The 57,153-nt window shown below is 70.2% G+C and carries 50 protein-coding genes (2 of these 50 only partly in view); 19 read left to right on the top strand and 31 right to left on the bottom strand.

Annotated elements, in window-relative coordinates; genetic code table 11:
- Positions 1-388 carry the 3' end of a formate dehydrogenase accessory sulfurtransferase FdhD gene (fdhD, locus tag BLS95_RS07860; protein ID WP_090930496.1) on the top strand. The gene continues 455 nt to the left of window position 1, outside the view, so the window shows 388 of its 843 coding nt (coding positions 456-843); its start codon lies beyond the left edge, outside the window; it ends in the stop codon at positions 386-388.
- A 4-nt stretch (positions 389-392) separates the two neighbouring features.
- Here the strand turns inward: fdhD and BLS95_RS07865 are convergent, their stop codons facing one another.
- The 3 genes from BLS95_RS07865 to BLS95_RS07875 all read right to left on the bottom strand — a co-directional run bounded on the left by BLS95_RS07865 (position 393) and on the right by BLS95_RS07875 (position 5,482).
- Entirely contained in the window at positions 393-3,014 is a 2,622-nt protein-coding gene (locus BLS95_RS07865; RefSeq protein WP_090930206.1) for a phosphoenolpyruvate carboxylase, read from the bottom strand.
- A 92-nt stretch (positions 3,015-3,106) separates the two neighbouring features.
- On the bottom strand, positions 3,107-4,675 hold the full coding sequence (locus tag BLS95_RS07870; RefSeq protein WP_090930207.1) for a hypothetical protein: 1,569 nt from the start codon (positions 4,673-4,675) through the stop codon (positions 3,107-3,109).
- Between the two features lie 39 nt (positions 4,676-4,714).
- On the bottom strand, positions 4,715-5,482 hold the full coding sequence (locus BLS95_RS07875; protein WP_090930208.1) for an ABC transporter ATP-binding protein: 768 nt from the start codon (positions 5,480-5,482) through the stop codon (positions 4,715-4,717).
- Between the two features lie 36 nt (positions 5,483-5,518).
- Between BLS95_RS07875 and BLS95_RS07880 the strand changes: the two genes are divergently transcribed.
- The 3 genes from BLS95_RS07880 (at position 5,519) to BLS95_RS07890 (ending at position 8,363) form a co-directional block, all read left to right on the top strand.
- A complete protein-coding gene (locus BLS95_RS07880; protein WP_090930209.1) occupies positions 5,519-7,108 on the top strand; it encodes an acyl-CoA carboxylase subunit beta in 1,590 nt (529 codons plus the stop codon).
- Positions 7,105-7,314 (top strand): acyl-CoA carboxylase subunit epsilon, encoded by a 210-nt coding sequence (locus BLS95_RS07885; RefSeq protein WP_090930210.1) that lies wholly within the window; start codon positions 7,105-7,107, stop codon positions 7,312-7,314. Before BLS95_RS07880 ends, BLS95_RS07885 begins: the two co-directional genes overlap by 4 nt.
- A 107-nt stretch (positions 7,315-7,421) precedes the next feature.
- Positions 7,422-8,363, top strand: coding sequence for an NYN domain-containing protein (locus BLS95_RS07890; protein ID WP_090930211.1), 942 nt, complete (start codon positions 7,422-7,424; stop codon positions 8,361-8,363).
- Here BLS95_RS07890 and BLS95_RS07895 read toward each other — a convergent pair.
- Positions 8,321-9,325, bottom strand: a complete 1,005-nt coding sequence (locus BLS95_RS07895; protein ID WP_090930212.1) for an ArsR/SmtB family transcription factor — start codon at positions 9,323-9,325, stop codon at positions 8,321-8,323. The genes BLS95_RS07890 and BLS95_RS07895 overlap by 43 nt on opposite strands.
- 61 nt (positions 9,326-9,386) lie before the next feature.
- Here BLS95_RS07895 and BLS95_RS07900 point away from each other — a divergent pair, with 61 nt between their 5' ends.
- The 4 genes from BLS95_RS07900 (at position 9,387) to BLS95_RS07915 (ending at position 13,628) form a co-directional block, all read left to right on the top strand.
- Positions 9,387-10,718, top strand: coding sequence for an MFS transporter (locus BLS95_RS07900; protein WP_090930213.1), 1,332 nt, complete (start codon positions 9,387-9,389; stop codon positions 10,716-10,718).
- Between the two features lie 103 nt (positions 10,719-10,821).
- Positions 10,822-12,222: an Ada metal-binding domain-containing protein gene (locus BLS95_RS07905; protein WP_090930214.1), complete on the top strand. Its 1,401-nt coding sequence runs from the start codon at positions 10,822-10,824 to the stop codon at positions 12,220-12,222.
- Positions 12,219-12,731 carry a methylated-DNA--[protein]-cysteine S-methyltransferase gene (locus tag BLS95_RS07910; RefSeq protein WP_090930215.1) on the top strand — a complete coding sequence of 171 codons (513 nt, stop codon included), beginning with the start codon at positions 12,219-12,221 and terminating at the stop codon, positions 12,729-12,731. Before BLS95_RS07905 ends, BLS95_RS07910 begins: the two co-directional genes overlap by 4 nt.
- Before the next feature lie 30 nt (positions 12,732-12,761).
- Complete coding sequence (locus BLS95_RS07915; RefSeq protein ID WP_143043626.1) at positions 12,762-13,628, top strand: hypothetical protein; 867 nt, start codon at positions 12,762-12,764, stop codon at positions 13,626-13,628.
- A 45-nt stretch (positions 13,629-13,673) separates the two neighbouring features.
- Here BLS95_RS07915 and BLS95_RS07920 read toward each other — a convergent pair whose 3' ends face one another.
- The 12 genes from BLS95_RS07920 to BLS95_RS07975 all read right to left on the bottom strand — a co-directional run bounded on the left by BLS95_RS07920 (position 13,674) and on the right by BLS95_RS07975 (position 23,923).
- Entirely contained in the window at positions 13,674-14,504 is an 831-nt protein-coding gene (locus BLS95_RS07920; RefSeq protein WP_245764913.1) for a hypothetical protein, read from the bottom strand.
- A gap of 110 nt (positions 14,505-14,614) precedes the next feature.
- The gene (locus BLS95_RS07925) at positions 14,615-15,235 is read right to left on the bottom strand and encodes a hypothetical protein (protein WP_143043627.1); all 621 of its coding nucleotides are present in this window, start codon (positions 15,233-15,235) and stop codon (positions 14,615-14,617) included.
- Positions 15,232-17,946 (bottom strand): BTAD domain-containing putative transcriptional regulator, encoded by a 2,715-nt coding sequence (locus tag BLS95_RS07930; protein ID WP_245764914.1) that lies wholly within the window; start codon positions 17,944-17,946, stop codon positions 15,232-15,234. Before BLS95_RS07930 ends, BLS95_RS07925 begins: the two co-directional genes overlap by 4 nt.
- A gap of 70 nt (positions 17,947-18,016) precedes the next feature.
- Positions 18,017-18,427, bottom strand: a complete 411-nt coding sequence (locus tag BLS95_RS07935; RefSeq protein ID WP_245764915.1) for a TadE/TadG family type IV pilus assembly protein — start codon at positions 18,425-18,427, stop codon at positions 18,017-18,019.
- On the bottom strand, positions 18,424-18,819 hold the full coding sequence (locus BLS95_RS07940; RefSeq protein ID WP_090930220.1) for a TadE/TadG family type IV pilus assembly protein: 396 nt from the start codon (positions 18,817-18,819) through the stop codon (positions 18,424-18,426). The genes BLS95_RS07935 and BLS95_RS07940 overlap by 4 nt, the downstream gene beginning before the upstream one ends.
- A complete protein-coding gene (locus BLS95_RS07945; RefSeq protein ID WP_245764916.1) occupies positions 18,816-19,250 on the bottom strand; it encodes a TadE/TadG family type IV pilus assembly protein in 435 nt (144 codons plus the stop codon). Before BLS95_RS07945 ends, BLS95_RS07940 begins: the two co-directional genes overlap by 4 nt.
- Positions 19,234-19,479, bottom strand: a complete 246-nt coding sequence (locus BLS95_RS07950) for a hypothetical protein (RefSeq protein WP_090930221.1) — start codon at positions 19,477-19,479, stop codon at positions 19,234-19,236. Before BLS95_RS07950 ends, BLS95_RS07945 begins: the two co-directional genes overlap by 17 nt.
- Positions 19,480-20,400, bottom strand: coding sequence for a type II secretion system F family protein (locus BLS95_RS07955; RefSeq protein ID WP_090930222.1), 921 nt, complete (start codon positions 20,398-20,400; stop codon positions 19,480-19,482). It lies immediately after the preceding gene.
- Positions 20,393-21,235, bottom strand: coding sequence for a type II secretion system F family protein (locus BLS95_RS07960; protein WP_090930223.1), 843 nt, complete (start codon positions 21,233-21,235; stop codon positions 20,393-20,395). The genes BLS95_RS07955 and BLS95_RS07960 overlap by 8 nt, the downstream gene beginning before the upstream one ends.
- Positions 21,236-21,238: 3 nt before the next feature.
- Positions 21,239-22,534, bottom strand: coding sequence for a TadA family conjugal transfer-associated ATPase (locus BLS95_RS07965; RefSeq protein ID WP_090930224.1), 1,296 nt, complete (start codon positions 22,532-22,534; stop codon positions 21,239-21,241).
- Positions 22,531-23,247: a hypothetical protein gene (locus tag BLS95_RS07970; RefSeq protein WP_090930225.1), complete on the bottom strand. Its 717-nt coding sequence runs from the start codon at positions 23,245-23,247 to the stop codon at positions 22,531-22,533. The genes BLS95_RS07965 and BLS95_RS07970 overlap by 4 nt, the downstream gene beginning before the upstream one ends.
- Position 23,248: 1 nt before the next feature.
- On the bottom strand, positions 23,249-23,923 hold the full coding sequence (locus BLS95_RS07975) for a hypothetical protein (protein ID WP_090930226.1): 675 nt from the start codon (positions 23,921-23,923) through the stop codon (positions 23,249-23,251).
- Positions 23,924-24,577: 654 nt separating this feature from the next.
- Between BLS95_RS07975 and BLS95_RS07980 the strand changes: the two genes are divergently transcribed.
- Complete coding sequence (locus BLS95_RS07980; RefSeq protein WP_245764917.1) at positions 24,578-29,905, top strand: FtsK/SpoIIIE domain-containing protein; 5,328 nt, start codon at positions 24,578-24,580, stop codon at positions 29,903-29,905.
- A gap of 445 nt (positions 29,906-30,350) precedes the next feature.
- On the opposite strand, the gene BLS95_RS07985 is transcribed toward BLS95_RS07980, so the two are convergent.
- Entirely contained in the window at positions 30,351-30,821 is a 471-nt protein-coding gene (locus tag BLS95_RS07985) for a MarR family winged helix-turn-helix transcriptional regulator (RefSeq protein WP_090930227.1), read from the bottom strand.
- Between the two features lie 323 nt (positions 30,822-31,144).
- Between BLS95_RS07985 and BLS95_RS07990 the strand changes: the two genes are divergently transcribed.
- From BLS95_RS07990 to BLS95_RS53985, 4 genes are all read left to right on the top strand, one after another.
- Complete coding sequence (locus tag BLS95_RS07990) at positions 31,145-31,792, top strand: nitroreductase family protein (RefSeq protein WP_090930228.1); 648 nt, start codon at positions 31,145-31,147, stop codon at positions 31,790-31,792.
- A 90-nt stretch (positions 31,793-31,882) separates the two neighbouring features.
- Positions 31,883-32,068 (top strand): hypothetical protein, encoded by a 186-nt coding sequence (locus tag BLS95_RS07995; protein WP_090930229.1) that lies wholly within the window; start codon positions 31,883-31,885, stop codon positions 32,066-32,068.
- A gap of 275 nt (positions 32,069-32,343) precedes the next feature.
- Complete coding sequence (locus tag BLS95_RS08000) at positions 32,344-33,060, top strand: NPP1 family protein (RefSeq protein ID WP_245764918.1); 717 nt, start codon at positions 32,344-32,346, stop codon at positions 33,058-33,060.
- A gap of 163 nt (positions 33,061-33,223) precedes the next feature.
- Positions 33,224-33,619: a hypothetical protein gene (locus BLS95_RS53985; protein ID WP_143043628.1), complete on the top strand. Its 396-nt coding sequence runs from the start codon at positions 33,224-33,226 to the stop codon at positions 33,617-33,619.
- Between the two features lie 280 nt (positions 33,620-33,899).
- Here the strand turns inward: BLS95_RS53985 and BLS95_RS08010 are convergent, their stop codons facing one another.
- Positions 33,900-34,847, bottom strand: coding sequence for a helix-turn-helix transcriptional regulator (locus BLS95_RS08010; protein WP_090930232.1), 948 nt, complete (start codon positions 34,845-34,847; stop codon positions 33,900-33,902).
- 81 nt (positions 34,848-34,928) lie between these two features.
- Here BLS95_RS08010 and BLS95_RS08015 point away from each other — a divergent pair, with 81 nt between their 5' ends.
- Together BLS95_RS08015 and BLS95_RS08020 are read left to right on the top strand one after the other, a co-directional pair.
- Positions 34,929-35,636 carry an alpha/beta fold hydrolase gene (locus tag BLS95_RS08015; RefSeq protein ID WP_090930233.1) on the top strand — a complete coding sequence of 236 codons (708 nt, stop codon included), beginning with the start codon at positions 34,929-34,931 and terminating at the stop codon, positions 35,634-35,636.
- A gap of 180 nt (positions 35,637-35,816) precedes the next feature.
- The gene (locus tag BLS95_RS08020; protein WP_143043629.1) at positions 35,817-37,547 is read left to right on the top strand and encodes a tachylectin-related carbohydrate-binding protein; all 1,731 of its coding nucleotides are present in this window, start codon (positions 35,817-35,819) and stop codon (positions 37,545-37,547) included.
- Positions 37,548-37,686: 139 nt separating this feature from the next.
- Here the strand turns inward: BLS95_RS08020 and BLS95_RS08025 are convergent, their stop codons facing one another.
- The 5 genes from BLS95_RS08025 to BLS95_RS08040 all read right to left on the bottom strand — a co-directional run bounded on the left by BLS95_RS08025 (position 37,687) and on the right by BLS95_RS08040 (position 43,721).
- On the bottom strand, positions 37,687-39,990 hold the full coding sequence (locus tag BLS95_RS08025; protein WP_090930235.1) for an ATP-binding protein: 2,304 nt from the start codon (positions 39,988-39,990) through the stop codon (positions 37,687-37,689).
- Positions 39,991-40,190: 200 nt separating this feature from the next.
- Entirely contained in the window at positions 40,191-41,024 is an 834-nt protein-coding gene (locus tag BLS95_RS08030) for an NAD(P)-dependent oxidoreductase (protein ID WP_245764941.1), read from the bottom strand.
- Positions 40,942-41,604, bottom strand: a complete 663-nt coding sequence (locus BLS95_RS57685) for a hypothetical protein (RefSeq protein WP_245764919.1) — start codon at positions 41,602-41,604, stop codon at positions 40,942-40,944. Before BLS95_RS57685 ends, BLS95_RS08030 begins: the two co-directional genes overlap by 83 nt.
- A 408-nt stretch (positions 41,605-42,012) precedes the next feature.
- Positions 42,013-43,329 carry a WXG100 family type VII secretion target gene (locus tag BLS95_RS08035; protein ID WP_090930236.1) on the bottom strand — a complete coding sequence of 439 codons (1,317 nt, stop codon included), beginning with the start codon at positions 43,327-43,329 and terminating at the stop codon, positions 42,013-42,015.
- A 5-nt stretch (positions 43,330-43,334) separates the two neighbouring features.
- Positions 43,335-43,721: a hypothetical protein gene (locus BLS95_RS08040; RefSeq protein ID WP_143043630.1), complete on the bottom strand. Its 387-nt coding sequence runs from the start codon at positions 43,719-43,721 to the stop codon at positions 43,335-43,337.
- Between the two features lie 95 nt (positions 43,722-43,816).
- Here BLS95_RS08040 and eccB point away from each other — a divergent pair, with 95 nt between their 5' ends.
- Positions 43,817-45,250, top strand: coding sequence for a type VII secretion protein EccB (gene eccB / locus BLS95_RS08045; RefSeq protein ID WP_090930238.1), 1,434 nt, complete (start codon positions 43,817-43,819; stop codon positions 45,248-45,250).
- A 21-nt stretch (positions 45,251-45,271) separates the two neighbouring features.
- Here the strand turns inward: eccB and BLS95_RS08050 are convergent, their stop codons facing one another.
- From BLS95_RS08050 to eccD, 8 genes are all read right to left on the bottom strand, one after another.
- Positions 45,272-46,027, bottom strand: coding sequence for a WXG100 family type VII secretion target (locus BLS95_RS08050; protein ID WP_090930239.1), 756 nt, complete (start codon positions 46,025-46,027; stop codon positions 45,272-45,274).
- Complete coding sequence (locus tag BLS95_RS08055) at positions 46,024-47,061, bottom strand: hypothetical protein (RefSeq protein WP_090930240.1); 1,038 nt, start codon at positions 47,059-47,061, stop codon at positions 46,024-46,026. The genes BLS95_RS08050 and BLS95_RS08055 overlap by 4 nt, the downstream gene beginning before the upstream one ends.
- Positions 47,058-48,347 carry a WXG100 family type VII secretion target gene (locus BLS95_RS08060; protein WP_090930241.1) on the bottom strand — a complete coding sequence of 430 codons (1,290 nt, stop codon included), beginning with the start codon at positions 48,345-48,347 and terminating at the stop codon, positions 47,058-47,060. The genes BLS95_RS08055 and BLS95_RS08060 overlap by 4 nt, the downstream gene beginning before the upstream one ends.
- Positions 48,347-48,706, bottom strand: coding sequence for a hypothetical protein (locus tag BLS95_RS08065; protein ID WP_090930242.1), 360 nt, complete (start codon positions 48,704-48,706; stop codon positions 48,347-48,349). Before BLS95_RS08065 ends, BLS95_RS08060 begins: the two co-directional genes overlap by 1 nt.
- Before the next feature lie 75 nt (positions 48,707-48,781).
- Complete coding sequence (locus BLS95_RS08070) at positions 48,782-49,090, bottom strand: WXG100 family type VII secretion target (protein WP_090930243.1); 309 nt, start codon at positions 49,088-49,090, stop codon at positions 48,782-48,784.
- Between the two features lie 17 nt (positions 49,091-49,107).
- The gene (locus BLS95_RS08075; protein ID WP_090930244.1) at positions 49,108-49,455 is read right to left on the bottom strand and encodes a WXG100 family type VII secretion target; all 348 of its coding nucleotides are present in this window, start codon (positions 49,453-49,455) and stop codon (positions 49,108-49,110) included.
- A gap of 228 nt (positions 49,456-49,683) precedes the next feature.
- The gene (locus BLS95_RS08080) at positions 49,684-50,127 is read right to left on the bottom strand and encodes a hypothetical protein (RefSeq protein ID WP_090930245.1); all 444 of its coding nucleotides are present in this window, start codon (positions 50,125-50,127) and stop codon (positions 49,684-49,686) included.
- 41 nt (positions 50,128-50,168) lie between these two features.
- The gene (eccD, locus tag BLS95_RS08085) at positions 50,169-51,548 is read right to left on the bottom strand and encodes a type VII secretion integral membrane protein EccD (protein ID WP_245764942.1); all 1,380 of its coding nucleotides are present in this window, start codon (positions 51,546-51,548) and stop codon (positions 50,169-50,171) included.
- A gap of 232 nt (positions 51,549-51,780) precedes the next feature.
- On the opposite strand from eccD, the gene eccCa reads away from it, so the two are divergent.
- The 3 genes from eccCa to BLS95_RS08100 all read left to right on the top strand — a co-directional run.
- On the top strand, positions 51,781-55,764 hold the full coding sequence (gene eccCa, locus BLS95_RS08090; RefSeq protein WP_090930247.1) for a type VII secretion protein EccCa: 3,984 nt from the start codon (positions 51,781-51,783) through the stop codon (positions 55,762-55,764).
- Between the two features lie 81 nt (positions 55,765-55,845).
- The gene (locus BLS95_RS08095) at positions 55,846-56,154 is read left to right on the top strand and encodes a hypothetical protein (RefSeq protein ID WP_143043631.1); all 309 of its coding nucleotides are present in this window, start codon (positions 55,846-55,848) and stop codon (positions 56,152-56,154) included.
- 23 nt (positions 56,155-56,177) lie between these two features.
- Positions 56,178-57,153 carry the 5' portion of a transglycosylase SLT domain-containing protein gene (locus tag BLS95_RS08100; protein ID WP_218135648.1) on the top strand. Its footprint extends 116 nt past the window's final position, so the window shows 976 of its 1,092 coding nt (coding positions 1-976); the start codon lies at positions 56,178-56,180; its stop codon lies off the right edge, out of view.

Here is a 57,153-nt window from a genome sequence, read left to right on the forward strand (position 1 = left end):
CGGGCTGCCGGAGGCGCTGCGCGCGGCCCAGGGCGTGTTCGGCAAGACGGGCGGGCTGCACGCCGCCGGGCTGTTCTCGGCCGGCGGTGCGCCGGTCGCGGTCCGGGAGGACGTGGGCCGGCACAACGCCGTGGACAAGCTCGTGGGCTGGGCCGCGCTGACCGACCACCTGCCGCTGGCCGAGCACGTGCTCATGGTCAGCGGGCGAGCCAGCTACGAGATCATGCAGAAGGCGCTGGCGGCGGGCGTGCCGGTGGTCTGCGCGGTGTCGGCGCCGTCGTCGCTGGCGGTGGAGCTGGCCAAGGAGTTCGGCGTGACGCTGGTGGGCTTCCTGCGGGGCGAGCGCTGCAACGTCTACGCGGGCGAGCACCGGCTCCTCATGGACTGAGCGCTCAGCCGGTGTTCTGCAGGCCCGCCGCCACCCCGTTGACCGACAGCAGCAGCAGTGTGGACAGGCGTTCGCGTTCCTTCTCCGACGGGTTGCCGGTGCGGAGCGCGCGCAGGGCCCGCAGCTGCAGGTGGGACAGGGCGTCCACGTACGGGTCGCGGAGCTGGACGGCGCGCGAGAGGACCTTGCGGTTCTCCAGCAGCCGGCTGTGGCCCGTGACGCGCAGGACCAGGTCCCTGGTCCGGTCGTATTCCTCCAGGACCTGCCGCGCGAAGTCCTCCCTGCCGCCCAGCGCCAGGTAACGCTTGGCGATCGAGCGGTCGGTCTTGGCCAGGGACATCTCCGCGTTGTCCAGCATCGCGTTGAACAGCGGCCACTCCGCGTAGGCGGCGCGCAACTCGTCGAGAGAGCCGACCGAGGCCAGGCCGGTGCCGAGGCCGTACCAGCCGGGGAGGTTGACCCGGGTCTGCGCCCAGGCGAACACCCACGGGATCGCCCGCAGGTCGTCGAGGGAGCGGGGCGCGCCCAGGCCGCGCCGGGCCGGCCGCGAGCCCAGCCGGAGAGTGCCGATCTCCTCCAGCGGGCTGACCAGCCCGAACCACTCGGGGAACCCGGGCGCCTCGGTCAGCGCGCGGTAGGCCTCCTCCGACGCCGAGGCCACCCGCTCGGCCAGGCCGCGGAAGCGTTCGGCCGCGGCGGCGGTGCGGGCGCTCACCGTGGGCGAGGAGGCCAGCAGCACGGCGTTGGCCACCTGCTCCAGGTGGCGGCGGGCGATGGCGATGTGGCCGTAGCGGGCGAAGATGACCTCGCCCTGCTCGGTGACCTTGAAGCGGCCCGCGACCGAGCCGGGCGCCTGGGCCAGCACCGCGCGGTTGGCCGGGCCGCCGCCGCGGCCGAGGGCGCCGCCGCGGCCGTGGAACATGCGCAGCTTCACGTCGTGCTCGGCGGCCCAGGCGGTGAGCTCCTCCTGCGCCTCGTAGAGTCGCAGGGTGGCGGCGGCCGGGCCCAGCTCCTTGGCCGAGTCGGAGTAGCCGAGCATGATCTCCATGCGCCGGCCGGTGTCCTCCAGGCGCTTGCGCACCTGCGGGATCTCCAGCATCCCGGTGAGCACGCGCGGCGAGTTGGCCAGGTCCTGTCCCGACTCGAACAGCGGCACCACGTCCAGCACCGGCGCCCGCCCGCCGAGCGCGTGCCCGGCCAGCTCGTAGACCGCGGCGATGTCGTCGGCGGAGCGGGTGAAGGAGACCACGTAGCGGGAGCAGGCGGTGACGCCGTAACGCTCCTGGACCCAGCCGATCACCCGGATCGTGGCCAGCACCTCCTCGGTGCGCTCCGACAGCTCCCCGCCGGCCCGGATCTCCTCCAGGGCCGCCGCGTGCACCTGGGAGTGCTGGCGCACCTCCAGCTCGGCCAGGTGGAAGCCGAACGTCTCGACCTGCCAGATGAGGTGCTGCAGCTCCCCGTAGGCCTGCCTCGGCGCGACGGAGGCCAGCGACTCCTGGGCCAGGCGGAGGTCGGCGAGCAGCTCGGCCGGGGCGCGGTAGGCGAGGTCGAGGTCGCGCCTGCGGGTCGCGGCGATGCGCGCGGCCACGAACAGCAGCCACTGCCGGTGCGGCTCGCGCGGCGAGCGGGTGGCCAGCTCGGAGACCACCTCGGGATAGGCGTCCACGGCCGCGGTCAGCGCCGACTTCAGCTCCGGCGAGCAGGGGGCGAGCTGGGCGGAGACGGTGAGCGTGCGGCCGATGCGGGTGCAGGCCGTCTCCAGGGCGGTCAGCACGTGCTCGGACTGGATCTGGATGGTCTCCCGGGTGACCCGGGAGGTGACGTTGGGGTTGCCGTCGCGGTCGCCGCCGATCCAGCTCCCGTACCTGATGAAGGGTCTGGCCTGGGGTGGCCGGGTGCCGGTGCGCTCGTCGAGGGCGGCGTCCAGCGAGCGGTAGACCTGGGGCACCATGCGGAACAGCGTCTCGTCGAAGGCGGCCATGGCCGTACGCACCTCGTCGAGCGGGTCGAGCTTGGTCGAGCGGAGCTGGGCGGTGCGCCACAGCAGGTCGATCTCCTCCAGCATGCGCCGCTTGTTTTCGGCGCGCTCGGAGGCGCCGCGGCCGGGGCTGTTGTACTCGGTGAGCTGGCCGCTGATCCGCTGGATCGCGGTGACGACGGCGCGCCGGCGCGCCTCGGTGGGGTGCGCGGTGAGCACCGGGTGCAGCTCCAGATCCCGCAGCAGCTCGGTGACGCGCTCCTGCCCGAGCTCCTGTACGGCCTGGGCCAGCGACTCGCGCTGCACCCTGCCCTCGGCGTCCCGTTCGCGCAGCGTGCGGATGCGGTAGTGCTCCTCGGCCAGGTTGGCCAGGTGGAAGTAGCAGGTGAACGCGCGGGCGACCTCGACCGCCCGTTCGATCTCCCATTCGGCGACCATGGCGGTGATCTCGTCGGCCGAGACCTCGCCCTTGCGTGCGGCGATGACGGCCTTGCGCAACCGTTCGACGTCGGCCAGCAGGTCCTCGCCACCCTGCTCGGCCAGCACCTGGCCGAGCAGTTTGCCGAGCAGGCGCACGTCGTGGCGCAACTCGTCGGGCATCTCGGTCACGGCGGTGCTGCGGCGTTCGAGCCCCTGGTCAATCATGTTCTGAAGATATCGACTGGTCCGGAACGACCGTAGACCGGTCTCACTGATTGGACTAGACCACTGTGCGTGGCGCCTTCGCTCCGCAGGCGTCAGCTCGCCTTGGAGACCGCCGCGAGCAGCTCGGGCATCCTGGCGAAGCCGATGTTCGCGGCCAGCCGCCGGCCCAGCACCTCGGCGAGCAGCCCGTAGAACGGCGCCACCACGCAGACCCAGACGAGCCCCAGCGCCATCGGCAGCAGGATCGGCAGGGCCAGCAGCGCGATGCCGGCCATCGCCCCCATCGACGCGGCCAGCGCCTGGCCGCCCTGGCCGGGGGCGGCGCCGCTGAAGGCGTTCATCCGCTCGGGCAGGCTGTAAGGGAGGATCACGCTGGTGACCGAGCCGACGCCCAGCCCGACGCCGAGCGCGCCCCAGCCGGCCAGCACTCCCGGGACGATCAGCTCGGGCTGCCCGGCGAACAGGCCGGAGGCGACCGCGATCACGGCCAGCAGCGGCACCGCGATCACCGCGTTGGCCAGGTGGCGCCCGGCCAGGTCGGTACGGAGATCGCGCTCGGAGCCGAAGGCCACGGCGTTCATCCACAGCGAGCGGCCGTCGATGCCGAACGTGTTGGCCGACTGCAACGCGATCATGACGGCGCCGATGGAGGCCAGGAAGACCGGCAGCGCGGCCACGGCGTCGCCGTCGCCCCTGCCGCCCAACGAGAACGACAGCACCAGCGTGACGAAGACCGCGCTGGCCCAGCTCACCCGGAACCGCGGCTCGCGCCTGATGTACTTCAGCTCCTTCGTCACCACCGCCGCCAGCGGCCCGTCCGGCAGGAACCGGTCGACCAGCCCCCTGCCCTTGCGCACGGAGGCCGTCCCCTGGGTGGAGGAGTCGGGCGTGACCAGGGCCCGGCCGAGCGCCTTGATCCACAACCAGCCGAGCAACGCCACGACCCCGGCCAGGACGGCGAGGTCGGCCAGGCCGGCCGGCCCGCCGTCGGCGATCGCGTGCGCGGCCATGCCGGGCGGGGTCCACCTGAGCACGGCGGCGATCCGGTGCAGCTCGGCGGCGGGGTCGGCGAAGCCCCGGTTCATCAGCAGGTTGGGCAGCTGCGCGAGCACCACCACGAGCAGCACGGCCACGGCCAGCAGGTCACGGCCGCGCCGGCTGCGCAGCGCGCCGGACAGCGCCGTGGTGATCAGCCTCGACGTCACCACGCAGAGCGCGAACTGCAGCAGCACGGCCGGGATCCCGAGCAGGAAGCCGCCCACGCCGCCCGCCAGCCCGACCAGGGCGCCGAAGGTGACGACGAGCATCGCCACGGGCCAGACGCCGGTGACGGACGCGGTGAACATGCCGACCGCCATCCGGCGCGTACGCAGCGGGAACAGCGACAGCCGCGCCGGGTCCAGCGTGTCGTCCAGCCCGAACGCCATCAGCGGCACGATCATCCAGCTCACCAGGAAGAGCGTGAACGCCACGGTCACGAGCGAGGCGGCGATGTCGGCGGGGGCCAGGCGCAGCAGGCTCATCAGGAAGAAGCCGAGCACGGCCAGGCCGGCGGCGATGAGCAGGGTGAAGATGAAGCCCAGCTTGCGCTGGAGGTCGCCGCGCAGGTTGCCGGCCAGCAGCCGGATCTTGAGCTGCGCGAAGAGCAGGACGGTGCTCATCGCCGCTCCCCGCTCACTGCTTCCTCCCGCCGAGCCCGCTCACTGCTTCCTCCCGCCGAGCCAGGTCAGGCCCGCCTCGCCGTCGCCCCGCGAGCCGCCCACCAGGTCCAGGAACGCCTGGTTGAGGCTGCGCTCGCCGCGTACGTCCGCCAGCGTGCCCTGTGCCACGATGTGCCCGGCGCTCATGACGGACACCCAGTCGCACAGCCGCTCGACCAGGTCCATGACGTGGCTGGAGAAGATCACGGTGGAGCCGGAGCCGGTGAAGCGGCGCAGCACGTCGGTGAGGGTGTTGGCGCTGACAGGGTCGACGCCCTCGAACGGTTCGTCGAGGAAGAGCACCGACGGGTTGTGCAGCAGCGCCGCCGCCAGGCCGATCTTCTTGCGCATGCCGGTGGAGTAGTCGACGACCAGCTTGTCGGCGGCGGCGGTCAGGTCCATCACGTCGAGCAGCTCGCCCGCGCGCTGCTCGACCTCGGCCTTGGGGATGCCGCGCAGCCTGCCGTTGTAGAGCAGCAACTCGCGGCCCGACAGCCGCTCGAACAGCCGCAGCCCTTCGGGCAGCACGCCGATGCGCGCCTTGACCTCGACGGGGTCGCGCCAGACGTGGAACCCGTCCACCTCGGCCGAGCCGCCGTCGGGGCGGAGCAGCCCGGTGATCATGCTGAGAGTGGTGGTCTTTCCTGCTCCGTTCGGCCCGACTAACCCGGCGAAACTGCCGGCGGGGACCACGAGGTCCACCCCCGCCACCGCGACCTGGCCGCCGTACCGCTTGAACAGGCCGTGCGTGCGAACGGCATCCGTCATGGATCCACTCTAGGAGGAGGTATTAGCCTTGCGCGCATGAGCGGAGCTGCTGAGAAGGTGCCGGAAGGCCCGGATATCCACACCACTGCCGGGAAGATCGCCGACCTGGAGCGGCGGCTCGACGAGGCCCTGCACGCCGGGTCCACTGCCGCGGTGGAGAAGCAGCACGCCAGGGGCAAGATGACCGCCCGCGAGCGGGTGCTGGCGCTGCTGGACGAGGGGTCGTTCGTCGAGTTCGACGAGTTCGCCCGACATCGGTCCTCGATGTTCGGCCTGGAGAAGCGGCGGCCGTACGGCGACGGCGTCATCACCGGGCACGGCACGATCGACGGCCGGCAGGTGTGCGTGTTCTCGCAGGACGTGACCGTGTTCGGCGGCTCGCTCGGGGAGGTGTACGGCGAGAAGATCGTCAAGGTGCTCGACCTGGCGATCAAGACCGGCTGCCCGATCATCGGCATCAACGAGGGCGGCGGCGCGCGCATCCAGGAGGGCGTGGTCGCGCTCGGCCTCTACGCCGAGATCTTCAAGCGCAACGTGCACGCCTCCGGCGTCATCCCGCAGATCTCGCTGATCATGGGGGCGGCGGCCGGCGGGCACGTCTACTCGCCCGCGCTGACCGACTTCGTGGTGATGGTGGATCAGACGTCGCACATGTTCATCACCGGGCCAGACGTGATCAAGACGGTGACGGGTGAGGAGGTCACGTTCGAGGAGCTCGGCGGGGCTCACGCGCACAACACCAAGTCGGGCGTGGCCCATTATCAGGCCACCGACGAGGAGGACGCGCTGGAATACGTCAAGGCGCTGCTCTCCTACCTGCCCTCCAACAACCTGGACGAGGCGCCGTTCTCCGCCGCGGCCACCGACCTGGAGCCGGACCCCGAGCTCGACGAGCTGATCCCCGACTCGGCCAACCAGCCGTACGACATGCGCAGGGCGATCGAGCACGTGCTGGACGACGGGGAGTTCCTGGAGGTCCAGGCGCTGTTCGCGCCGAACATCGTGGTCGGGTACGGCCGCCTGGACGGGCAACCGGTGGGCGTCGTGGCCAACCAGCCCATGCATTTCGCCGGATGTCTGGATATCAACGCATCCGAGAAGGCCGCCAGATTTATTCGAACATGTGATGCGTTTAATATCCCTATACTGACTTTTGTAGATGTACCGGGATTCCTTCCAGGCACCGATCAGGAATGGAACGGAATCATCCGCCGCGGCGCCAAGCTCCTCTACGCCTACGCCGAGGCCACCGTGCCGCTGATCACCGTCATCACGCGCAAGGCGTACGGCGGCGCGTACGACGTCATGGGCTCCAAGCACCTCGGCGCGGACGTCAACCTGGCCTGGCCCACCGCCCAGATCGCGGTCATGGGAGCCCAGGGCGCGGTCAACATCCTCTACCGGCGTGAGCTGGCCGCCTCCGAGGACCCGGAGGCCGAGCGGGCCAGGCTGGTCACCGAGTACGAGGACACGTTGGCCAATCCGTATATCGCGGCCGAGCGTGGCTATGTGGACGCGGTGATCCGGCCGGCCGAAACCCGGCCCCAGATCATCAGGGCGTTGCGAGCGCTACGGAACAAGCGGGCCACGCCGCTGCCCAAGAAACATGGGAACATCCCACTATGACGAGCCATCTGCGTATTGTCCGCGGGGACGCCACGCCCGAGGAGATCGCCGCGTTGGTGGCCGTACTCGCCACGCGGCAGAGCCGGGACACCGGATCGGAGACCCCTCCCCAACCACGTCGCCAAACTTGGCGAAACCCGGCTAGAGGTATGCGTAAGCCTGTCCTCCCAGGGAAGTCGGCATGGCGGATGAGCGCACTACCGTAGATAGATCCTGAGAATCGGGTGTCAAGTTCCCCGGGAGTTGGGACTATCTAGAGAAAGTAGGCGTATATAGTCAGCCGATCAACTAACACCGCGGCCTGGAGGACGACATGGCCATCCCAGACCTCATGCCGCATCCAGTGGCAGCCAAGTACGCCGTCCTAGTGGATGTCGGTTATCTCTACGCTGCAGCGGGTGAGGTGCTGCTCGGCGCGAAGGAACGCAAGGAATATCGGGTGGCCGCCGATGAGCTCATCCAGAGTCTTCAGAAACATGCAGAGGAACGTATTTCCGGCGAACTTCTGCGGATCTATTGGTATGACGCGGCCCGTGACCGCGTGCCCACTGTCGACCAGCGGGTCATCGCCCAGCTCCCGTGGGTCAAGGTGCGGCTTGGCAACCTGAACGCCCGTGGTCAGCAGAAGGGTGTCGACGCGCAGATCAGGAGTGATCTGGAGGCGCTGGCCCGGCATCATGCGGTCACCGACACGATCCTGCTGGCGGGCGATGAGGACATGGTTCCGGCGGTCGAGGCGGCGCAGGCGTACGGCGTGCGCATCCACCTTTGGGGCGTCGAACCGCCTTACGGCACCAACCAGGCAGAACGCCTGGTGTGGGAGTCCGACACCGTAGAAGTGATCTCTGCTGACTTCCTGAGGCCCTTTTTCAGCCGTGCTCCCCAGCCCGTGCCCGTCGCCCCGCCCGCCGCGGCTCCCTCGCCCGCCCAGGTGTTCGCCGGGCGCACGCCCGTCAAGCCGCACGCCAAGCCCGGCCAGGTCGCCAAGCTCGGGCCGAGCCGGCCGCGGGTGGAGGACGTGGGCGAGCACGTGGCGCAGAAGTGGATACTGACCCGCGGTCGCGACAACATCCGCGACCTGCTGCCGGGGCCGATCCTGCCCACCGTCATCGACACCGAGCTGCTCATCGAGGCGGAGAAGGAGCTCGGGCACTCGCTGCGGCCCTACCCGGAGGCGCGGGTGTGGCTGCGTGACGGCTTCTGGGCGCGGGTCTACCGGGAGTTCGACCTCGGGGTGGGGGTCTCGTCCAAGTAGCCCTCCAGGAGGGCCTCGGCGGTCGCCGTGCGCGCGTACAGGACGTAACGGCCGGTGCGGTGGGCCGAGCACAGGCCCGCCCTGCGCAGCGCGGTGAGGTGCTGGTTCGCGCCGGGCTCGGAGAGTCCGGCGCGCTGGGCCAGTTCGCGGGTGGAGGCGGGCTGGTCGAGCTCGGCGAGCAGGCGGGCGCGGGTCCGGCCGAGCACGGCCGCCAGGGCCCGCGGCGGATCCACGTCGCGGCGCTCCCAGAGGGTGGCGATGCCGCGCGGCGCGTAGCGCACGGTCGGCTGGTAGGGCGGCGTGGTCACCGAGAACACCCGCGGCCACACGAACACGCTCGGCACCAGCAACAGCCCCAGCCCGCGCAGCGAACGCGGGCCCGAGGCGCGGCGATGCCGGATGCGCAGCGTGCCGTCCCGCCAGGTGACCGCGTCGTCGAGGTCGGCCAGCATGCGCCGGGCGCCACCCTCCGCGAGCAGCCTGGCCCGGTGCAGGATCTCCCCTTCGAGCAGGGTCCTGATCCGCGGCCAGTACGGCGCCATCGCGGCGGCCCAGTAGCTCTCGACCTCCCCGGCCAGGCGCTCCAGGCCCCGCTCCGGGTCGTCGTAGAGCTCCTGAACCCGTTTCGTCCGGGGACCGGGGATCTCGTCCAGGTCCGAGCGGACCCGGGCGGCCGCGCCCCGCATCGTGGCGAGTTCGAGCGCCAGGTCCGGCATGGAGGTGGACGGCGGGGTGCAGGTGAAACCCGCTATGACGATCGTGGGGACCGGGACCAGGTCGGACAGCAGGCCCCAGTCCACGTCCCGCAGGCGGCGGCGCACCCGGTCGGCCCAGGGGCGTAGCAGGGGGTGGGCCGCCGGGTCCTTCAGCACCCGGACGCTGGCCACGACCTCGCCCAGCGGGGAGATCGCGAAGCGGATGTTCGCGAGGTCGTGGGCCGTGAATGTCAGATCCAGGGTCACTGGATTAGCTTCTCACTTAATCGATGGCGCTGCCAGACGATATTTCCGCATCGTGGCGGACATGTCCACAACGTTCACCGACGAGCCGCTGCTGCGGCTCCGGGCCTTTCGTAATCTGTTCGTCGCCGGCGCGGTCAGCCAGTTCGGCTCGCAGATCAGCTACGTCGCGCTGCCCCTGCTCGCGGTCACCGCCCTGGGGGCCGGGCCGGGCGAGGTGGGGCTGCTGGCGGCCCTCGGCACGCTCACGGTGCTGTTACTCGGGCTGCCCGCCGGGGCCTGGGTGGACCGGGTCAGGCGGCGGCCCGTGATGATCGCCGCGGATCTGTCGCGGGCGGCGGTGCTGCTGTCCGTACCGCTGGCCTGGTGGGGCGGGTGGCTCGGCATGGGTCAGCTCTACGCGGTGGCGGTGCTGGTCGGGGCGGGGTCGCTGGTGTTCGACGTGGCCTCGTTGAGCCTGGTGCCCGGGGTGGTGGGGCGCGACCGGCTGACGGCCGCCAACTCCCTGCTGGTGGGGACCGGGGCGGGGATGGACATCGCGGGGCGGAGCGTGGCGGGGGTGCTGGTGCAGGCGGTGGGGGCGCCGGTGGCGATCTTGGTGGACGCGGTGAGCTACCTGTGGTCGGCGGTCTGGCTGCGCGGCGTCCACGAGCCCAGGGCCCGGGTACGCGAGCCCTCGGCCCGGTCAGGTGAGGTCCGCGAACCCTCGGCTCGGTCGCGCGGTGGCCGAGAGACCGCGGGCGGGTCGTGCGGGGGCCGCGAGGCGGTGGGCGGGGCTCGGGGCGGGGAGGGCATCGGGCGGCAGATCGGCGCCGGAGTGCGTTTCCTCTTCGGCGACCGCGTGCTCGTGGCGGCCCTGGTGCAGGGCACGATGGCCAATCTGGCGTTCCCGCTGTGCTCGGTGTTGCTGCCGGTGCTCGTCGTCGAGCAGCTCGGCTACCCGGAGTGGGTGCTGGGGGCCTACCTGGCGGTGGGCGGGCTGGGCACGCTGGCCGGCTCGACGTCGGCTCATCTGCTCGGGCGCCGCCTGGGCACCGGCCGGGCCACCTTGCTGGTCAGCCTGGCCACCGCGCCCGCCTCGCTGGTGATCCCGTTCCTGGGGTCCGGGCCGTGGTTGTGGGCGGCGGCGGGGGCGTGGTTCGTGCTGACGTTCCGCGTCGGGGTCAACAACGTGCTGCTGGTCAGCCTGCGGCAGCGCGTCACGCCGGACGACATGCTGGGCCGGATGACCGCCACGATGCGGCTGCTGCTGATGGGCGCGGTCGGCCTGGGCGGGCTGCTGGCGGGGCTGCTCGGGGAGGTGTGGGGCGTACGGTCGGCGTTGTGGCTGGGCGCCTTGATCATGGCGCTGAGCTGGCTTCCCATCCTACGCTCCGACCTGCGCCACCAGCCCTGATCGGCCGGTCCGATTCCCGCTCGCGCCTGCTCGTCCGCCCGGCCGACGCTGGGGTCCGATTTCCGCCAGCCGATGGTCCCTGGCAGGACATACCGTCGGAGACATGGCTCCACCCGAACTCGACTTCGACTCGTGTTACCGGGCCGTCTCCGCCCGGGACGCCCGGTTCGACGGGCGGTTCTACACGGCGGTGAAGACGACCCGCATCTACTGCCGTCCGATCTGCCCGGCGCGCACTCCCTCGGCGCGCAACGTACGCTTCTACCGGCATGCCGCCTCGGCCGAGGCGGCCGGGTTCCGCCCGTGCAAGCGCTGCCGGCCGGAGCTCTCCCCCGGCGATCCCGGCTGGGATCTGCGGGGCGACCTCATCGGCCGGGCGCTGCGGCTGATCGACGACGGGGCGGCCGACGAGCGGGGCGTCGCCGGGCTGGCCAGGCGGTTGCACATCACCGAGCGCCACCTGCACCGGCTGTTCGTGGCCGAGCTGGGCGCCGGGCCGCTGGCGGTGGTGCGTACGCGGCGGCTCCTGCTGGCCAAGCAGCTCCTGACCGAGACGGGGCTGCCGGTCACGGAGGTGGCGTTCGCGGCGGGGTTCGGGAGCGTCCGGCAGTTCAACGCGACCATGCGCGAGACGTACGGCTTCACGCCCAGCGAGCTCCGGGCCACGGCGGGCCGCCGGGCGGACGAGTCCGTGGCGGGTCCCGCGACGCTCCGGCTGCGGCTGCACCGGCGGGAGCCGTACGACGTGGAAGGGGTCTTCGCGTTCCTGACCTCGCGGGCGATCCCGGGGCTGGAGACGGCGGACCTGAACTCTTACGCGCGGGCCGTGCCGGGCGGGACGATCACGCTCACCCCGCGGCGCGACCACATCGCCCTGGACGTGGCGGTGGCGGACACGCGGCAGCTCGCCCGGGTGGTGGCCCGGTGCCGGCGGCTGCTGGACCTCGACGCGGATCCGGAGGCCATCTCCGGCGTCCTCGGCCGTACCTCGCTCGGTCCCCTCGTGTCGGCCCGGCCGGGGCTGCGGGTGCCGGGTACGTTCGACGGCTTCGAGCTGGCCGTGCGCGCGGTCGTGGGGCAGCAGATCTCCGTGGCGGGCGCCCGTACGCTGCTGGGCCGGATCGTGGCCAGGGCCGCCGCGCCCGGCGGGCTCTTCCCCACCCCCGAACACCTGCTGGAAACCGACCTCACGGGCCTGGGGCTGACCAACCGCAGGATCGACACGCTCAAGCGCCTGGCCACCGTCCTGGTGGAGGAGCGCGTCGACCTGGACGGCGGCCAGGATCCGGCGGAGGCCGTGGCGGGGCTGCTGGAGGTGCCCGGCATCGGGCCGTGGACCACCGGCTACATCGCCCTGCGCGCCCTGCGCGACCCCGATGCCTGGCCCGTGGGCGACCTCGGGCTGAAGCGGAGCATGTCCGCGCTGGGCATCCCTGACGAGCACATCGAGCGGTGGCGCCCGTGGCGGGCGTACGCCGCCCTGCACCTCTGGAGTTCCTCATGATCGCTGCCCAGATCCTCCCGACCCCGGTGGGTCCGCTGGCCCTGCTGTCCCGGGAAGGGACACTGGTCGCGGCCGGCTTCACCGCCGACCCCACGGAGATGTTCGTCCGGCTCACGCCGGCCCTGCAGGCGGAGGGCCTGGAGGTCGGGGCCGACCTCGGCGCCGCCTCCGAGGCGGTGCGGGCGTACCTGGACGGGGACCTGGCGGCGCTGGACGCCGTCCCGGTCTCGCAGCCCGGCACGCCCACGCGCAGGCGCCTCCACGAGGCGTTGCGCGAGGTCAAGCCGGGGACGACCGTGTCGTACGCGGAGCTGGCCGAGCGCGCGGGCCTGCCGCGGACGGCGGCACGGGCGGCGGGGTCGGCCTGCTCCCAGAACCTCATCGCGTCGTTCGTGCCCTGCCATCGGGTGTTGCCCAGCGGCGGGGGATATGGCGGGTATTACTACGGCGTACCGGTCAAGGAATGGCTGCTTGCCCACGAATCCGGGCAAATTATTAACGCTTTGTAGTCGGACGACTTCATTCGGTAATATTTTCGCATGCCGACTCAGCAACATGAATATCTCTTGGAGTTAGTCCAGCAACGCCCTTCCCTGGTGGCCACGCTGCTGGCGGAGAAGGGCGTGACGGTTCCGGCTTACCAGGAAGCCCGGCTGGACAGTTGCGACATGACCGAACGAGTGCCCACGGAATACCGTGCGGACTCGGTCGTCGTCATGGTCGACAAGAATCCGGTCTCGGCGGTGGTGCTGGAGGTCCAGCGGGAATATGACCACAGAAAGACCTGGTCCTGGCCCGTTTACCTGGCCACGCTTCGAGGGCGCGTGAAGTGCCCCTGCATACTGCTCGTCTTCTGTCCGAGCAGGACGGAGGCCACCAAGTGCGCCCAACCCATCGACATGGGGCATCCAGGCTGGACGCTCCATCCGATCGTCCTGGGCCCGGACGAGGTGCCCATGGTCACCGAAGTCGACCGGGCCATAGCCAACCCCGAGCTCATGGCACTCTCCGCCATCGTGCACGGCGCGGGAGACGACGGCGCCAAGGTCCTCCAGGTGATGCACGACGCCCACGAGCACCTGTCCGAAGAGCAGCAAAGCTATTCTGATCTGGTACTCGACCTGCTACCGAAAGACGCCGTCAACAAGTTCAAGGAGATCCAGATGGCAATAGTGAGGGAGTACAAGACCTCGAGGGGATACCGGAGCTCGCTGGTTCGCAGCTGGGTCGCGGCAGGAGTTGCGGAAGGCGAGGCGATGGCCATCCTGCGGATCCTGAGCAAGCGGGGCATCCCGGTGCCAATCGAGGTGCAGGAGCGCATCCTCGACTGCATCGACTCCGAAGTCCTGGAGACCTGGATCGACAGAGCCCTCGACGTCAGCAGCGTCGACGAACTGTTCGACTGAGGGCCGTGGGCGGCGGGCCGGGACGAGTCCCCGGCCCGCTGCTCGCTAGGGTCTGACGTTGCTCTGGATCTCGCCCACCTGCACGTCGCGGGAGGTGTCCACCTCGACGGGTGGGAAGGTGACCGGCACCACGTTGTCGACCACCTGGACCGGCCAGACCGTCGTCACGGTGAGCGGGTACTTCTCCTGCCCCTGGTCGATCGACGAGCGCAGATAGCGAACGCCGCAGGTGAACTGCCCACCCTTGACGTACGGCTTGCCGGTGGGGCCGCAGCCCTCCACGTGGATCTCCGCGCGCTCAGCGGTGGTGCCCGGATCGATCTTGATGTCCTGGAGGGTGGCCACCACGGTCACGCTCATGAAACCGGGGATGGAGGCGGTGACCGTACGGCGCGGCTGGCCGATGCCTTCGATCCAGACCCAGGTCGGCAGGTTCACGAAGCTCTTGGCGTCCGGGTTCAGATTGATGGTGTGCTGGGGAACGGTCATCGCGGCCCGGGCGATCTCCGCCAGTTGCTGGAGCGTGATCCCCGCGGGTGGCGTGGTGTTCGGCGGGACGAACAGGAACTGCTCCAGCGCCGCCGCGCAGGCCGCGCCCGCGGGATCGTTCAGCATGTAGTTGGTCGCCCACCAGAGCCCCTCCTGGCCCTCCTTCTCCAGGAACGGCGCGATGAAGGCCCGGTGGCTCTCCTCGTGAATAGCGGCTCTCCTGGCATTGCCGACGCCCTTGGTGTGCAGATCGATCATTTCCTGGGCGTTCAGGAACGGCTCGTACCAGCAGGGGCGCTTCACCGTGTAGCCGTCGCCCTTGCCGTTCTTGGCGCCGTCGCCGCTGATGGTGAGCCTGCTGCCCGCCCTGGCGACCTGCGCGGTCACGGTGTCGCCTTCCCGGGAGACACCTGTACTCGGTTCGTCGCCCGGGTTCGCCGCGGGCGGGCTGACGGGCAGGAGGAGGAGCCCCGCCGCTATCGCTGAGATGAGGGGTTTCATCGGGTGCACCGTTCATCGGGGTTGAAATAGGATCTGATGCGCCACACGCCGTCATCGCCGCGGTGCGCGATCACGCTTTCGGCGTACGGCGCGCGGACCAGGGAGGGCTGGCGCGGCACGGCCTTCCCGGTGGCCGCCGAGACCACCCGGATCCCGGTCTCGTCTATGCAGGCGTTGACCTGGGCCCCCTTGTTGTCCACGACCGAGACGACCCGCAGGTTGTAGACCCGCCCGACTCCGCGCATGGACTGGTCCTGCTCGACGAACCCGCGGATCCACTCGCTGGCCTGGATCTCGGCCTCGTACTCCATGTTGTGGTCGTAGATCGACTCGCCTTCGGCCACGGCCCTGCGGGTGCCCACGTACTGGTCGACCATGATCTTCATCAGCGGGTCCGGGTCGGCGGGCCACTCGATCCTGGCCCGCAGGCCGTCGGCGATCTGCACCGTCTGGGGGCCGGCGGGGAGCGCCTCGTCCGCCGTATCATCCGGCGGCTGCGTGGTGCTGCTCGTCCTGGCCGGAGAGGGTGCCTCCTGAGGCCGGTACGGCCGCTCGGGCTGACCGCAGCCGGCCAGGGCCAGCAAGGTGAGCGCCAGGACCGGCGCCATTCGTCTCATGCGGACGACTCCCTCACTACATGAATGCGCCACGTGGGCAGCAGTTCCTCGATCAGGGCCTCGGTCTCGGGGGCCATCCCGCCGCCGTACGGGTGCGAGGACGCCCTGCGGGTCAGGCCCTCGACGACGGCGCGCAGGCGTACCGTGTCCTCCGTGGCGTGGGTGGCGCGCAGCAGGTCGCGCCAGAGAGCCTCGTCGTCGGTCGCCAGCAGCAGCGCCGCGCGGATGGCGGCCACCGCGGCGTCCGGCTGGCCGTGCGCGAGCCGGATCTCGCAGAGTTGCCGCGCCGCGTCCGCCACCTCGGCGGCCACGTCGTATTCCAGGTCGTCGGCGGCCAGCCAGGCGTAGCGCCCGGGTTGCCTGTTGGCCAGCAGCGGGCCTCTGACCAGGCTGAGCGCCTTCTCCAGCAGCACGGGCCTGGCCGTCGGGTCGCCGTGCGAGCGGCGTACGAGCTCGCGGAAGACCGCCCAGTCCGTACGGACGTCGGGGCCCAGCCGCAGGCGGCCCGCCTCGTCGGTGAGCAGGTGTTCGGAGCCCAGCCAGTCGACGACCCTGGCGATCGTGGCGTCCCTGACCATGGCCTGCACGCCGCGCGGCCACAGCACCCCGCCGAGCACCACGGGATGTACGCCGCCCGGGTGCGTGGCCAGGTAGACCAGCAGCTCGGTGGCCAGCGCCAGCCGCCCCTCCTCCAGTGGGTCCAGGCCGACCACCTCGACGGGGCCGAGCATCCGGATCTCGACCGCCGGCGGGTGCAGCCCCGCCAGCGGCTCGGGTTCGGGGACGGGCTCGCCGTCGAGCCGTCCCGCCGTGCGGAACAGGTCGACGAGCGCCCGGTAGTGGCGCCGGGGCAGGAGCTGGGCGGTCACGTCGAAGCCCAGCTCGGCGATCCTGGCCCGGCCGTCGTCGCCGATCTCCAGGGTCCAGGTGGCGTGCGGGATCTCGCCCGCGACGACGTATCCGGCGGTGTCCCTGCGGGCCAGCAGCGCCAGGCGGCGCGCCTCCTCGTGCGTGGGCGCCACCGCGGACAGCAGGTAGTGGGCGTCGCGCGGGCTGCCGGAGATGCGCCCGGTCAGCACCTCCCTGCGCGGGGCCGCGCTCGCCTCCAGCCCGGGCAGCACCTCGGCCAGGCTGCCGACGGCTCTGACCCGGTCGGGCGCAATCGCGGTCAGCTCCTCGCCGAAGCCGACGAGCGTGATGCGCATGCGGTCGGACCAGCGGTTGGTGGCCAGCTCGACGGCGATGGCGGCCAGCGCGGCGGTGGTCTGCGGGCCGCGTACGTTGATCAGGCCCTGCGCGGCCTCCAGGTCGATCAGCACCCTCCCGCTCGCGTCCGTGCCGATGGACACCAGCCCCGGGTACGGCGCCCCGCCCGGCCGCTCGTCCAGCAGGCGGCCCTCGTGGGTGGGCAGCCGCCAGATCTGCCCGCCGTCCTGGGCCGTCCACGGCTCGGGCGGGTCGTCGTCCGATGGATGGATCCACAGGTCGAGCGTGCGGGGCGACAGGTGGGCCCCGTACACGGTGGGCGGGGTGCGGTGCTGCGCGGCCAGTTCAGCGCCGAGCATCCTCAGCCCGAGGTCCAGGACGCGGGCGCCCGGCGCGTCACCGCCCAGCCTGAGCGCGACCTCGGCGCGGGCGGCGTCGTCGCGGGGCCGGACGATCCTGCGGCCGAACATGCGCCGCCAGAGCTGCTCGCGGCGCCGCTTGGCCAGCACGAACAGCAGCCCGGCGGCGGCCAGCGAGGCCGGGACGAGGTAGTCGAGCAGATCCCCCTGGGCCTCCCGGATGACCTGTTGCGGCTCCTCCGCTTTCACGCTGTCGCGCGGCTCGGGCATGCGGTGCTTCGCCTCCGCCCGTTCTGGGGTCTGCCGCTCGGCGCGGTCGGCCTTGGAGTCGGCACGGTCGGTCTTCGAGCCGCCGTCGGCCCGGCCCGGATGCTCGCGCAGGGTCTGCTCGCGGGGCTGGCCGGCGGGCACGATGTGGACGTTCCTGGCATCGTCCGGCATGTCGAGCACCCAGCCGGGCCTGATCAGGTCGGCCATGCGCAGGCGGCTGCCGTCCGGCTGCTCCTTCGCCTGGTTGAGCCGGTAGATCTCGGGATATCGGCGGCCGTCGCCGAGGCATTTTTCCGCGATCTCCCACAGGCTCTCGTGGTGCCGGCCGTGCGGGGGCTGGACCACGTACACCTTCTTGGTCTTGTGCGTCTCAAGGGCCTTCTCGACGATCGGGGCCGAGTACGCGACCGCCGTCACGGGCGGAGCGGCGGGCGTGGGCGGCGCCAGCTTGGCGATCGGCGCCACCATCGCCCCGGCCGTGAACAGCAGCAACACGGCCGAGACCAGCTTGTTGGCCAGGGCCTGCGAGGCGCCGGAGAGCGGCACCCGGGCGGGCATGCCGACCCGGCGCACCCCGGCGTACACCTCGACCAGCACGCACACGAACAGCTGGAACCAGGCCAGCCAGACCAGCAGCACCAGCACCGCGACCACGGTGCTCGGCCCCATCCTGCTGGTGAGCGAGGCGAGATCGAGCAGTTCGGGAGCGAGCGGCGGCCCGACGAACACGAGCAGCGCGTACGGCACGCCGCCCACCAGCGCCACCAGCACGACCAGCGCCGCGAGCCCGGCGAGCACGTCGCCGGCGCTGCGCCTGGCCGGGGCGCGCACCGGCTTGTGACGTCCGTGAGGACGCGCGGGCTCTCGCGTCGGCATCGCCTCTCCTTTCTCGCGTCCAGCGTCATGCCTCGGGTGTTCCGGCGGCCATCCAGTGGTGGGAATCGGTCTATCTCGCTTCGGGGGCGGCGGTGGCCGTGCCGGCCATCTCGGCGCCGGGGAAGCCGATCGCGCTCAGGAAGAACGCCTCCCAGCGCACCGACACCGTGACCGTCACCTGCTCCCCGCCCTGCCCGACGGCGCAGTCGCCGCGGGTCACGTCGTCGCCGCCCTGGGCCTCGACGATCTCGTCGGCCCTGGCGCACACCTGGTCCTCGCCCAGCAGCCGTGTCTCGCCCGAGGTGCGCAACTGGTCGACGTCGATCTGGTCGGCGCCGGCCCGCGCGGCCTGCTCGGCCACGTCGGCGGCGCGCAAGCGGGCGTTGATCGCCGACCCGCCGTCCACCAGCAGCCCCGCCAGCAGGAACACGACCACGGAGAACAGCACGGTGAAGACCGACATCGACCCCCGCTCGCTCAATCGACCCTCCTGAACTGCTCGAGCGGCACCACGGCCGTACCGGTCATCCGCTTGGTGCCGCCGAACCCGAGGAAGCCGAGGTCGAGCTCGCAGGTGACCTCGGCATGGACCTGGCCGCCCTGCTCCCACTCGGACTCGTCCAGGGAGACCGACGAGGACTGGCACTGGCCTTCGAGCACCTCCGCGATGATGGCCTCGGCGGCGGACTCCGCCTGGTCGAGGCTGCGCTGCACGGACGCCGCGCGGGCCGCGTCCCGTGCCGCCCCGTTGACCCGCCCCTGCGACTCCACCAGCACCCCCGCGCCGGCCAGGAACAGCAGGAACAGCAGGAAGACCGGCGCCAGCATCACCGTCTCCACGGCCATGGAGCCCCGCTCCGCCGTCCTGGTCACTGGCAGTCCTCTCCGCCGTTGTCGGGGCGGAAGCACTCGACGGGCCCGCCCGCGGTGGCGGTGATCGTGAACGTGAGGTCGGGCAGCAGCGGGATCACCTGTACGGCCTTGCCGGTCACGGTGACGAAACGTTCGTCGGGGTCCTTCTCGGATGTCGTGGCCGTGGCGTCCGACAGCAGTCGGGGCCCGATGGCCTGGACGATGCCGGTGGCCTTCTCGGTGGCCGCGCCCTCCCAGGCCGCCGAGTCGAACGGGGCCGACCTGGCCACCCTGGCACCCTCCTGGGCGGCCGCCTCCGCGACCTGCCGGCCGTGGAACCAGAGCGCGACCTGCACGATGAGCAGCGCGGCGGCCAGGATGACCGGCATGAGCAGGGCCAGCTCGATCGCCGTCACGCCGCGCTCGTCGCGCCTGTCAGCCGTCGTCCGCACCACCGTCACCGCCCCCGGCGCCTCCGCCGCCGAACGACTCGCCGATTTCGTTCTGTTTGTCCTCGACCAGGTTCTTGATCACCGTGGCCAGGCCGAGCGCGACGCCCGCGACGATGGCGGTGATGATCACCCATTCGACTGCGGACGCGCCCCTGGTGGGTGCGGTACGGGCCCGGTGGACGCGCACGCCCAGATATGCGGTGAGATAGATGATCCAAGGGTGATTCATTCAGGCTCCCAACATCTTCATGGCAGCGGGAAAGCTGAGGAAAATCACGAAACCGGCGCAGAGCAGGAGCTGGGCCACGAGCATCGACTGCGAGCGCTCGCCCGCCCGGCCCTCGATCTCCGCGAGTTCGCGGCGGCGCAACGTGGCGGCCCTGGCCGTCAACGATGCGCGTACTTTGGCGCCGTCGTCGGCCACCAGGCCGAGCGCGGCGGACAGGTCGCGCAGCTCGTCGACGTTGATCTCCTCACCGAGCTGGCCGAGCGCCTGCCACGGAGTGATGCCGACGATCCGGGCGCCGCTCAGGGCGTCGCGGATGCGGCCCATCGCCCAGTTGGGCTGCTCGCCGCTGACCGAGACGGCCATCATCAGGGCCTCGGGCACGCCCCGGCCGCCGGCCAGGTTCATGGAGACGAGGTCGAGGAACGCGCCCACGACGTGCCGGAAGTCGCGCCGCCGCGCCGCGGCCTCCTTCTTGACCTGCAGATCGGGCAGGAAGAAGAAGAACAGGGCCGCGAGCACGGCCGACCAGAACGGGATGGTGAGCGAGATGCCCCATTCCATGAGCACCAGCCAGCCGAGCAGCAGCGGGAAGGCCAGCAGGCCGCTTGTGGCCAGCAGCACCTTGGTGGCCAGGAACGCCTCGAACGACCGGCCGATCAGCGTCAGGTCCGCCCTGACAGACCTGACCTCCCAGCCGCGGACGCCGTACAGGCGGGCCATGCGCACGCCGAGGTTGCGGCGGAACGCGCCGACCTCCTCGTCGGGCAGGACGAGCTGGATGCGCGGCGCGCCCGCGTCCTCGCGCACGGCGTCCAGCGCCAGCAGCCGCGTCACCAGCCCGGGCCGGGCCGGGAAGAGGGCTTTCAGCAGGACGAGCAGGCCGATCCCGAGCACGGCGCCGGCCAGCGCGGCCTCAACCATCGCCGCCTCCTCCCATCAGCAGCCGGGTGGGCTTGTCGAACCTGGCCAGCCGCCGCATCCAGGCGAACCCCGCGCCGAAGAGCCCCGCCACGACCACCAGTACGGCCTGGCCGAGCGCGTCCTCGTATTCCTCGACGTATGCGGGGTTGAAGACGACGAGGATCCCGGCGAAGGCCAGCGCTGTGATCACCACGATCTGCACGCTGCGCCGGGTGGCGCGGCGTTCGGCCTCGACCCGGCGGCGCATGTCGAGCTCCTCGCGGGCCGAGACGGCCAGCGCGCCCAGCACGTCGCGCAGACCGGGGCCGCGTAGCCGGGAGTTGAGGATGAGCGCGGCCACCACCAGGTCGGCCGAGGGGTCGTCGAGCTCGTCGGCGAAGAGCGCGAGGGCGTCCGGCAGCGCCATCCTGGTGTGCAGGCGGTCGATCATCGCCCGCAGATGCGGTCTGAGCGTGGGGGCCGCGGCCCTGATGGACGACGGGATGGCCTGTTCCAGCCCGGCGGCGCCGGCGATCGTGTCGCGCAGCGACTCCGTCCAGGCGGCGAGCCCTTCGAGGCGGCTCATGGCGGCGCGTTCCTCGGCGGCGCCGCCGGACAGCCCGCGCCAGGCGAACACCAGCAGCACCGTGCCCACCGCCACGACCGGCCAGCCGGTGATCACCAGGACCATGGTGGCGGCCACCGCGGCGATGGCGGCGCGGGTGGTGAGGAACTTGACCAGGTGGCGCTTGGGCCGGGACGGGCGGGGGCTCATGCCGTACAGGGAGATGACGAACAGGAACAGGCCGCCGCCGGCGAGCGCCCCGGCGAGCAGGGAGAACGGGTCGAAGGCCATCGGTCACCAGCCCCCGGGGGAATAGCCGTGGGCGGCCAGCTCTTCGAGGCAGGAGAGCGGCGCGTGCGGGACCGCGGAGCCGTCGGGGCCGGGGACGAAGACCTCGCTGGACAGTACGCGGCCGTCGCAGCCGTTGACCTCGCGGATGCTGGAGACGTAGCGGCGCAGGGTGCCGCCGATGTGATAGTCGTTGCGCTTCTCGATGAACACGACGAAGTCGATGGCGCCCGCGATGAGCATGTGGGTGGCGTCGATGGGGAGGCGTTCGCCGGCCTGCAGGGCGTAGGTGGCGATGCGGTTGAAGACCTCCATGCTGGAGTTGGCGTGGATGGTCGACAGGGAGCCGTCGTTGCCCTGGGTCATCGCGTTGAGCATGGTGACGATCTCGTCGCCGAGGACCTCGCCGACGATGACGCGGCTGGGGTTCATCCGGAGCGAGCGTCTGACCAGCTCGGCCATGGAGATCTCGCCCTGGCCCTCGGAGTTGGGCAGGCGTTGTTCGAAGGCGACCACGTTGGGGTGGAGTTCGGGGAACTGGTCGAGGCCGAGCTCCAGGGCGCGTTCGACGGTGATGAGGCGCTCGCTGGGCGGGATCTCGTTGGCCAGGGCCCTGAGCAGGGTGGTCTTGCCGGCGTTGGTGGATCCGGCGATCATGATGTTCTTGCGGGCGGCGACGGCGGCCCGAAGGAACCTCCCGATGTCCGGACTTATCGTGTTGTTGCCCACGAGGTCCGACATGAAGACCTTGCCGAGGCGGGCGCGACGGATCGAGACGGCCGGGCGTACGGTGACGTCCATGACGGCGCTCAGCCGGGAGCCGTCGGGCAGGCGCAGGTCGAGCTGTGGGTTGGCGGTGTCGAACGGCCTGCTCGACAGGCCCGAGTACGCCGCCAGGATCTGGATCAGCTCGATCAGTTCCTCGTCGGAGTCGGCGACCGGGTCGTGCAGCGACTCCTGGCCGTCGGCGTAGCTCACGAACACCCGGTCGCAGCCGTTGATGTCGATGTTCTCGACCTCGGTGTCGTCGAGCAGCGGCTGGAGGCGGCCCACGCCGAACAGCGCCGCGTGGATGCCGGCCGCGAGCGCCTCCTCCTCTTCCACCGTGGGCGGCGTGCGGCCGAGGCCGATCTCGCTGCGCGCGTGCTCCTCCAGCACCTGGGAGATCAGCGCCCTGGCGAACTGGCGCTCGTCCTCACCGGTCATCGCGGGCAGGCCGTTGGCCTGGTCGAGCCGGCGCTGGTGGGCCAGGCGGTCGCCGACCTCCTGGCGGAACCGCTTGACCAGCGAATGATCGATCATCGGTGGCTCACCAGCCTTGCCGCCAGGTCGCGGGCCGTACGGATGAGGAGCGAGCGGTCCAGGCGGCCACCCCACTGGCCGCGGAGGAGCTCGGCGCCCTTGGGGTCGTGGGCCAGGCCGTAGACGTACTGGACGGTCGGGCCGACGATCCTGCGTACGTCCTCGATCGAGGCGCGGTAGTTACGCGGGTCGGCGATCACGGCGACGCCGTGCGCCTTGGTGACCTGGAGGCGTTCGCGCAGGTGGGCGACGTGGTCGAGGGTGGCCCTGGTGAGCATGATGACCTGCTCGGCCTCGGCCATCAGGTCGCCGAGCTGCGGGCATGCGCCGAGGCGGCCGCAGTCGGCGATCACGTCGGCGTGCGGGATGGCGGCGAGCGTCCTGCCCAGCGGACCCCACAGCCAGGTGAGGCCGGCGGCCTGCTCGCCGTGGGTGAGCCCGAGCAGCACGTCGAGCCCGCCGATGATCTTCTGCGTGTGCTGGTGGATCTGGGCGGGCTCCAGGCCGCGCCGCGCCGTCGCGCCCAGCGTGAGCAGTCCCTTGCCGGGATTGAGCACGCCGCCGTCGGCCGCGGGCAACCGGTAAGCGAGGTCGCCGCCCGCCGGGTCACATTCGGCCAGCAGGACGGGCCGCGGCCAGACCGCCGCGAGAGCCGTCGCGGCGGTGGTCACGCCCGGCGCGCCCTTGTCGGCGGCCAGTACGATCAGCGCCACGTCAGCGTGCCCCCGGAAGCTCGGCCACGGCGATCTCTCCACTGGAGGCGAAAGCCACTATCTCCGGCGCTGCTGATGAATCCACAACAATGGTTATTTGACCAGAGTTACCCGATCTGGACCCATCGCGACCATCATCGAAGACAAGCGCACTGGGGGCGAGAACGCGGGTTTCTCCCTGGCTTGAGCGGCTCGGCACGTGTACCACCTGGACCCGGTCGCCCTCTCTGAGGCCCGCTGGAATTTGACCTGGTTTGAGGGCGAGTCCAACGGTGGCCTTTCCCTCGCCGAGTTCGCTGCTGGTTTTGATGCCCATCGGGTTGGTGAGGAGCGTGCCGGGGAGGATGGTGACCGTCGCGAAGCTGGCGAGGACGTTTTCGCGCTGCGACCAGCTCACGTAGTCGATGCCGCTGTCGGCTGCGATCTTGACCTCTTCGAGCGCCTGCTCGGGGAACTTCTGACCCGCGCCGACCTGCTGGGTTATGCGAATGGCGGAAACCCGGTCACCGCTGCGCAGCACGAGCATGGTCGTGGCCAGCGCGCCGCCGAGGATGAGCAGCACCGCCAGGGCGGCCAGGGCCGGTTTGCGCTCCCGGGGTGGCACGGGGAGCTTGCGCGAAGCCGGGCCGGACAACCCCGCCGCCTGGTTGGCGGCAGGCTTTTCACTGGTCCTCATGGGTGGGGGGCTCCCATTGTGAATTGGGGAATTCACGCCATTATGTGGGTCGGGGTGGCGCGGTGGGGTCGGAATGCGAGGACCCATGCTCGTTTCGCAGGTGGCGGGATGTCAACTGGAAATAATCAATGCCTATTGTTTCTATCCAGTTGACGGGTGGTGAGTTTTCTGAGTAGTTGCCACTTCATTAACATGCGTCACCTTAATCACAGCTTTTGCTGGATTTGATCTCCTAAGTCCGGCGGACGGGACGCCTTGCGCCGGGTGGACGCCCCCGGCGCCGTTGTGCCCCGAACCAGGCACAACCGGCGGCACCGGACCACCTAGCAGATTCCTGGACAGCGGACGACGAGCGAGCCACACGCCAAGTTCCAGACGGAGGAGAGCCACACGCCAAGCCCTCGGACGGCGGACGGACGAAGGAACCCCACGCCAAGCCCCCAGGCAGCGGACGGACGAGCGCCGGTTGCCGGGTCACGTCCACCACCGAAGCCACCCAACCAACACCGGGACGGAAGTTGTCCACAGGCGGTGGCGCGCCGGCCCGCGTTGTCCACAACCGGCCCTTGCCATGCCATTGGCGTCAACCAACCGGCCTAACCTCGCTTCGGGCGCTACCTTTGGCGGCCCGAGGTCGAGCGAGGAGACTGCACCATGCGGATCATGCTCACCGTGCTCGGCGGGCAAGGCGATCGTGACGTCGTGATCGACGGAGACGACAACGTCACCGTGGCGAGGTTGGCCGAGGCGCTGAGCGATCCCGAGCCGATGGCGAAGGTCGTCCGCCTGCCCGGGGCCAGGGCGCCCTACGGACTGTCGGCGACCGGCGGCACCGGCCCGCAGGTGCCCCGTCCCCGCAGGCCGAGACACCTGCGTGACGACGGCACCACACACTTGCCGGGCGACGGCGCCCAACGGCCCACGGTGCCCCGCGGGCGACATCTGGCCCTGTGGCGCGACGGCCGCCCGCTGGACCCGCGGGCGCCGGCCGCCGCGGTGCTGCGCGACGGTGACAAGGTCACGCTCGATCCCCGGCTCGCCCGCACGACGGTCGTCGAGGAGCCGGGCGGGGTGGCGGAGGTGCGGGTGGTGGGCGGCCCCGCGGCCGGCGCGGTGCATCGGCTGGGCCTGGGCGTGCACGTCATCGGCTCCGACCCGACGTGCGCGATGGCCACCGCCGACCCGGCGCTGGCTCCGGAGGCGGTGGCCGTACGCGTGACACCGGAAACGATCACCGTGGAGCGGGCATGGCGGGAGCCGGGAGCGGCACCCAAGATCAAGCTCAAGGGCCGCTGGGCCGAGGAGGTCGCCGAGCTCACGGCGCGGGTCGCGGAGCGGGAGGCGGCCGAGTTCGCCGCCGACTACGGAGAGATCCCCGAGCTCGACGGGCGGCCGCTCACCGAGCCCGTCGAATGGCCCGACCAGGCGGTGCTGACCTGCGGTTCATCGGTGTTCGTGCTGACCTCGATCGAGCCTAGAGACGCCCATCTGGCGCCGAGGTCCGACGGCGGCGTGTCCTACAACCGCCCGCCCAGGCTCCGGCGACCCGAGCCCGAACGCAAGATCGTCAGGCCGAAGGAGCCGACCAGAAACGAGGGCCTGCGGCTCCAGCTGCTGGCCGCCTTCCTGCCCGCCGTGCTCGGCCTGACCCTGGCGATAGCCCTGAGGCAGTGGTATTACCTGCTCGTCGCCCTCATGACTCCCGTCATCATGATCGGCCAGTGGTGGAGCGACCGCCGCCACGGCAAGAAGCAGCACAAGAAGGCGATCAAGGAATACCAGGAGCAGCTCCAGGCGTACGACGAGGCGGTCGAGCGGGCGCGGGCGGCCGACGAGGCGGCGCGCAGGTCCGACGCGCCGGACCCGGCCCAGGTGCTGCTCACGGCCACCGGGCCGCGCCGACGGCTGTGGGAGCGCAGGATCCACGACTCCGACGCGCTCCGGCTCAGGGTCGGCCTCGCCGACCTGCCCGCCAACCTGGAGCTTTCGGAGGAGCAGGGCGGGCCGATCGACCCGCCGATCTGCCGTTCCGTGCCTGTGGCGCTGCCGATGCGCCGGCTCGGCGTGGCGGGCGTCACCGGCCCGCGGGCGGCCGCGACCAGTCTGGCGAGCTGGCTGATCGCTCAGGCGGCGACCCTGCACAGCCCTCGTGACCTGGCCATCGTGGTCGTGTCCGCGCACGCCGACGCCGAGCGCCGCTGGGGCTGGACGCGCTGGCTGCCGCACTGCGCGCCGCGCGCGGGCGAGGACTGCGTGGTGCTGGTGGGCACCGATCCCGACTCGGCCGCCCGCCGCGTCTCGGAGCTCGCCGCCCTCATCGACCAGCGCCAGAACACCGCGATCCCCGAGCTGAGCAAGATCCCCACCGGCTGGGACGACCTGGGCGGGCCGGAAAAACCGACGTTCTCCTCCTATGACGTGCGCCCTTACGACGTGCTCGTGGTCCTCGACGGCGCCCAGATCCTGCGTGGCCTGCCCAACATGCCTCAGGTACTGCGTCAGGGGCCGCGCTCCGGGGTGTTCACCCTCGCCATCGACGACGACCAGCGGCTGCTCCCCGAGGAGTGCCAGACCGTGGCCGCGTGCGGCACCGACGGTCTCATCCGCCTGCTCGGTGGCGGGCTCGACGTCATCGGCCCGGTGCTGGGCGATCTGGTCTCCGCCACCTGGTGCGACCGCCTGGCCAGGGCGTTGTCCCCGATCCGTGACGTGAGCAGGGACGACCCTGGGGGCAACCTGCCCGACGCGGTCCGCCTGCTGGATCTGATGGGCATGCCAGACCCTTCTGGGCGTGAGCTGGCCGCCCAGTGGCGGGACGAGGGCTCGACCCAGGCGCTGATCGGCATCGGCCCGGACGGCCCGTTCTCGGTGGACCTCAGGCTCGACGGCCCGCACGGCCTCATCGCCGGCACGACGGGCGCCGGCAAGTCTGAGCTGCTGCAGACGCTGATCTGCTCGCTGGCGGTGGCCAACCGTCCCGACCAGCTCACGTTCGTGCTGATCGACTACAAGGGCGGGGCGGCCTTCAAGGAATGTGTACGCCTGCCGCACACGGTCGGCATGGTCAGCGACCTCGACGGTCACCTGACCCAGCGGGCCCTCGACTCGCTGGCGGCCGAGATCCGCCGCCGGGAGCTGCTGCTGCGGTCGGCCGGGGCCAAGGACATCGAGGACTATACGGGGTCGGGCATGCCCCGGCTGGTGTTGATCATCGACGAGTTCGCCGCCCTGGTGGCCGAACTGCCCGACTTCGTCACGGGTCTGGTGGACATTGCCCGCCGGGGCCGTTCGCTGGGCATCCACCTGATCCTGGCCACGCAGCGGCCCGCCGGTGTGGTGACGGCCGACATCCAGGCCAACACCTCGCTGCGGATCGCCCTGCGGGTGACGGAGCCCGCCGAATCGTCCGACGTCATCGACCTGCCGGACGCCGCCCACATCTCCAAGTCGACGCCCGGCCGCTGCTACGTACGTTCCGGGGTGGGCGCGGCGACGGCCGTACAGACGGCCAGGGTCGGGGGTCGCAGCCCGGCGGCCTCGCCCCGCTCGCAGGACCAGCTCGGCGCGTCGAACGCCGACGTACGGGTGCTCGACGTGGCCTGGAGCACCCTGGGCAGGCCCCTGCCGCCCGCGCCGGAGCCGGAGGAGGACGCGACGGCCACAGACCTCAGCCTGGTCGCCGACGCCCTCATCGAGGCCGCCCGCCTTGCCGGCGTCCCCCACCAGCCCAGCCCATGGCTGGACCCCCTCCCCACCCACCTCGTCCTGAACTTCGCCACCCCCACCACCCCGCCAGAGGCCGCCCACGCCCCCGCCACCCCACCACAGTCCGCTCACGCCCTCACCACCCCGCCACAGTCCGCTCACGCCCTCACCACCCGGCCCGAGTCCGCTCACGTCCCCGCGCACGCCGGCCGCCACGTCCCGTCCGCCCCGGATCCAGCGTTCCGGCCCGGCCTGGGAGCCCGTCGCCCATCGAGGCCTGGGGAGTTCGTGGAGGTGGCTCCGCTGCCCTTCGGCATCACTGACCGGCCGTGGGCGCAGGACCGACACCCGCTGGCGCTCGACGTGGCCCACGGGGGTCACCTGCTCATCGCCGGAGCCGCGCGCAGCGGCAGATCGACGGCCCTGCGGACCATCGCCGGTTCCATCGCCGCCCACGCCTCTCCTGCGGACGTACACGTCCATGCGGTGGACTGCGGCTCGGGCGCGCTGCTGCCGCTGGTGGCGATGCCGCACTGCGGCGCCGTGGTCACCCGCGACCAGCTCGACCGGGTGGAGCGCCTGCTCGTACGCCTCCGCGCCGAGGTCGGCCGCCGACAGCAACTGCTGGCCGAAGCCGGTCACGCCTCCTTGGCCGAATACCGCCAGGCCGGTCATCGCCTCCCGTGGCTGGTGTTCATGCTCGACCGCTGGGAGGGCTTCGTCGCCGCCTTCGAGAGCTACGACTATGGCCGCCTGATCGAGGCCCTGATGCAGCTGCTCCGGGAAGGTCCGGCGGTGGGGTTCCGGGCAGTGGTCACCGCCGACCGCTCCGGCCTGCTGGGGCAGGTCTCCACGGTCTTCGACGACCGCCTGCTCCTCCGCCTCGCCGACCCCGCCGACTACGGCCTGGCCGGTTTCCCGCTCAAGGGCCTGCCTTCGTCCGTACCTCCCGGCCGCGCCCTCTCGATGGGCGACCACGGCATCGTGGAACACCACATAGCACTCCTCGACCCCGACCCGGCAGGCCCAGCACAGGTCGCGGCCCTCCAATCCCTGGCCCGCACCGCTGCCGCCATCGACCTCGACCCACCCCCAACCGTCGGCACCCTCACAGGCGACGGCACACTCACGGGCGCCAGCACACCCACCGACGTCAGCGCGCCTTCAAACGTCGGCAGCACGCCCTCGAACGCCGGCACGCCCTCGAACGCCGGCACGCCCTTGAACACCGGCACGCCCTTGAACACCGGCACGCCCTTGAACGCCAGCGCACGCACGGACGTCGGTGCGCGCCTTGACGCCAGCGCATCCATGGACCTCGGCGCGCCGCTGGCCGACACCACGCCGACGCCCGATGCGGGAACACCAACCCATGCGGGGACACCGACCCATGCGGGGACGTCGGCCCACGCGAGCGCATCAACCAGCATGGGGGCGTCCATCAGGACGGATGGTACAGACACCGGTGGCGGTGCCGGCTCTCGTGATGGTGCTGGTCGGTCCGGTGGGCGCCGGGGGGTGGAGCGGGCTCATGGGCGTCCTCTTGCCGCCGCTGGTCAAGGTGGCTGGCGTTGGGAGGGCGCGCCACCGCTACGCGTGGACGCTCTGCCGATGCGCATCACGGCCTCCCAGGCGCTGGCTCTGGATCCCGCGTTCGGCCCTCCGTCACCGTTGTGGGCCTTGATCGGGGCCGGAGGTGACTCCCTCGCGCCGCTGGGGATCGACCTCCTGGCTCAGGGTCCTGGAGCGGTGATCGCGGGCCCGTCCCGGTCCGGCCGTTCATCGGTGCTGCTCACGGCCGCCCATTCGCTGATCGATCGCGGTACGCCGGTCATCGCCGTCGCGCCCAGGCGCAGCCCCCTGAAGCAGTTGGCGGGGGCGGTGGCCGTGCTGGACGGCAACGCCGACAACCTGCAAGAACTGGTCGCCGACCTGCACGAGTACGTCGTGCTGGTGGATGACGCCGAGCTGATCAACGCGGACGCGCCGCTGGGCATGGCCTTGGAGGAGGTGCTTCGTTCGGGCCGGGACGGCGATCACGCACTCTTGATCGCCGGTACGACTGGGGACCTGGCCGTCGCCTATCGCGGGTTCGTGGCCGAGACACGCAAGTCTCGTACGGGGCTGCTGCTGGCGGTGCAGAGCCAGGCGGATGGCGACCTCTTCACGATCCGCCTCCCGCGCGGCACGGCCGGTGGACCACCCGGCCGGGGTTTCCTGGTGACAACGGGCAACATCACACCGGTCCAAGCGGCTCTCCCCGACAACGACGCCTGAAAGACCCACTGCTCCCTTCCCCTACGGTTCGGGTCCATCCAGCCACAGCGAGGTGGCGTGGGCGGATTCGGGAGGTGGATCCGCCGATGCGCTCCTCACCGCCGAATCCGAGCCGCCGCCCCACACGCCCTCGCCCACATGCAGCGTCGTGAACACGAGGCTGGGGTCGGACGATGCGGCTGCTCACCGTCGAATCCGCGCCGCCGCGCCCCACCCTCGCCCACATGCAGCGCCGTGAACACGAGGCTGAGGTCGGACGATACGGCTACTCGCCATCTATCCGTGCCGCCACCTCACTCGCCACCGCTTACACGGAACCACGCAGGCAAGGAGGGGCCCGGAGGGGAGCTGGCCAATGGGGCTGCTCGCCGCTCACACGGCCTCACAGCGGACCCAGCTAGGGCTTACTCGTCCAGGGGGGTGAGTGCGTGGTGGCGCCGTTGCGTCAGGTGTCGATTTTCAGGAGTTTGCCGAGAAGTGTGCTCAATTGGTCACGCTCGTCGGGTGTAAGAGGCTGGAAGGTGTCCTCGAGGAAGGCTGGGATCGACGTCTGCGCCTGGGCCAGCCGTCGGCGGCCGGCGTCGGTGATGGTGACGGCGTAGGAGCGGCGGTCGCGGGGGTTGCGTTCCCTGCGTACGAGACCCTCCTGTTCGAGGTCGTCGCAGACGCTGACCATGACACTGCGGTCGATGCGTAGTTCTTCGCTGAGCGTCTGCTGGGAGCAGGGGCCGACGGCGTCGAGCATCTGGAGCACGAGGTGCTGGCCGACTCCGAGCCCTTCCTCGCCGGCGCGGGCGTCTGCGGCGCGGGCCACGGCGGCCGAGGCCCGGCAGAGCGCGATGTCCAGCCGCTCGGCCGCCAGTTGCGGGAAGTACGTCGGTCGTGCGCGGTCGGCTGTCTTGGTCGGGGTGGCCATCGGTCTCCTCTTCGCTCTGCCATCAGCCTACACGGCATTCATCTGGCCGCAGATTGTTTGACAGCAGATGATTTGCAGGCATACGGTCCTAATCGTCTGTAAGGAAATTGTTTGTACTCAGGGGAGAGGGCCGTGCCACGAACCTATGGCCGTAAACAGATGGCCCTGGTGTTGCTGTGCGCAGCGGTGTTCCCGGACTCGCCGGTTACCGGATCGCCTTCCTGGCCGGGGGCGGCTTCTCCCTGGCGGGCGCCTCATCGCCGTCTACGGCCTGCGCTCGCGTCGCCCCGTACCCGTCCCCGCCGTCTGACAGGAGACCCATCGTGACACTGGACCTCACCCCCGACGAACTGCTGAGCACCACCCGCGCCGTGCGCAAACGCCTGGACTTCACCCGGCCGGTGCCTCGCGAGTTGATCGAGCAGTGCGTGGACCTGGCCGTGCAGGCGCCCACCGGGCGCAACCGGCAGCGCTGGCACTTCATGGTCGTGACCGAGGCCGCGCAGCGCCGGGCCGTGGCCGACATCTTCCTGCGCGCCCTGGCCGTGGCCGGCGGCCAGCCGCTGAGCGAACGTGATCTGTGGCGCATGAACTACCATTCCGGCTCCACCGAGCGGGTTTTCGATGGCCTGCGGCACCTGGCCGCCAGCATCCAACGGGTGCCCGCGTTCGTCATCCCCGGCGTGGAGGGCCGCACCGACCATGCGCCGGTGGCCGAGCAGGCGGGCACCTGGGGGTCGATCCTGCCCGCCGTGTGGAGCTTCATGCTGGCCGCCCGGGCGCGCGGCCTCGGCACCGTGTGGACCACCGCGCAGGCGCCGCTCGAACGCGAGCTGGCCAAGGTGCTCGGCGTGCCCCACGAGAAGGTCATGCTGGCGGCCTTCATCCCGCTGGCCTTCACTCTCGGCACCGACTTCAAGCCCGCTCCACGTATCCCACGGGAGGAGGTTCTGCACTGGGACCGGTGGTGAGCGCGCCGGCCAGGTCGCGTGCGTGCTCGGCCGGGTCACGGGCGCGCTGTTCCGGCGGACTCTGCCGGCGAAGGAGGTGACCCAGGCGGTGTGCGCGTTGGCATTTCTTCGGACAAGGACTCCTTCAGGCGCGCCGTCGTACAGGCCAAGGTCATGGACGGGGGCCGCACCGGATGGCTCCTGTACGTGAACGGCTACGGGATCGCCGCCAGCGGCGTGAAGTTCACCGCCCTGGGCGGCGTCGCGTCTGAACCGGTTATCGCCTCATCACGGTGACGGGATGGCCCGGATCGTGTACGACATGGACTCGCTATGACATCCGGGACGAGTGGTGTCACCGGCCGTTCTTGCCCCATTTCCGGTAATGCCCACTGCGGTTTCTGGTCAGCGCGGCGGTTTCGTGAGACGAAGACAACGGACATAACCGGTATTCACTCACTCTGTCAGGAGTCCAGGTCATGCCCGTTACACACCCCCCAACGCCGACAAACCACGTTCCTCACTCCCGTCGCCGGAAATCGCGGCGCTTATCCTTCGCCCTGCGGGCGCTGGTGAGTGCCATCGCGATCGTCGTGGCCGTCCCGGGCATCGCGCACGCCGCCCCGCCGACGGCACTCGACGGGGCCGCGCCGTCGGACGACCGTACCTACCAGCCGGCGTTCGACTACGACGGCGACGGCTGTTACCCGACACCCGCCATCGGCCGTGACGGCACCATCGCCCCGGGCCTCGCACTCGGCGGGGCGGTGAACGGGCAGTGCCGCGACCTGTCCGACCTCGACAACACCAACTCCTATTCGCGCTCCAAGTGCAACAACGGCTGGTGCGCCTACATCTACGGGCTCTACTTCGAGAAGGACCAGACGCTGCCCGGCTGCTGCGGGCACCGGCACGACTGGGAGCACGTCGTGGTCTGGGTCCAGAACGGTACGGCGCAGTACGTGGCGGCATCCGAGCATGGCGCCTACAACGTACGCGCGCGCTCCCAGCTCCCGTGGGACGGGACGCACCCGAAGATCATCTACCACAAGGACGGGCTGTCCACCCACGCGTTCCGCTTCGCGAACGTCGACGAGCAGCCGGAGAACCACAAGGGCACCTGGCAGTTCCCGCCGCTGGTCGGCTGGGACAACTACCCCGCCGGGTTCCGCGACCGCCTGGTGGCGCACAATTTCGGCTCGGCCAGCTTCGGGCTCAAGGACTCCTCGTTCGGCGGCGAGCTGGCGAAGGCCAAGCCGGCCGGAATACCGTTCGACCCCTATGCCTGACCGCAGACGGCTTTCCTCTGTCGCCAGCGATTCGGCGGCCGGCTGACCGATTCGTGACGAGGTCATGCCGAGCCGGTGATCACGTCTCTGGTTCGTAACAGGCATCATGGTTGCCCCGCGTCAGAGGACATGGCACGGCCCGCTCACCGCATGCGCGATCGCCATGGCGGTTCTCGCTGTGGTGAGCGGGATCGGTCTGGTGGTCAATGAGCGGATGGTGCTGGGCGAAGGGGGTCTGCCCGGCCGTGTGGCTCAAGCCGTTCAAGTTCGCGGCCTCCTTCGGCCTTTCCGCGATCACGTTCGCCTGGATGATCGCCATGGTGGAGCGGTGGCGGCGGACGCTGGGGTGGCTGGGTACGGTCGGGGTCGGCGGGTTCGTTCTGCCGGAGATCTCGGCATCACCTTCCAGGCGGTGCGTGGCGTGCGCAGCCACTTCAACGTCGGCACGACGCTGGACGAGTCCGTGTTCATGGTGATGGGCGGGGCCGCGTATCTGGGCTGGGCGCTGACGCTCGGGCTGGGGATCTTAGTTGCGGGCCCGTGGGCTTCGGCCGGGTGAGGCGGGCCGGGATGGCCGGCGCGGTCACGGTCAGCGCGGTGATGAACGCGATGATCGCGACGTAGGTGAGGGGCGGGACGTAGGGAAGGGGCGTACGGATCATCGCGTTGCTGAAGGCGGTAAGGACGGCCAGGGAGATCAGCGGGGATCTTTGCGGTGGCGTTCGCGGCGGCGACGGCCACCTCGCCGTCGGACACGCCGCTGCACCATCAGGGGTGGCGGGCTGAAACGGGCCGCGGGCTGAGGTGGTCGCTGGTCGGCGGAGACATAGTGGGGTGTTTCATTCTGGCGTCTGTTTCAGCAGGCGCTCGGCCAGGCGGCGGACGGCGGTGCGCAGGTCCTGCGGTGACAGGATCGTGAACCGGAAGCCGAGTCCGGCGAGCATGGTGGCCATGCCGTCCAGGGACTCGGCACGCGTGCGCAGGAGGACTCCGTCCGGTGTTTCGGTGAGTGTGGCCACCGACGGCGGGATGCGGCGGGACGCCTCGGCGAGGGGAACGTGCAGAATGACCTCGACCACGTTCGCATACGGCACCTGGGCCAGCGACGCGGTGACCTGCCGCACCGGATCGGACTCCTCGGGGATCTCATAGGAAGCCGTCCCCGGGACGACGGCGGAGATCCGGTCGACGCGGAAGGTGCGGATCTCGCCGGACCGGTGGTCATGGCCGGTCACGTACCAGCGGCCGGAGTGGAAGACCAGACCGTGGCCGTCCAGTTCGCGTTCGGTCTCGGCGCCTTTCCAGGAGCGGTAGCGCAGTGTGACCCGGCGGCGGTCGCGGATCGCGGCGGCCAGGGTCAGCACGGCCCGGCTCGCGGGCGTCGGCGCCGCACGTTCGGCGAGGGTGAAGTCCAAGGTCTCCTCCAGTGCGCCGACCTGTTCTCGCAGCGTGGTCGGCAGCACCCGCCGGATCTTGGCCAGGGCGGCTTCGGTGGCCTCGGCGGCAAGGCCCAGGCGGCGGCCGGCGAGCAGACCGAGGACCACGGCGGTGGCCTCGTCGTCGGTGAGCATCAGCGGTGGCAGCTTGTAGCCGGGCATCAACTGGTAGCCGCCGTAGCGGCCGCGCTCGGCGGCGACCGGGATGCCCAGTTCGGCGAGCCGGGAGGCGTAGCGCCGGACGGTCCGCTCGTCCACACCGAGCCGCTGCGCCAGGTCGCGGCCGCCCAGCCCGTGGTGGGCCTGGAGCAGTTCGAGCATCGCCAGCATCCGGATCGCCGGATATGACACAGATCACCCACTTAATCCGGGCGGATTCTGTCCGCTATCGGCCTTAGCGTAGCGACATCGGCTCACTGGAAGGACGATGAGATGGCGAACTACGTGCTGGTTCCCGGCTTCTGGCTCGGCGCCTGGGCTTGGGATCAAGTGGCGCGGGAACTACGCGCCGCCGGACACGAGGTGCGGGCGGTCACCCTGACGGGGCTGGCGGAGCGGGCTGGGGAGCTGTCGCCGGAGGTCGGCGTGGAGACCCATGTGGTCGACATCCTCGCGGCGATGGACGGATGGGACGAGGTCGTCCTGGTCGGGCACAGCGGGGCGACTGTCCCGGTGACCGCGGTCGCGGACCGGCATCCCGAGCGGCTCAGCCGGGTCGTCTACGTTGACACCGCGCCACTGCCGTCCGGTGTGGCGGTGATCGACTTCAACGACGAGGACACCCAGAAGGCCTGGCGCGCTCAGGTCGGGGACGGTCATGCGCTCGACGCGCCCTCCTTCGAGCAAGGGGACGGGAAGTTCGAGGGACTGACCAAGGAGCATTGGGCGCAGATCCGTGCGAAGGCGACGCCGCAGCCGTGGGGCGCGGTCATCCAGTCGGTTCAGCGGCCGCAGCAGATCCCGGCGACGCCGAAGACCATGGTCGCCACTACGATGCCGGTGGCGGTGATCCGCGAGCTGGTCGCTTCGGGGAACCCGGCGTTCGCCCCGCTCGGCACACCCGAATGGACCTTTGCCGAGCTGCCGACCGGCCACTGGCCGATGTTCTCGCGACCGGCGGAGCTCGCCGCGTTGCTCTGACGACGCTTCCTCAGCCTCGCTTCGACGTTCTGGTACGAGGCGACGGCCTCGCGTTGACACTGGCCGGCGTGGTCGGGGGCGGCCTGGCCGCGCCTGCATCCGTGAGATCATGCTGCGATCGATCGGACTGGCGGCATTGAAACGTGGTCCGTCTCGGCGTGAGATCGAGAGGTTGTGGACATGCTCCGTACCCAGCTGGCCGTCCTGACCGCGGGAATCGTCGGAGCCTCCCTGCTGTCCCTGGTCGATCCGCGACCGGCCGTGGCCGCCTCCGCGCTGACGTGCTCGGCGGTCGTCCCGGTGTACGGCATCGACGGTGGGGGAAAACTGCGCTGGTACGGCCACCGCGCCGGCGCCTCCGGCGAGGATTCCTGGGCCGCCGACAGCGGCAAGGAGATCGGCTACGGCTGGAACACGCTGGCCAAGGTGTTCTCCGGCGGCAACGGCGTGATCTATGCGGTCGACGGCGACGGAAACCTGAAGTGGTACCGCCACCTGGATCCGGCGACCGGTGAGCGCGGCTGGGCTCCCGGCGAGCGCACGGTCATCGGCAACGGCTGGGGCGACTTCGTGGACATCGTGTCGGCCGGCTCCGGAGTCATCTACGCCCTCGACAAAGCCGGAGACCTGCACTGGTACCGCCATCTTTCACCGGCAACCGGCGAAGCCAGATGGGCGCCGGGGAGCGGCAAGGTCATCCGCTCCGGCTGGACAGCGATCACTACGCTGATGACCGGACGCGACGGCACACTGTACGGCGTGAACACCAAGGGACAGGTCCGCTGGTACGACCACACCGATCCGGTCTCCGGCGGCACCACCTTCGGCCTGGGCACGGGGCTGGTAACCGGCGAGGGCTGGACGGATTACCGCAGTCCGTCCGGCGCCGGAGCGGGAGTCGTCTACGCGCTCGACGCGTCCGGCCGGATGTGGTGGCACCACCATGCCGACCCCCTGGCCGGGGCACCGGTCTGGCAGGACCGCCGCCCCCTGAACGAAGGATTCGCCTCCTTCACCACCCTGTTCGCCGACGCCACCGCCTGCGCGCAGGGGCAGTCCTTCACCGGTTACACCCCCGGCAAATCCGGCCAGAACCTCTACTACAGCCAAGGCCGGGTCGGCGCCGTCCTGACGGAAGGCGCCCGAACCGCCGTCACCTACGGCCCGCAACGTAAGTTCGCCGAGCCGACGACCGAGGCGACCGTCTCGACCCGAGCCTGGGTCCGCCTGCTCCCCGGCCCATGGTCACCGTCGGCGCCATGGGCGGCCACCTGGCCGGCGGCCAACATCGCCAGGACTGACGAGGATCTGCTGGACATCGCCACGCAGTATCTCGCGGACGCCCCCTCCAAGGTCCGCGACGGCCTGCGCTACGCGGGCGACGCCCACTACGGTCCCCTGCTCCCGGACGGCACCCGGGAAGAGGGCTCGGACTTCAACGACTACCTCGGCCTCGCATGGACCTACGACGACAGGATCGACCCCCCGGAAACCCGCCAGAAGGACTCGCTGGACTGTTCCGGTTTCGTCAGAATGGTCCTTGGCTACCGCGGCGGCTACCCGCTGGGCATCGGCGACACGCTGAGCAAGTCCGCGATTCCCCGCCGAGCCGTACAAATGGCCGACGAGAACGCCCCGGGGATCACCGTGATCGACGGTGGAACGGCCAAGCCCACGTCCTACGCGGATCTGCAGACGGGCGACCTGCTGTTCTGGGACGCCAGCACGGACGACGGCACGGCCATCGACCATGTCGGCATCTATCTGGGAATCGACTCCACCGGCAAACACCGGTTCATATCCAGCCGTAAAACGGTCGACGGGCCTACGCTGGGCGACGAAGGCGGCTCCTCGACCCTCGACAGCGCCACGCTCTACGACCGCTCATGGCGCAAGGCCAAGCGCGCCTGACCTGCGGTCCGTACGACACGCACGAAGGAGAAGATCCCCGGACACCGCCATACGCGAGGCCGTGACGGCGTTCGGCAGGGCGAGTGCTCCGTGGAGCGTACCGGTCGCGGGCGCGGCGGCCGATCGGCCGGATCGCGCCCTATGATGCGGTGCGCGACGTCCACCAGGCCGCCACCTGTGCCCTGGAGGTACATCCGAGCTTGCGCAGAATGCGCTCGACGTGGCCCTCGGCCGTGCGTTGCGCGATGATCAGCCGTTGGGCGATCTTCTTGTTCGTCAGCCCTTCGGTGATCAGTTCGGCGATTTCGAGCTCTCGCGGTGTGAGCTCCTCGGTGTTCGCCCTGACGCGCGGCTCGCGGGGCAACGCCTTCGTCGGTTTCGCGAGAATGCGGTCGATCGTAGCCGTGGGCGTCATCCGCGCGCCCCGCTGGTACGCCTCCTCGAATGCCGTCTCGCCCAGCGATTCACGCGCGTAGTCACAGGCGTTGTCGTGTTCCGCTCCCCACGTGGCGTACCCCAGGAGAGAGATCCCCGCTTTGCCCCAGGTCGCATGTGCCGCGCCGAGCAGCCAGGCCACCGACCCCGCATCCTTTCGCCGGGTCGCCAGCCAGGACAGCGACTCCAGACACGCACCGATGACGGTCGGGTCCTCGAAGTCGCGGTTGATGTCGAGAATCTCCTTGAGCAGGCGCGTGGCCTCGTCGAGATCTCCTTGCAGGCGCCTGAGGTCGGCGAGGATCCACAGGAGATACGACTGGTTCCAGCGTGCGCCCCGGCGAGCGCATTGCTCGATCACCGAATCGCAGAGTTCCACGCCCGCATCGATCTCGCCCAGCGCGCCCAGCACACCCGCCAGGTCCGCGGTGGCGAGCCAACGTCCCGGTAGGTCACCCGTCACCTCATGATGATCGCGTGCCGTGCTCAAAAGGCTCCTGGCCCGCGGGTAGTCGTGGTCGCAGACCGCGCTCAGCCCCAGGACATAGGTCGCGTACGCACGGCTGCGGTCGTCGCCGAGCCGTTCGGCCAGGGCACGGCTCTCCTGGCCGTGCAGGCGGGTGGCTTCGAGGTCACCCTGGTAGAACGCCAGCCAACCGGCCAGCCACAACCCTCGGACCCTGGCCGCGTCCGCCTCGGCGCCCCCTGGCAGGGCGGCCAGCAGGCGCTCCACCTGACATCTGCCCTCGCTCACCGCGTGCACCAGCCAGAAGGGCCAGAGGTCGGCGGCGAGATGCAGGCCGCTGATGGCCTCGTTCGGAGTCGTCAGGCAGTATTCGATCGCGGCCCGGATGTTGTGCCGCTCGGACTTGAGCCGCCGGCTCCAGTGACGTTGTTCTGACTCCGCCCATCCGGTGGTCGCCTGTGAGGCGAGCGCGCCGCACCAGTCGCGGTGCCGCGCTCTGACCGTCTCCAGCTCGCCCGACTCCCCCAGGCGGCCACGGCCGAACTGCCGCAAGGTGTCGAGCATGCAGTAACGCACACCCGTGCTGTCGTCATCCCGGATCACGATCGACTTTTCGACCAGGCTGTGCAGACGGTCCAGCAACTCCTCTGCGGGGAGGTCGTCGTCGCAACACACCGCTTCCGCCGCCGCCAGGTCGAAGCTGCCGGCGAAAACGGTCAGCCTTGCCCACAGCGTACGGTCGAGCGGGTCCAACAGGTCGTAGCTCCACTCGACCATCGCCGTGAGCGAGGTCTGCCGGGTGTCGTGGCCCCTGTGCCCGATGGTCAGCAGCTTGAATCGATCATCAAGCCGGGCAACGATCTGCTCCACCGACAGTGAGCGCATACGAACCGCGGCCAGTTCGATGGCGAGGGGGATCCCCTCCAGATCGCGGCACAGACGTGCCACCGACGGACACTTGTCGGCATCCAGGTGGAACTCCGGGAAGACCGCCTGTGCCCGGCTGACGAACAAACTGACGGACTCGTACCGTGCCAGGACCTCGGCGGGCTCTCCGGCCGAGGGCTCCAGCGGCACCGTGAGCGGTGGGACCTGGAAGATCTGCTCACCTTCCAGGCCGAGTGGCTGACGGCTGGTCGCGAGGATCCGAAGACCCTCGGACGCCCGGAGCAGGGTGCGGGCCAGATGGGCGCAGCCATCGACCAGATGCTCGCAGTTGTCCAGGACCAGCAGCCCTTGTCGGCCGGCCAGGTAGTCGATCGGCGTTTCCGTCCGCGACGTGGTGGACATGTCGGGCAGGCCCATCGCCGCGGACACCGTTTGCGGGAGGAGACTCGGGTCCGTCAGCGTGCTGAGGTCGACGTACCAGACGCCGCCAGGGAACGCCCGGTGCCGTTTACGCGCCGTATGCAGGGCGAGCCGCGTCTTGCCGATGCCGCCGGGACCTGTCAGGGTCAGCAGCCGGCTCGACTCGAGCAGGCGACGGACCTCCGGGGCCTCCTTGCGGCGGCCGAGGAAGGGGGTCAGTTCGGCAGGAAGCACGCGACTCGACCGTGAAACATCGCCACCGGCTCGTGTCCTCCTGTCCAGCGGACCCTTTTGTCCAACCTAGCGATTGTAGTTCGGGGTCGCAGGCGGCGGATCCGGTGCAGGTCAGGCTTCCCGGCATGCTGTACGGCGATGGACGTCCGGGCGTCGCGCTTATGCGGCGGGTGAGGAGCTCGCGACCATCTCAGCTCGGGTCAGGCCGGTCGCTTGACCGCCTCGAAGGCGCTCGGCAGGCCGTCGGCACCGTGGCCGAGGGCGACCGCACGCGTGATGATGGTCTTGAAGAATTCGGGCACGTCCACACCTATGCCGCGGGCACGGCTGGTCTCGATAAGGCGATTCATCGCGTTCAGGTGAATGTCGAGCGTCTCTTCGTCGCTCGGATACTTGCCTTCGTCGACCTGCCTGGCGACTTCGTGGAAGACCATTTCTATGGACCTGAGAAACTGAATGGCGACGGGGAGGAACGTCGACGCCTTGCTCCCCTCGGTGCCGACCAGGGAGAAGGCGTGGAAATAGCCGCTCAGGACGCCCCATTCCACGCCGAGAAGGCTCGAGTCGTACAGCGAGGCCATGCCATGGTCGGCTCCGAGGTAGGACGTGGCGCCGCCCAGGCAGTCGAGCATCTCTCGCTCGGCCGAGAACACCGCCTCTGATCCGCTGTAGAAGAGAACGGCCTCAGACCCTCCCACGCCGCTCGGCGTGGCCATCACGGCCCCGTCGAGATAGTGGGCACCGCGCTCGGCCGCCCAGGTGGCCGCCTCGCGGGCCTGTTCCGGGGTGCCGGTGCTCAGGTGTACGAGATGTCTCCCCGAGAGGACATCACCGCATGACTCCAGGACCTCGTACGCGGCCGGGTAGTCCGTCACGCAGACGATCACCGTTGGGCTCGCCGCAACGGCTTCGCGAACGGTCGCGGCTCGGGTCGCACCGTGAGACACCAGCTCATCGGCCTTCCCGGCGGTGCGGTTCCATACGGTCGTCTGGTATCCGTTCTTCACCAGAACCCGGGCCAGTGCCGAGCCCATCAGGCCGAGACCGATGACGGTGACAGGTGAACGATCGTTGTGGGCCATCACAGTGCCCTCCCTCTTGCTTCAACTGCGATACACGCGCTCGCCGAACAGTCTGGGCGACCTGGCATCGCGGCGTTAGGGGATAAATCCCCAACTTCCACGTGTTCGCCGTGCACGGCGCCGCCGGGCCGCCACGCTGGTAGCCGAGCTGGATCGGCGCCTGGTGCCGCCTGGCGGGTACGGCGTTGTTCAGATCCACCGGCAGCCGGTATTCGGTCACGACCAGCGGGATCTGGGTGTCGGGGGTGTAGTTCAGCGACCACTCCGTGCTCGTACGGGTCGACAGCGTGGTGTCCACCGCGACGCGGTACGAGCCAGGCCCGAACCCGGTGGGGAAGGTCGGCGTGTCGCAGAGTTGCCCGCCATCGCGATGAACCCGCGCCTCCTCGACGAGTACCTCGATCAGGCCGCGAAACACCCGATGCCGCTCCGCGCCGCGATCGTCCAGCGGCTCCGGCATCGGCGGCAGTACGTCGGTCAGCTCCAGCAACAGCGGACGCAACGCCCCACCCACCCAGCCGCGCGCCGTCAAGCTCCTCCCGCAGCCCGCGCACCGCCTCGACCAGCGGGTCCAGCGGGAACAGCTCACGGATCGGGTGACACCGGCCCACCAACCGACGCGACTCAGCGACGTCGCGATGGCCCAGCAGCTCGGTCACCAGGCGGGTCTTGCCCACCCCCCGCCTCGCCCTCCACCGCCACCACCACCGGCGGCGTCAGCAGCGCCGCCACGACGGTGCCGAGCTCGGCTTCCCTCCCCACCAGAACCGGTGACGTCAGCATCCAGCTCGTTGACCGTGAGTCCTCAACATGATCGGACCGGCCCTGAAGCATCAGCGCAGCGGCGACGGCCCGTCAAGAAACAGCCCCGGCCCATGCCGGGGTGTTCCATCGCCGGACATCGTTCGCCGTGAGTCGTTCACCGGCCGGCTGCGAACCGTCAGCCGATGCGGCTGTTCACCGCCGAGTCCGCGTCGCCGCCCCACACGTCGTCGTCCTCGTGCAACCACGTGCTGGATTCGCGATCACTGGATTCCTGGCCTCCAGCGCCGCCCATGCCCATGGGCATGAAGGGCATGCCCATGCCGGTCGTCCCGCCGCGGACGTTGGCCGACGGGCCCATCGCGGCGGCCACGCCGCTTCCGCCGGTCGATGTGCCCGAGCCGCCGCCGTAGGTGGCCGGGGTGTAGGTGGGGGTGCTGCCGGCGCCGCCGTTCGTGGTGGGGAAGGAGCTGGTGTTCGGTGGCTGGTAGTCCTGCAGGCGTGTCGTGGGGTGCGACTGCTGACCGGAACCCGTGGTCGTGATGCCGCCGGGGTTCTGGCCGGTGTTCGCCATGGTGGCGTTCGCCCCGGCCGACGGGTCCGTCTGGGAGTCCGCTCCCGGGTACGTGGGATCGGTGGAGGGGTCCGAACCGGGATCCGTCGAGCCGCCCGGGGGGTTCATCGAGTCGGTCGAGGGGTCCATCGAGCCGTACGGGGGCGAATTCGGGTCCAGCCCGCCCGACGGGTCGCCGGACAGGGCGGGGTCGTTGTACGAGGCGGGCATGACGCCGCCCACTCCTGGTCCGCCGCCGTCGAAGGGGTAGTTCACCGGCTGCGGGCGATCATCCAGCGGTGTCGGCGGCTTGATGTTCCGGAGCGCCACATTCAAGGTGTCCGGCATCGAGCTGAAGACGTGCTTGAGGTCATTGCCGAACGTCTGCAGGTGTTGCCCGGCCAGTTCGTTCTGGGACCCCCATTGGCCCTTGGTGCTGTCGCCGCCATAGACGCCGGTGTAGGTGCTGTAGTAGTCCGTCCAGTCGTCGTTGAACGAGGCGCTGCCTACCAGTCCACCGTTCCAGAATCCTTGGTAGTGCCAGGTCGGCAGCATGAAGCCGCCCCAGTCGTCGTTGAGGAACGCCTGGTGTTTGCGTACGACATTGGCGAAGTCCGAGAGGGGAGTGGACATGCCCTTCAGCTTTTCGGCCAGCTCGCCCAGCGTCACGTAGAGGATCCCGAGCGCTTTCTGGGCCTCGACCGAGGCATTACCCTCCCAGACCTTGGCAAGCTCGCGGGCCTCCCGTTCGATCGCGGCCTTCGCCTCGCTGACCGCCTGGTGAGCGTCCGAGTAGGCGATCGACGCGCTGTCGATGCGCGAGGCGTCGAAGCCCTGGAGGAAGGTCAGGACCTGCTCTACGTTCCGGTTGCTCGGGTTGTCGTCACCGAGACTCGCGCCCGGAGACTTCAGGTGGTGAGTCTCCTGCCTGGTGTCCCCCATACGGATCAGGCCTCCTGCCCGTTGGCCGTGTTCGTCACCTGGTAATTGCCGGCTCCGGCCTCGATGAGGGAGATCGCGATCTGGAAGTTCTCCAGGACCTGGCCGTAGACGGTCGCGAACTCCTGGTGGCTGGTCGCCAGCGTGTCGACAAAAGTCTTGATGCCTTCGATGCGGTCGACGCTCTTCAGGTGCGCGCGCATATCCGAGAGGTTGCCATAGGCGTCGAAATCCGCGACCGAGCCCTGGCGCTGGCCGTAGCCCTCACCGCTGATGGGCTTCATCGCCTCGCGAAGCGCCCCGGCGATGTTCAGGATCTTCTGAGGGCTGTACACGACTCCATCACGCTCAGGCTCCAGCCCCGGCCAGTTCGCAGGTGGCTGTGTTTCTCCCATGAGACGCTCCCCCTCCGCACTCGATCTAGAAGCCTACTGCACTGTTCCATTGCCGTACAGAAAACTCATAGTCAACATGCGTAACATGAGGCAATATGCAGACCCAGAAGGATCTTTATCAGGCGCATCGCCTCATGACGCAGCGTCTGGGGCTGGCCCTGCTTCAGGGTGAGCCGGATCTGCCGGAGTCGCCGATGCGGCGGCACAACGTGGCGACGTTCGCGGGGATCCTGATCGCGGTGCTGATCGTGGTCGGATTCGGCATCTGGGGGCTGCTCAAGCCCGGAAACGCCACCAAACTCACCGATCCCGGCCAGTTGCTGGTCGAGGAGGAGACCGGGGCGTCGTACGTCTACAACCAGCAGCAGAACAAGTTGCAGCCGGTGGCGAACTACGTGTCCGCTCGGCTGATGCTCGACAGCCAGGACATCAAGGTCAGAACGGTGTCCGCGGAGTCGCTGGCGCCCTACGCGCGAGGGCAGAAGGTGGGCATCCAGGGGGCGCCCGACTCGCTGCCCAAGCGCGAACGGCTGGTCAAGGCGCCGTGGTCGGTGTGCGTGGTCGAGGGGGCCGACGCCGCCGGGGTGCGTAAGCCGTTCGTGACGCTCGTGGGCGGGATCGACGTGGCCGGAACGCCGGTGGGCGGCTCCGCGCTGGTCGTCAACGACGGGACGCAGAACTGGGTGCTCTGGAACAACCAGCGCATGCGCGCGGCGAACGTGGACCGCCTCACCGATCAGACCCCGCGCCGCGTCCCCGTCTCCTGGATCAACGCCATCCCCTCCGGCGTGGACTTCGCCGCCCCGCCGATCATCCAGCGGGGCAAAAAGGCCGTCGGCCCCGGCGGCCGGGCGGCCAGAGTGGGGCAGGTGTTCAAGGTGGAGTCCGTCGCCGGCGCGGCCGAGCGCTGGTACGTGCTCCTCGCCGACGGCCTCGCGCCCATCAATCAGACGCAGGCGATGCTGCTGCTCCAGGACCCGGCCAGCAAGGCCGCGTACGGCCGGCTCCAGGTCCGCGAGATCGCCATCGACGCGGCGAGCGCCAACGCGGCCAAGGCGTCCGCGCAGCGGATCCGCGACAGCGGCCTGCCCTCGACCATGCCCCGTTTCCAGACGCCGGGTGTGTCGTCCCCGCTCTGCGCCGCCTACCAGGACACCGCGAAGGGCTCCACCAGGGCCGTCCTGACCACGGGCGGCCGGCTGCGCATCCCCACCCCGGCGGCGAGCGCCGGCCCGGACAAGGTCGACCAGGTGCTGCTGCCCCCGGGCAGCGCGGCGGTGGCCGGAACCCTGCCGGGCGACGGGCAGTTGTCGGCGGTCCAGCAGTTCTCGCTGATCACGGACCAGGGCAGGAGGTACCGGCTGGCCACGCCGGACGTGCTGGGCAACCTGGGATACGACACGACGGACGTGGCGCCGGTGCCCGTCGGCCTGCTGCGGTTGATCCCCGAGGGCCCCGCGCTGGACCCGGCGGCGGCCAGGATGCCCGTGCAGGAGGCGAACCTGATCCAGCAGCCCGGCACCCAATGAGCCGGGCTGGAAGGCCACCTACTAGATGTCCATGACCGGAGTGAGGCCACCGAGTTGCTCGTCGTACTCCATTCCCCCGCCGCCGGTCGAGAACGGCTCCGAATTCACGCCACCGCCCGACATGGAGGACATCATGGAGCCCGGGATGGCCTCGAACGTGGGGAAGATCTTGCCGGTCGCGTAAGAGGCCGCCTCGGCCGTGGCCATGACCATGGCGGCCCTCATGATCACCTTTCTGTGATTCCCCAGCATCACCTTGGCCACCTTGAGGACGGCTTGGCCCGCGGAGTCCAACGCGGCGCGAGCCGTCGCCCAGCCGATCGGGCCCGTGAAGTAGGAGACCAGTCTGAAGGCCGCCGCGTAGGCCATGAATAATGCGATGGCAGAGACCATGCCGGCACCGAATTTGGCGAACGTCGCAGTCTGGTCGACGGCAGTACCGGTGTCCTTACGGAGCTTCTCCAGCTCTTCAACCGATTCCTTGAAGCCGGCATGGATTTTGTCGAAGGCTTCGAACGCCGCACCTTCCCAGGTGCCCTGCTCCTGAAGCTGCGTCCGCAGCGTGTTCAACTGGGTAGTCAGCTCGGAGAGCTTCGGCGCGTTCTCGCCCCCCGGATTTTCCATGCGCCAGTTTCTGGCCGCCTCCTCCATGCCTTCGGGATTGGACACCATAGTGGCTATCGCGAGGGCGACGTAAACGGCCCAAGGACTTGCGATGACGACAGCCGCTCCGGCGGCTACCACCGCAGATGTCCGGTACGCGTCGAGCGCGCTCACAACTCCTCCTGCCCGATCACCTGAGGTGCGACGTCCTCGTCCCCGCCCCAGACACCTTCGTCCTCGGAGAGGCCGACGGTCTGCTCTCGGTCACGTTCCTCCTGACCGCCGGCGGCACCGCCCATCGGCGGCATGAACGGCATCATCGGCATGCCGCCCGCACCAGCCCCGCGGAGCCCGGCCGCGGCGGCAGGGGACAGGCCGTTCGCTGGACCGCCCATGCCTGTCCCCGCTCCGGGGCCGCCCATGGTGCCGGGTCCGGTGCGGGTCCCCAGACCGGAAGGATCCATGGACGCCGGATTTCCGGCGAGGTTGGGGTTCATCGGCTGGTAGGAGGACAGGTCCGTCTTGGACGGGTCGTTGAGTGCCGAGGCGATGTCGGGGACCTTCATGTCCGCGGGATCGAGGCCCGGCATGTTCTGCTGGGGCAGCTCCGTACTGGGAAGATCGGTGGAAGGGGTGTCCACGCCGGGCAGGTCGCTCCCGGGCAGGTCGCTTCCCGGCAGGTCACTTCCCGGCAGGTCGCTCCCTGGCAGATCACTGCCTGGCAGATCGCTGCCCGGAAGCGATCCGTCCGGCATGCCGGGCAGGTCACCGGCACCAGCGCCGCCGAGACCGACGTTCTCCAATCCGCCCGGACCGCCGAAGTCGCCGAGGTCTCCCGGGCCACCCGGGCCGCCGGGGCCGAACGGGTCACCGCTCTCGTCGTTGGCCTTCCTGTAGTTCCTGTCGGCCGCCTCAAGGGCGGGTTGCCAGGACGACAGCGCCTTGTGGGCCTTGGCCAACGCCTCACCCTGGGCATTTACCGCCCTGTCCAGCGCCAACTCGATGCCGATGCCGATCACGCCGAAGCTCGGGAAGGGGACGCCGAGGCCCCCGACCCCATCTTTCAGACCTTGGAGGATACTGACCTGACCGGTGATCTGCTTGCCGATGTTGCTCAGTTCCCCGTCGGTGAAGGAGATCCCCGACGACGTCGGGGGCAACTGCCCGCCGGGGAGGCCCGGATACGGGTACGCCCCGTTGTTGGTCATCCGATCACCGGGTCCGTCGTGTCATTCCTGGTCGTCCAGGCGCTCGCGTCCTCGGTGAGGAACGTGGTCCGCTCCATGTCCCCGTGCTCGGGGGCGCCGGCGGCACCACCCATGAAGGGCATCATGGGCATGCCGGTCGCTCCCCCGCCGAGGAGGCGCCCACCGGCCGCGCCGGCCGCGCCCGGACCGCCGCCGATGACGGGCGAGCCGATCACCGAGGGCATGATCGGGGAGCCACCGCCGGGCGGTGTGGGGGTGAACAGGTTGGGCGGCGTCGTCGTGGCGAACGAGCCGGGCGGTGTCACCGTGGTGAACGGCGTGGTGATCGCGGTCGTCGGCTGGAAGGCGGCCATGTCCGTCTGGCGCGGGTCGGTGCCGTTCGTGCCGTCGGTGACCGTCTGGCCGTCGCCGCCGATGACCGGCGGGACCGTACCGTTGTCCGAGCCGGGGACCTGCGGCTGCCCGGGGGGCTGGGTGGGGGGCGGATCCTGGGGGTTCTGGCCTGGGTCGGAGCCGCCGGGGTCGGAGCCACCAGGGTTCGAGCCACCGGGATCGGATCCGCCGGGATTCGAGCCGCCCGGGTTCGAGCCGCCGGGGTTGGAGCCGCCGGAATCCCCCGGGCCCGAACCCCGCGTGTCGCCGTTGGAGCCGCCGCCGGAGTAGTCGGTCGCGGAGCGGCCGAAGGTGGGGCCGTTCGTGTCGGTGCCGGTGGGATAGCCGGGATCCTGCGTGGCGGGGGGACCGCCGGGGATGTTCACCGTCGGCAGGTCGTACTCGACGAACTGGGGGACCTCACCGGTGGAGATGGCGACGATCTTCTGGTTGAGCTCTTCGAGCGCTCGCTGCGCGAGCGTGTTGTTCAGCGCGACCTTGGCCACCGCGCGGTCGTCCTCGGTGGCGTACGGGCCGATCGGGTCCCAGTCCCTCTCGACCTCGGTCTTGGCGGTGTTGAGGTGCCCCACGTACGTCTGGAGCGCCCCGCCCATCGCGTCCATCTTCGTGGACAGCTCGTTGCCGGTGGCGTGCAGGAGTTCCAGTGCCGTCCTGGCCCGGGCGGCGTCCGGCCCCTGCCAGGCCTGGAGAATCTTGCGGGCGTGCGTCTCAAGGGTGTCGGCGGCCGCCTGGACCTTGCTCGCCAGGTCCTTGTACGCCTGCCCGGCGGTCTGGACGGTGCCCGGGTCGGTGGAGTCGAGCCACTGCTTGATCTGGGCCTTGGGGACGGAAGGACGTGTCCCCTGCGGACGTCCACCCTCCGGGGTGATGTTGACCCGCCCGTGGTCGGCCATCAGCCATCACCCTCGTTGGCCCGGCGCGCCCGGTCGAGGTTGTCGGCGCTGGCCTCGATGGCCTCGCACACCTCTTGGTAGGCCTGCACGAACCTCCCGTAGACCTCGGCGAACTTCCTGCCCGCGTTGCTCGACCCGACCTGGGAGGAGAACCGCACGGCGTCGTCCCACTGGCCGATCTGGGACCCGGACAGCCCACAGCCGGTGATCTCATCGCTGTTCGGCCGCCGGCCATCGCCCAGCATGCCGTTGAGGCTGCTCCGCAGCTCGTTTGCGATCGCCCGCATGCTGGACGGCGAGTTCTCCCGGGCGTCGAAAAGGTGCGGGTCGACGTGAATTCCTGGGCCGTTGTTGCTCATGCCTATCCCCTAAGCGGCAGACCTCTCGGCCACCGTGCCCCGACGACGGCCGAGAGGAAAGCGGACGTACTGGAACTAGTCCGTCCAGATGCTGATGTTGCGGCGCTCGGCGCTCTCGTAGTTGCCCTTGGCGATGCTGACCGCCTCGGCGGCCTGGAACAGCTGCTGGCCCATGGCCTTCTCGTGCTGGTTCCACTGCTCGCGCTTGACATCGAAGTAGCGCTCGGCCTCGCCTTCCCAGCTGGCACCGAGCTCCCTCTTGATGTCCGCGTACAGGTCGTCGGTGGCCTTGTCGAGCTCGGTGATGACCTTCTTGAGCTCCTCGTAGGCCACCTCCATCGAGGGGAACTTGACGTATGTGTAGTCGTCGGGCGTGGCAGCCATGGCCTTCTCCTTCCTGCTCAGCGGTTGGCGTTGATGAGGGAGTCGATGCGTCCGGACTGGCCGTCGCCGGCGAACCCGCCGGCGATGTCCATGTTCTGGTCGGCCGCGTTCCGGTAGACACCGGCACCGATGTTCAGCCGGTCGTAGATGTCCTCAAGGATCTTGATGACCTGCTTGAACTCGACGTCCCACTGGTCCAGCGCCTGGCTGAAGCGCTGCGACGCGCCGCCCTTCCAACCCTGCGTGGTCAGGTCGCCCTTGATCTGCTGGACGCGCTGCCGCATTCCCTCGATGTACTGAGCGGTGTCCTGGCAATAGCCCGCTGCGGTCGTCAGTTGAGTAGGGCTTGCGCCGTACAGTGACACTTGACCTCCATAGGTCTACGTGGCCTGGTCTGTTACGGCGGGCGTTGACCTCCGAAAGGAACTACCCCCGTGAACAACATCAAATGGCATGTTAGCCATCATTGATCCCAGAAATCACAGAAATATCTGATTGCGGCTCGGTCGCGGTACGGCGACATCTTGATAAACGTCCAGGTAGGCGCCCGATCACAACCTGACATCGACCGGCTGCGGCAGTCGCCCACCACGTCAGAGACCGAGCCTGCGCCGGATGCCGTCGAGCTCCCCCATCACGTCCTCGAACGCGCGATCGTGCATCCGCTGCGCCGCGTTGAGCCGCTCGGTCATCGCCTCGGGGTCGGTGGCGAACTTCATCGGGTTGTCCTCCTCGCCGAACAGCCCGCCCGCCGTCTCGTGGAGCTGTTTCTGGAAGTCGTCCGTGGCGTCCTTGAGCGTCGCCTTGATCAGCTCGGCCAGCTCTCCCGAGGACAGCCGCATCGCCTTGGGGTGCAGCTCCAGCTCGCGCACGCCCTCCTGCGCGTATTCCACGGTGACGAAGCCGTCCTCGTCCTGGGCACGGCCGACCAGCGAGGTGACGTTCTTCTGGAACTCCCCGAGGAGGGCGATCTGCTTGTCGGCGCCCTCGAGCAGCTTGTCGATGTCGATCTTTGCGAAGTCTCCGAACTCCTGCATCCCCTGCTCCCTGCCTTCGAACGATCAGCGCCTCGAAACGATCAGCCGGACAAGCCGCGTACCCAGGTGTAGACCTCCAGCACTCCCAGCGCGAGCGGGAAGAGCTGGACGATCAGCACGATGTCCACGATGTCGCCGGCGCGCCCCCAGAACGGCGAGGGCTTGCCCACCGCCAGCCACAGCCCGATGCCCACGGTCATCAGCGCCAGCCACAGCACCCCGATGGCCACGGACAGCGACCCGACGATCCCGCCGCTGCCGAACAACGACAGCGCCAGCATGGCGAAGCCCGCCAGGCCCGTACCGACCAGCCAGACGCGCTGCCCGAGCCCATGGAAGAAGCGGGCCCGCATGATCAGCGTGAGCGACAGCGACACCGTCATGACCGAGGCCACCCAGTCGTCGTGGAGCACCAGCAACGCCTGCGTGACCAGCGCGAAGATCCCGACCGCTGCGACCATGCCGGTGGCGTAGCGCTGCGCGATCCTGGTGCGTTCCTGGATGGCCGAGGCGTCCAGGAGCTGGTTGTCGTTGCGAAGCTCCTCGGCGGTGGTCGGCATGGCCGGCAGCGGCACCTTGGCCAGCTTGAACGCCAGCGTGGGCACCAGCGGAGTGAAGGCCAGCAGCACCGCGACGGCCACCGCCGCCACGCCGGCCGGCGTGGGCGCCCACACCATCACCACCGCCGCGCAGATCGCCCCGGCCGTGGTGGCGACGGCCGTACCGAGGAAGCCGGGAACGCCGTCGGAGATCAGCGCGCCGCCGACGGCGGCGACGAGCGCGGTGCAGGCCAGCGCCGCCAGCAGGTGGGGAGCGCCGAACCCGTACGCCGTCGCCCCGCCGGACGGCGCGAACAGCCCCGCCACGAACCCGTACGGCAGCGCGGCGTGCCCGATCAGCGCCCCCGCCAGCGAGTCCCCGACGGCCCTGGACAGCAGCGCGCCCGTGACGACCAGCAGCAGCGCCAGCACCCCGGCCACGATCGTGATGACGAGCCCCGACAGGCCGGACACGGCCAGGCCGATCCCGCCCAGTACGAGCAGGCCGGTCGCCCCGGAGGCGCCCAGGATCCTGGTGTGCTTGGCCGACCAGGCGCCCCGGCCGTCGCGCACCCCGGTGGCGACCACGTCCGCCACGTCGTCATAGAGGGCCGGCGGCAGGACCGCCTCGCGCGGCCTGAGGTAGAGGATCTCGCCGTCGAGCACGCCCAGCGCGCTCAGGCTCAGCCCCAGGTCGAGCGGCGCCCCGCCGAGCCGCTGCAGCGTCCATCCGGGCGACGCCGCCGACTCGCCACCCACCTCCCCGAGCGCGCGCAGCAGGCTGGGCAGCACGTTGGGCAGCGGGATGTCGGCGGGCAGCGCCAGGTCGGCCTTGCGCCGCGGGCCGACGATCGTCACGTGACACTGGGCCGGCAACGGCATCGGCACCTGCGGGAGCGCACCCTGTTGCACGGGACCCCGTCCCGGAGGCGGGCCCGGCGGGTGGCCGGGGTAGCCACGCGGCATCGGTGGCGGCCCAGGGGGCGGCCCCTGGAACGGCGGGGGCCCTGGCGGAGGCCCCTGAACCATCTGTCCCAAAATCGCTACTCCGTCCCCACCAGTGGCCACGGACAACAGAGAACATATCTGGTCTCTTCTGGTAAGAACGTCTTTGATGAGCATCGTCGTCGTACGTCGCCCGGAACGCCGCCCAGGCCCCAAGCCGCCGCGCGGCGAGATCCTTCTCGAGTCCCCACCCGAGATTCCCGAGGTGCAGAGCCAGGGCTTCTCGGCGGTCCTCACCTATCTCCCCATGGGGGCGGGGGCGGCCGCGATGGGCCTGATGTTCACCGCGGGCGGCAACGCCAACCCGGTCATGTACGTGGCCAGCGGCCTGTTCGCGGTCTCCATGGTGGGCATGACGCTGGGCCAGATGGGCCGCCAGGCCGGGGAGCGCAAATACCGGCTCAACGGCGCCCGCCGCGACTACTTCCGGTACCTGAGCCAGGTCCGCAAGCGGGCCAAGCGCGCGGCCAGGCAGCAGCGCGAGGCCCTGGAGTGGAGCGGCCCGGAGCCGGAGGCCCTGTGGTGGATCGCCATGAGCCCCCGGCTGTGGGAGCGCCGCCCCCGCGACGAGGACTTCGCGACCGTACGGCTCGGCACCGGCGTCCAGAAGCTGGCCATCCAGCTCATCCCGCCGGACTCCAAGCCCGTGGAGGACCTGGACGCCCTGTCGGCCGGCGCGCTGCGCAGGTTCGTCAGGGCGCATTCGACGGTCGCCGGGCTGCCCGTCGCCGTGGCGCTCGGCTCGTTCGCCAGGATCCGGCTGACCGGCGACCCCGGCGTCACCCGTGACCTGGTGCGCGCCATGATCGCCCAGCTGACCGTGTTCCACTCGCCCGACGACATGCGGATCATGGTGTGCGCCGGGTCGGACACGATGCCGCACTGGGAGTGGGTCAAGTGGCTGCCGCACGCGCTGCACCCGGAGGAGGTCGACGCGGCGGGCCCCGTACGGCTGATGACGGAGAACCTGAACGAGCTGGACCGGCTGGTCGGGAAGGAGCTGCGGGAGCGCGCCCGCTTCCGGCCGGGCGCCGCGGCCGACATCCTGCCCTACCACGTGCTGATCCTGGACGGCGGGCACGTGCCGCACGACTCCCAGCTCGGCAGCGACGCCATCCAGGGCGTCACCGTGATCGACCTGTCACGCTCGACGGCCGACGTGGAGGAGAAGAACACGCTGCGGCTGGAGGTCCGGCCGGACGGGTTCCACATGGTGAAGATCGACCACGCCGGCAAGGAGCACAAGACCCGGCTCGGCGATCCCGACCGGGTCGACTACATGCGGGCCGAGGGCCTGGCGAGGCAGCTCGCGCCGTTACGCGCCTCGGCGGTGGCCGGCGGCGAGGCCGAGGACGTACTGGCGGTCAACACCACGCTGACCGACCTGCTGGGCGTAGGCGACCCGACCCGGCTCGACCCGGGGGCCACCTGGCGCCCCCGGGCCGGCCGCAACCGGCTGCGGGTGCCGATCGGGCTCGGCGCCGACGGGCGGGTCGTGGAGCTGGACATCAAGGAGTCCGCGCAGGGCGGCATGGGACCGCACGGGCTGGTGATCGGCGCCACCGGCTCGGGCAAGTCCGAGCTGCTGCGCACGCTGGTGCTCGGCCTGGCGGTCACGCACTCCTCGGAGATCCTCAACTTCGTCCTGGTCGACTTCAAGGGTGGCGCGACCTTCCTCGGGCTGGAGTCGCTCTCCCACGTCTCGGCGGTCATCACCAACCTGGAGGACGAGCTCCCGCTGGTCGACCGCATGCACGACGCCCTGCACGGCGAGATGGTACGCAGGCAGGAGCTGCTGCGCTCGGCCGGGAACTACGCCTCGCTGCGCGACTACGAGCGCGCCCGCGAGCAGGGGGCGGCCCTGCGTCCGCTGCCGACGCTGTTCGTGGTCCTGGACGAGTTCAGCGAGCTGCTGTCGGCCAAGCCGGAGTTCATCGAGCTGTTCGTGATGATCGGCCGCCTGGGCCGCTCGCTCGGGGTGCACCTGCTGCTGGCCTCGCAGCGCCTGGAGGAGGGGCGGCTGCGCGGCCTGGACACCCACCTGTCCTACCGGATCGGCCTGCGGACGTTCTCCGCCATGGAGAGCCGGGTCGTGCTGGGCGTGGCCGACGCCTACGAGCTGCCCTCCGCGCCCGGCAACGGCTACCTCAAGTTCGACACCAGCGGCATGACCAGGTTCAAGGCCGCGTACGTGTCCGGCGCCCACCAGCCCGACACCGCCCGCGCAGGGTCCGAGGACGACCACACCATCCTGCGGCAGGTCGTGGAGTACGGCCCGGGCTTCGTGCCGCTCCCGGTCGTGCAGGAGAAGCCCAAGCAGGAGCAGCCGGCCGCGGAGATGACCGAGCGCGCCGCGCAGAACAGCCTGCTCGACATCGTGGTACGCCGCCTGGCCGGCCACGGCCCGGCCGCCCACCGGATCTGGCTGCCGCCGCTCGGCGAGTCGCCCACGCTCGCCCACCTGCTGCCGCCGCTCTCGGTCACGCCGGAGCTCGGCCTGTCCACGCCGGGCTGGGAGGGACGGGGCAAGCTGCACGCCGTCATCGGGATCATCGACCGGCCGTTCGAGCAGCGACGTGACCCGTACTGGGTGGACCTGTCCGGCGGGGCCGGGCACATCGGCGTGGCGGGCGGCACGCAGAGCGGCAAGAGCAACGTGCTGCGCACGCTGATCGCCAGCATGGCGCTCACCCACACGCCGCGCGAGGTGCAGTTCTACTGCCTCGACTTCGGCGGTGGCGGCCTCACCGCGATGGAGGGGCTGCCGCACGTGGGCGGCGTGGCCAGCCGGCTCGACGGCGACCGGGTGCGCAGGACGGTCGCCGAGATCTCCGTGCTGCTGCGGCAGCGGGAGCGGGACTTCGCCGAGCGCGGCATCGAGTCCATCGCCACCTACCGGCGCATGATGGCCGACGGCAGCCTCCAGGGCGACGGCTGGGGCGACGTGTTCCTGGTCATCGACGGGTGGCTGACGATCAGGCAGGAGTTCGAGAACCTGGAGGGCGTGATCACCGACCTGGCGGCGCGCGGGCTCGGGTACGGCATCCACGTGGTGGCCGCCACCAACAAGTGGTCGGAGTTCCGGGCGGGCATCAGGGACCTGTTCGGCACCAGGATCGAGTTCAAGCTGGGTGACGCGTACGAGTCGGAGATCAGCAGGAAGGCGTCGATGGCCGTGCCGGAGGGAGTGCCGGGACGGGGTTTGACCAGGGACGGCATGCACTTCCTCGCCGCGCTGCCGCGGATCGACGGGCAGGTCGGCATCGACGACCTGTCCGAGGGGGTGCGGTCGATGACGGACGTCGTGCGGCAGTCCTGGCAGGGCCCGGCCGCGCCGCCCGTACGCCTGCTGCCGTCGCTGCTGCCCGCCGCCTCCATGCCCGGCCCCGAGCAGACGGGGGCGAGCCGGATCGCGATCGGCATCGACGAGGACACGCTGTCGCCCGTCACGATCGACTTCGACACGGACCCGCACTTCATCGTGTTCGGCGACAACGAGTGCGGCAAGTCCAACCTGCTCAAGCTCATCATGGAGGGCGTGGTGGCGAGGAAGACGCCGCGCGAGGCCATGATGATCGTGATCGACTACCGCCGCTCGCTGCTGGACACCGCGGCCACCGAGCACCGCATCGGCTACGCCGCCTCCAGCACCGCCGCCGCCGAGCTGGTCCAGGACGCCCGCTCGGCCCTGCTCAAGCGGCTGCCCCCGGCCGACCTCACGGCCGAGCAGCTGCGGGCGCGCAGCTGGTGGCAGGGCTCGGACCTGTACATCGTGGTCGACGACTACGACCTGGTGGCCACGTCGAACAATCCGCTGGCACCGCTCGCCGAGCTGCTCCCCCAGGCCCGCGACATCGGCCTGCACCTGGTGCTGGCCAGGCAGAGCGGCGGCGCCAGCCGGGCCATGTACGACCAGGCCATCCAGCGCCTGAAGGAGATGGCCAGCCCGGCGTTGATCATGTCGGGCAACCGGGAGGAAGGCCAGCTCTTCGGCAACGTCCGCCCGCAGCCGCTGCCGGTCGGCCGCGGCTTCCACATCGACCGGCGGAACGGCTCCCGCCTGATCCAGACCGCCTTCCTGGAGCAGCCGTGAAAGGCGCTGTTGCCGTGACCACAGAGGCGAATGCCGACTATTGTCGGCTTTGGCGCACTTCGTAGACAGTCAGGGAGTTCCATGAGTTTCGTGGATGTGCATGTCCAGGCGCTCGAAGAGTGCGGGCGGCAGGCCCTCCGGGTACGGAACATGCTCGACGTGCAGGACGCCTTCGTCGGCAGCAGGACCCCGGCGCCGAAGGGCGACACCAAGGCCGACATCTTCGGTGGCCTCGACGGCGCCGGCGCCCTGGCCGCCAAGGTCGACCAGGTCTGGGAGTCCATCGGGGCCGACCTCGGCGCCGCGCAGAGCCTGCTGAAGGGCGTCAACGAGGCCCTCGGCCAGGTGGCCGGCAACATCCGCCGCGCCGAGAACGCCTCCGGCGCATGAGCCTCGTCACGACCCTGAGCTCGATGAAGGACAAGGTCCAGGGCGACCCCGAGGCGATCAGGAACATCGCCGCCGCCCTGCGCGTGGTCGCCGGCCACGTCGACACGTCGAGCGGCAAGCTCGTCAACTACGTCGACGAGGTGGGCAAGGCCTGGGACGGGGGTTCGGCCGAGGCCTTCCACACGTACATGGCCGCTTACCCGCGGGCGGGCGCGGCACTGAAGGGCGCGGTCACGACCTGCGCCGCCGCGCTCGACACCGCCGCCGGCGCCCTGGAGACCGCGCACAACACGATCAGCGGCCTCCACCAGAGCGCTGTGACGGAGGAGAGCGCGTACAAGAGGCAGCACCCCGACGCCTCGCAGGACGACGTGGACACCCACCTGCAGGCCCAGCCCTCCCTCAGCGGCGCCGTCTCCACGGCCACCCGGGCCGTGAGCGATGCCGAGAGCGCCCTCACCACGGCCAAGACCGCCCTCGACGGACAGCTCGGCCGCGACGGGTTCGCCTTCTTCCACGGCATCCGCCCACCCGGCGGCGCCGACTTCCAGCCCGGCGACCAGCAGGTCGACTGGCGCAAGGTGAATGGCTACCGGCCCTCCACGACGCTCTCCTCGGCGGACGATCCCGGCGGTCCCGGTGGTCCCGGCGGCTTCGCGGGCGGTGGCGACGTCGGCGCGCCCTCGTCGTACGGCAACACCCCCGCGCCCAAGGCCCAGGTCGTGGACTGGATCAAGCAGGCGCTCACGATCATCAAGTCGCCGGAGATGGCCTCGATCCTGCGGGCCCGGGGCCTGGACGTGAGCGATCTGGACCCGAACGACCCCACGGACATCCAGCGCATCTGGACGGTCATCTACCACGAGTCCGGCGGCAACCCCAACGCGATCAACAACTGGGACATCAACGCCCAGAACGGCGTGCCGTCCCAGGGGCTGATGCAGACCATCCCACCCACGTTCAACGCGCACGCCCTGCCGGGCTACACCAAGATCCGCG

The sequence above is a fragment of the Nonomuraea jiangxiensis genome, from assembly GCF_900099965.1.
Taxonomy (GTDB): Bacteria; Actinomycetota; Actinomycetes; order Streptosporangiales; family Streptosporangiaceae; genus Nonomuraea; species Nonomuraea jiangxiensis.

Bases quoted from the DNA above. Each gene is read 5' to 3' on its own strand.
- BLS95_RS07980 (WP_245764917.1), top strand. From the start codon at position 24,578: ATGCGGATCATGCTCACCGTGCTCGGCGGGCAAGGCGATCGTGACGTC.
- BLS95_RS08030 (WP_245764941.1), bottom strand. From the start codon at position 41,024: ATGGGCTCGGCACTGGCCCGGGTTCTGGTGAAGAACGGATACCAGACG.
- BLS95_RS08080 (WP_090930245.1), bottom strand. From the start codon at position 50,127: ATGCAGGAGTTCGGAGACTTCGCAAAGATCGACATCGACAAGCTGCTC.
- BLS95_RS07965 (WP_090930224.1), bottom strand. From the start codon at position 22,534: ATGATCGATCATTCGCTGGTCAAGCGGTTCCGCCAGGAGGTCGGCGAC.
- BLS95_RS07900 (WP_090930213.1), top strand. From the start codon at position 9,387: ATGTCCACAACGTTCACCGACGAGCCGCTGCTGCGGCTCCGGGCCTTT.
- BLS95_RS08035 (WP_090930236.1), bottom strand. From the start codon at position 43,329: ATGGGGGACACCAGGCAGGAGACTCACCACCTGAAGTCTCCGGGCGCG.
- BLS95_RS07985 (WP_090930227.1), bottom strand. From the start codon at position 30,821: ATGGCCACCCCGACCAAGACAGCCGACCGCGCACGACCGACGTACTTC.
- eccCa (WP_090930247.1), top strand. From the start codon at position 51,781: ATGAGCATCGTCGTCGTACGTCGCCCGGAACGCCGCCCAGGCCCCAAG.
- BLS95_RS07870 (WP_090930207.1), bottom strand. From the start codon at position 4,675: ATGAGCACCGTCCTGCTCTTCGCGCAGCTCAAGATCCGGCTGCTGGCC.
- BLS95_RS07885 (WP_090930210.1), top strand. From the start codon at position 7,105: ATGACGAGCCATCTGCGTATTGTCCGCGGGGACGCCACGCCCGAGGAG.
- BLS95_RS08020 (WP_143043629.1), top strand. From the start codon at position 35,817: ATGCTCCGTACCCAGCTGGCCGTCCTGACCGCGGGAATCGTCGGAGCC.
- BLS95_RS07930 (WP_245764914.1), bottom strand. From the start codon at position 17,946: ATGCCGACGCGAGAGCCCGCGCGTCCTCACGGACGTCACAAGCCGGTG.
- BLS95_RS07955 (WP_090930222.1), bottom strand. From the start codon at position 20,400: ATGGTTGAGGCCGCGCTGGCCGGCGCCGTGCTCGGGATCGGCCTGCTC.
- BLS95_RS07975 (WP_090930226.1), bottom strand. From the start codon at position 23,923: ATGAGGACCAGTGAAAAGCCTGCCGCCAACCAGGCGGCGGGGTTGTCC.
- BLS95_RS53985 (WP_143043628.1), top strand. From the start codon at position 33,224: ATGGCGGTTCTCGCTGTGGTGAGCGGGATCGGTCTGGTGGTCAATGAG.
- BLS95_RS08065 (WP_090930242.1), bottom strand. From the start codon at position 48,706: ATGAGCAACAACGGCCCAGGAATTCACGTCGACCCGCACCTTTTCGAC.
- BLS95_RS07915 (WP_143043626.1), top strand. From the start codon at position 12,762: ATGCCGACTCAGCAACATGAATATCTCTTGGAGTTAGTCCAGCAACGC.
- BLS95_RS07910 (WP_090930215.1), top strand. From the start codon at position 12,219: ATGATCGCTGCCCAGATCCTCCCGACCCCGGTGGGTCCGCTGGCCCTG.
- BLS95_RS07960 (WP_090930223.1), bottom strand. From the start codon at position 21,235: ATGGCCTTCGACCCGTTCTCCCTGCTCGCCGGGGCGCTCGCCGGCGGC.
- eccD (WP_245764942.1), bottom strand. From the start codon at position 51,548: ATGCCGTTGCCGGCCCAGTGTCACGTGACGATCGTCGGCCCGCGGCGC.
- BLS95_RS07875 (WP_090930208.1), bottom strand. From the start codon at position 5,482: ATGACGGATGCCGTTCGCACGCACGGCCTGTTCAAGCGGTACGGCGGC.
- BLS95_RS07905 (WP_090930214.1), top strand. From the start codon at position 10,822: ATGGCTCCACCCGAACTCGACTTCGACTCGTGTTACCGGGCCGTCTCC.
- BLS95_RS07890 (WP_090930211.1), top strand. From the start codon at position 7,422: ATGGCCATCCCAGACCTCATGCCGCATCCAGTGGCAGCCAAGTACGCC.
- BLS95_RS08095 (WP_143043631.1), top strand. From the start codon at position 55,846: ATGAGTTTCGTGGATGTGCATGTCCAGGCGCTCGAAGAGTGCGGGCGG.
- BLS95_RS08015 (WP_090930233.1), top strand. From the start codon at position 34,929: ATGGCGAACTACGTGCTGGTTCCCGGCTTCTGGCTCGGCGCCTGGGCT.
- BLS95_RS07865 (WP_090930206.1), bottom strand. From the start codon at position 3,014: ATGATTGACCAGGGGCTCGAACGCCGCAGCACCGCCGTGACCGAGATG.
- BLS95_RS07925 (WP_143043627.1), bottom strand. From the start codon at position 15,235: ATGAGACGAATGGCGCCGGTCCTGGCGCTCACCTTGCTGGCCCTGGCC.
- BLS95_RS08055 (WP_090930240.1), bottom strand. From the start codon at position 47,061: ATGACCAACAACGGGGCGTACCCGTATCCGGGCCTCCCCGGCGGGCAG.
- BLS95_RS08040 (WP_143043630.1), bottom strand. From the start codon at position 43,721: ATGGGAGAAACACAGCCACCTGCGAACTGGCCGGGGCTGGAGCCTGAG.
- BLS95_RS07880 (WP_090930209.1), top strand. From the start codon at position 5,519: ATGAGCGGAGCTGCTGAGAAGGTGCCGGAAGGCCCGGATATCCACACC.
- eccB (WP_090930238.1), top strand. From the start codon at position 43,817: ATGCAGACCCAGAAGGATCTTTATCAGGCGCATCGCCTCATGACGCAG.
- BLS95_RS07950 (WP_090930221.1), bottom strand. From the start codon at position 19,479: ATGAATCACCCTTGGATCATCTATCTCACCGCATATCTGGGCGTGCGC.
- BLS95_RS08060 (WP_090930241.1), bottom strand. From the start codon at position 48,347: ATGGCCGACCACGGGCGGGTCAACATCACCCCGGAGGGTGGACGTCCG.
- BLS95_RS08070 (WP_090930243.1), bottom strand. From the start codon at position 49,090: ATGGCTGCCACGCCCGACGACTACACATACGTCAAGTTCCCCTCGATG.